This is a genomic window from Pedobacter frigoris (assembly GCF_005116445.1).
GTDB lineage: Bacteria > Bacteroidota > Bacteroidia > Sphingobacteriales > Sphingobacteriaceae > Pedobacter > Pedobacter frigoris.
The window spans coordinates 519,044-576,714 of the sequence record NZ_SWBQ01000001.1 but is presented as its reverse complement, the minus strand read 5'-3'; the positions used below and the strand labels follow the sequence as shown (position 1 = coordinate 576,714).

The 57,671-nt window shown below is 38.6% G+C and carries 60 protein-coding genes (1 of these 60 cut by a window edge); 16 read left to right on the top strand and 44 right to left on the bottom strand.

Features of this window, described 5'->3' with window-relative positions:
- Positions 1–318: 318 nt before the first annotated feature.
- The 12 genes from FA047_RS02505 to FA047_RS02450 all read right to left on the bottom strand — a co-directional run bounded on the left by FA047_RS02505 (position 319) and on the right by FA047_RS02450 (position 13,034).
- Positions 319–552 (bottom strand): hypothetical protein, encoded by a 234-nt coding sequence (locus FA047_RS02505; RefSeq protein WP_136834404.1) that lies wholly within the window; start codon positions 550–552, stop codon positions 319–321.
- A gap of 287 nt (positions 553–839) precedes the next feature.
- Positions 840–1,943 carry a hypothetical protein gene (locus tag FA047_RS02500; protein ID WP_136834403.1) on the bottom strand — a complete coding sequence of 368 codons (1,104 nt, stop codon included), beginning with the start codon at positions 1,941–1,943 and terminating at the stop codon, positions 840–842.
- Positions 1,944–1,955: 12 nt separating this feature from the next.
- Positions 1,956–2,243: a DUF6520 family protein gene (locus tag FA047_RS02495; RefSeq protein ID WP_136834402.1), complete on the bottom strand. Its 288-nt coding sequence runs from the start codon at positions 2,241–2,243 to the stop codon at positions 1,956–1,958.
- Between the two features lie 98 nt (positions 2,244–2,341).
- The gene (locus FA047_RS02490; RefSeq protein WP_136834401.1) at positions 2,342–2,785 is read right to left on the bottom strand and encodes a MauE/DoxX family redox-associated membrane protein; all 444 of its coding nucleotides are present in this window, start codon (positions 2,783–2,785) and stop codon (positions 2,342–2,344) included.
- A 63-nt stretch (positions 2,786–2,848) separates the two neighbouring features.
- Positions 2,849–3,304 (bottom strand): protein-disulfide reductase DsbD domain-containing protein, encoded by a 456-nt coding sequence (locus FA047_RS02485; protein WP_136834400.1) that lies wholly within the window; start codon positions 3,302–3,304, stop codon positions 2,849–2,851.
- A 4-nt stretch (positions 3,305–3,308) separates the two neighbouring features.
- Positions 3,309–3,845, bottom strand: a complete 537-nt coding sequence (locus tag FA047_RS02480; RefSeq protein WP_169304298.1) for a peroxiredoxin family protein — start codon at positions 3,843–3,845, stop codon at positions 3,309–3,311.
- Entirely contained in the window at positions 3,842–5,884 is a 2,043-nt protein-coding gene (locus FA047_RS02475) for a TlpA family protein disulfide reductase (RefSeq protein WP_136834398.1), read from the bottom strand. Before FA047_RS02475 ends, FA047_RS02480 begins: the two co-directional genes overlap by 4 nt.
- A 37-nt stretch (positions 5,885–5,921) precedes the next feature.
- Positions 5,922–7,343 (bottom strand): RagB/SusD family nutrient uptake outer membrane protein, encoded by a 1,422-nt coding sequence (locus FA047_RS02470; protein WP_136834397.1) that lies wholly within the window; start codon positions 7,341–7,343, stop codon positions 5,922–5,924.
- A gap of 11 nt (positions 7,344–7,354) precedes the next feature.
- Entirely contained in the window at positions 7,355–10,699 is a 3,345-nt protein-coding gene (locus tag FA047_RS02465; protein WP_136834396.1) for a SusC/RagA family TonB-linked outer membrane protein, read from the bottom strand.
- 255 nt (positions 10,700–10,954) lie between these two features.
- Complete coding sequence (locus FA047_RS02460) at positions 10,955–12,145, bottom strand: FecR family protein (protein WP_136834395.1); 1,191 nt, start codon at positions 12,143–12,145, stop codon at positions 10,955–10,957.
- A 70-nt stretch (positions 12,146–12,215) separates the two neighbouring features.
- A complete protein-coding gene (locus FA047_RS02455) occupies positions 12,216–12,410 on the bottom strand; it encodes a hypothetical protein (RefSeq protein WP_136834394.1) in 195 nt (64 codons plus the stop codon).
- 51 nt (positions 12,411–12,461) lie between these two features.
- A complete protein-coding gene (locus tag FA047_RS02450; protein WP_136834393.1) occupies positions 12,462–13,034 on the bottom strand; it encodes an RNA polymerase sigma factor in 573 nt (190 codons plus the stop codon).
- Positions 13,035–13,404: 370 nt separating this feature from the next.
- Here FA047_RS02450 and FA047_RS02445 point away from each other — a divergent pair, with 370 nt between their 5' ends.
- A complete protein-coding gene (locus FA047_RS02445; protein ID WP_136834392.1) occupies positions 13,405–14,139 on the top strand; it encodes a head GIN domain-containing protein in 735 nt (244 codons plus the stop codon).
- A 12-nt stretch (positions 14,140–14,151) separates the two neighbouring features.
- Here FA047_RS02445 and FA047_RS02440 read toward each other — a convergent pair whose 3' ends face one another.
- Positions 14,152–15,198, bottom strand: coding sequence for a carboxypeptidase-like regulatory domain-containing protein (locus FA047_RS02440; protein WP_136834391.1), 1,047 nt, complete (start codon positions 15,196–15,198; stop codon positions 14,152–14,154).
- A gap of 65 nt (positions 15,199–15,263) precedes the next feature.
- Here FA047_RS02440 and FA047_RS02435 point away from each other — a divergent pair, with 65 nt between their 5' ends.
- The 4 genes from FA047_RS02435 to FA047_RS02420 all read left to right on the top strand — a co-directional run bounded on the left by FA047_RS02435 (position 15,264) and on the right by FA047_RS02420 (position 18,954).
- Entirely contained in the window at positions 15,264–17,174 is a 1,911-nt protein-coding gene (locus tag FA047_RS02435; RefSeq protein ID WP_136834390.1) for an AAA domain-containing protein, read from the top strand.
- A 198-nt stretch (positions 17,175–17,372) separates the two neighbouring features.
- Positions 17,373–18,158, top strand: a complete 786-nt coding sequence (locus tag FA047_RS02430) for a DUF2625 domain-containing protein (protein ID WP_225872606.1) — start codon at positions 17,373–17,375, stop codon at positions 18,156–18,158.
- A gap of 68 nt (positions 18,159–18,226) precedes the next feature.
- On the top strand, positions 18,227–18,610 hold the full coding sequence (locus FA047_RS02425) for a hypothetical protein (protein ID WP_136834389.1): 384 nt from the start codon (positions 18,227–18,229) through the stop codon (positions 18,608–18,610).
- Between the two features lie 80 nt (positions 18,611–18,690).
- The gene (locus FA047_RS02420; protein WP_136834388.1) at positions 18,691–18,954 is read left to right on the top strand and encodes a 4a-hydroxytetrahydrobiopterin dehydratase; all 264 of its coding nucleotides are present in this window, start codon (positions 18,691–18,693) and stop codon (positions 18,952–18,954) included.
- A 15-nt stretch (positions 18,955–18,969) separates the two neighbouring features.
- Here the strand turns inward: FA047_RS02420 and FA047_RS02415 are convergent, their stop codons facing one another.
- Both FA047_RS02415 and FA047_RS02410 read right to left on the bottom strand, forming a co-directional pair.
- Complete coding sequence (locus FA047_RS02415) at positions 18,970–19,677, bottom strand: carboxypeptidase-like regulatory domain-containing protein (RefSeq protein WP_136834387.1); 708 nt, start codon at positions 19,675–19,677, stop codon at positions 18,970–18,972.
- Between the two features lie 225 nt (positions 19,678–19,902).
- Entirely contained in the window at positions 19,903–20,271 is a 369-nt protein-coding gene (locus FA047_RS02410) for a YybH family protein (RefSeq protein ID WP_136834386.1), read from the bottom strand.
- A 141-nt stretch (positions 20,272–20,412) separates the two neighbouring features.
- Here FA047_RS02410 and FA047_RS02405 point away from each other — a divergent pair, with 141 nt between their 5' ends.
- A complete protein-coding gene (locus FA047_RS02405) occupies positions 20,413–22,245 on the top strand; it encodes a glycoside hydrolase family 172 protein (protein ID WP_169304297.1) in 1,833 nt (610 codons plus the stop codon).
- 320 nt (positions 22,246–22,565) lie between these two features.
- Here FA047_RS02405 and FA047_RS02400 read toward each other — a convergent pair whose 3' ends face one another.
- The 4 genes from FA047_RS02400 to FA047_RS02385 all read right to left on the bottom strand — a co-directional run bounded on the left by FA047_RS02400 (position 22,566) and on the right by FA047_RS02385 (position 27,060).
- Positions 22,566–22,748 (bottom strand): hypothetical protein, encoded by a 183-nt coding sequence (locus FA047_RS02400; RefSeq protein WP_136834384.1) that lies wholly within the window; start codon positions 22,746–22,748, stop codon positions 22,566–22,568.
- A gap of 34 nt (positions 22,749–22,782) precedes the next feature.
- A complete protein-coding gene (locus FA047_RS02395) occupies positions 22,783–24,312 on the bottom strand; it encodes a sulfatase family protein (RefSeq protein WP_136834383.1) in 1,530 nt (509 codons plus the stop codon).
- Between the two features lie 50 nt (positions 24,313–24,362).
- Positions 24,363–24,677, bottom strand: a complete 315-nt coding sequence (locus FA047_RS02390; RefSeq protein ID WP_136834382.1) for a hypothetical protein — start codon at positions 24,675–24,677, stop codon at positions 24,363–24,365.
- Between the two features lie 109 nt (positions 24,678–24,786).
- Positions 24,787–27,060 (bottom strand): glycoside hydrolase family 95 protein, encoded by a 2,274-nt coding sequence (locus FA047_RS02385; RefSeq protein ID WP_136834381.1) that lies wholly within the window; start codon positions 27,058–27,060, stop codon positions 24,787–24,789.
- A gap of 222 nt (positions 27,061–27,282) precedes the next feature.
- On the opposite strand from FA047_RS02385, the gene FA047_RS02380 reads away from it, so the two are divergent.
- Positions 27,283–27,474, top strand: coding sequence for a cold-shock protein (locus FA047_RS02380; RefSeq protein ID WP_136834380.1), 192 nt, complete (start codon positions 27,283–27,285; stop codon positions 27,472–27,474).
- Positions 27,475–27,612: 138 nt separating this feature from the next.
- Positions 27,613–28,698 carry an acyltransferase family protein gene (locus FA047_RS02375; RefSeq protein ID WP_136834379.1) on the top strand — a complete coding sequence of 362 codons (1,086 nt, stop codon included), beginning with the start codon at positions 27,613–27,615 and terminating at the stop codon, positions 28,696–28,698.
- A 3-nt stretch (positions 28,699–28,701) separates the two neighbouring features.
- Here FA047_RS02375 and FA047_RS02370 read toward each other — a convergent pair whose 3' ends face one another.
- The 7 genes from FA047_RS02370 to FA047_RS02340 form a co-directional block, all read right to left on the bottom strand.
- Entirely contained in the window at positions 28,702–30,216 is a 1,515-nt protein-coding gene (locus FA047_RS02370) for an arylsulfatase (protein ID WP_136834378.1), read from the bottom strand.
- A gap of 33 nt (positions 30,217–30,249) precedes the next feature.
- The gene (locus tag FA047_RS02365; RefSeq protein WP_136834377.1) at positions 30,250–32,361 is read right to left on the bottom strand and encodes a S9 family peptidase; all 2,112 of its coding nucleotides are present in this window, start codon (positions 32,359–32,361) and stop codon (positions 30,250–30,252) included.
- 7 nt (positions 32,362–32,368) lie between these two features.
- Complete coding sequence (locus FA047_RS02360) at positions 32,369–33,610, bottom strand: NAD(P)/FAD-dependent oxidoreductase (protein WP_136834376.1); 1,242 nt, start codon at positions 33,608–33,610, stop codon at positions 32,369–32,371.
- A gap of 9 nt (positions 33,611–33,619) precedes the next feature.
- A complete protein-coding gene (locus tag FA047_RS02355; protein WP_136834375.1) occupies positions 33,620–34,621 on the bottom strand; it encodes a 4-hydroxyproline epimerase in 1,002 nt (333 codons plus the stop codon).
- Between the two features lie 3 nt (positions 34,622–34,624).
- Entirely contained in the window at positions 34,625–36,208 is a 1,584-nt protein-coding gene (locus FA047_RS02350) for an aldehyde dehydrogenase (NADP(+)) (RefSeq protein WP_136834374.1), read from the bottom strand.
- Positions 36,201–37,136 (bottom strand): dihydrodipicolinate synthase family protein, encoded by a 936-nt coding sequence (locus tag FA047_RS02345; protein WP_136834373.1) that lies wholly within the window; start codon positions 37,134–37,136, stop codon positions 36,201–36,203. The genes FA047_RS02350 and FA047_RS02345 overlap by 8 nt, the downstream gene beginning before the upstream one ends.
- Before the next feature lie 122 nt (positions 37,137–37,258).
- Positions 37,259–38,146: an AraC family transcriptional regulator gene (locus FA047_RS02340; RefSeq protein WP_136834372.1), complete on the bottom strand. Its 888-nt coding sequence runs from the start codon at positions 38,144–38,146 to the stop codon at positions 37,259–37,261.
- Between the two features lie 200 nt (positions 38,147–38,346).
- Here FA047_RS02340 and FA047_RS02335 point away from each other — a divergent pair, with 200 nt between their 5' ends.
- On the top strand, positions 38,347–39,477 hold the full coding sequence (locus FA047_RS02335; protein WP_136834371.1) for a histidine decarboxylase: 1,131 nt from the start codon (positions 38,347–38,349) through the stop codon (positions 39,475–39,477).
- A gap of 37 nt (positions 39,478–39,514) precedes the next feature.
- Here FA047_RS02335 and FA047_RS02330 read toward each other — a convergent pair whose 3' ends face one another.
- On the bottom strand, positions 39,515–40,393 hold the full coding sequence (locus FA047_RS02330; protein WP_136834370.1) for an NAD(P)H-binding protein: 879 nt from the start codon (positions 40,391–40,393) through the stop codon (positions 39,515–39,517).
- A gap of 82 nt (positions 40,394–40,475) precedes the next feature.
- On the opposite strand from FA047_RS02330, the gene FA047_RS02325 reads away from it, so the two are divergent.
- Positions 40,476–40,835: a winged helix-turn-helix transcriptional regulator gene (locus FA047_RS02325; RefSeq protein ID WP_136834369.1), complete on the top strand. Its 360-nt coding sequence runs from the start codon at positions 40,476–40,478 to the stop codon at positions 40,833–40,835.
- A 72-nt stretch (positions 40,836–40,907) separates the two neighbouring features.
- Positions 40,908–41,417 (top strand): DinB family protein, encoded by a 510-nt coding sequence (locus FA047_RS02320; RefSeq protein ID WP_136834368.1) that lies wholly within the window; start codon positions 40,908–40,910, stop codon positions 41,415–41,417.
- Here the strand turns inward: FA047_RS02320 and FA047_RS02315 are convergent.
- Positions 41,387–41,980 carry a dihydrofolate reductase family protein gene (locus FA047_RS02315; protein WP_136834367.1) on the bottom strand — a complete coding sequence of 198 codons (594 nt, stop codon included), beginning with the start codon at positions 41,978–41,980 and terminating at the stop codon, positions 41,387–41,389. The genes FA047_RS02320 and FA047_RS02315 overlap by 31 nt on opposite strands.
- Before the next feature lie 177 nt (positions 41,981–42,157).
- Between FA047_RS02315 and FA047_RS02310 the strand changes: the two genes are divergently transcribed.
- The 3 genes from FA047_RS02310 to FA047_RS21085 all read left to right on the top strand — a co-directional run bounded on the left by FA047_RS02310 (position 42,158) and on the right by FA047_RS21085 (position 43,356).
- Complete coding sequence (locus FA047_RS02310; RefSeq protein WP_136834366.1) at positions 42,158–42,568, top strand: VOC family protein; 411 nt, start codon at positions 42,158–42,160, stop codon at positions 42,566–42,568.
- Positions 42,569–42,602: 34 nt separating this feature from the next.
- The gene (locus tag FA047_RS02305; protein WP_136834365.1) at positions 42,603–43,058 is read left to right on the top strand and encodes a VOC family protein; all 456 of its coding nucleotides are present in this window, start codon (positions 42,603–42,605) and stop codon (positions 43,056–43,058) included.
- Positions 43,059–43,155: 97 nt separating this feature from the next.
- Positions 43,156–43,356 (top strand): DinB family protein, encoded by a 201-nt coding sequence (locus FA047_RS21085; protein ID WP_136835134.1) that lies wholly within the window; start codon positions 43,156–43,158, stop codon positions 43,354–43,356.
- Between the two features lie 15 nt (positions 43,357–43,371).
- Here the strand turns inward: FA047_RS21085 and FA047_RS02295 are convergent, their stop codons facing one another.
- Together FA047_RS02295 and FA047_RS02290 are read right to left on the bottom strand one after the other, a co-directional pair.
- A complete protein-coding gene (locus FA047_RS02295) occupies positions 43,372–44,337 on the bottom strand; it encodes an NAD(P)-dependent alcohol dehydrogenase (RefSeq protein WP_136834364.1) in 966 nt (321 codons plus the stop codon).
- A gap of 165 nt (positions 44,338–44,502) precedes the next feature.
- A complete protein-coding gene (locus FA047_RS02290) occupies positions 44,503–45,102 on the bottom strand; it encodes a Crp/Fnr family transcriptional regulator (protein ID WP_205943222.1) in 600 nt (199 codons plus the stop codon).
- Between the two features lie 164 nt (positions 45,103–45,266).
- On the opposite strand from FA047_RS02290, the gene FA047_RS02285 reads away from it, so the two are divergent.
- Positions 45,267–45,890, top strand: a complete 624-nt coding sequence (locus FA047_RS02285; RefSeq protein ID WP_136834363.1) for a hypothetical protein — start codon at positions 45,267–45,269, stop codon at positions 45,888–45,890.
- A 470-nt stretch (positions 45,891–46,360) separates the two neighbouring features.
- Here the strand turns inward: FA047_RS02285 and FA047_RS02280 are convergent, their stop codons facing one another.
- On the bottom strand, positions 46,361–46,852 hold the full coding sequence (locus tag FA047_RS02280) for a DUF1016 N-terminal domain-containing protein (protein ID WP_205943221.1): 492 nt from the start codon (positions 46,850–46,852) through the stop codon (positions 46,361–46,363).
- Between the two features lie 140 nt (positions 46,853–46,992).
- Between FA047_RS02280 and FA047_RS02275 the strand changes: the two genes are divergently transcribed.
- The gene (locus FA047_RS02275) at positions 46,993–47,511 is read left to right on the top strand and encodes a hypothetical protein (protein ID WP_136834362.1); all 519 of its coding nucleotides are present in this window, start codon (positions 46,993–46,995) and stop codon (positions 47,509–47,511) included.
- Positions 47,512–48,085: 574 nt separating this feature from the next.
- Here the strand turns inward: FA047_RS02275 and FA047_RS02270 are convergent.
- The 13 genes from FA047_RS02270 to FA047_RS02210 form a co-directional block, all read right to left on the bottom strand.
- Positions 48,086–48,712, bottom strand: a complete 627-nt coding sequence (locus FA047_RS02270) for a cupin domain-containing protein (RefSeq protein ID WP_136834361.1) — start codon at positions 48,710–48,712, stop codon at positions 48,086–48,088.
- A 58-nt stretch (positions 48,713–48,770) separates the two neighbouring features.
- On the bottom strand, positions 48,771–49,475 hold the full coding sequence (locus tag FA047_RS02265) for a hypothetical protein (protein ID WP_136834360.1): 705 nt from the start codon (positions 49,473–49,475) through the stop codon (positions 48,771–48,773).
- Positions 49,476–49,493: 18 nt separating this feature from the next.
- The gene (locus FA047_RS02260; protein ID WP_136834359.1) at positions 49,494–50,144 is read right to left on the bottom strand and encodes a cupin domain-containing protein; all 651 of its coding nucleotides are present in this window, start codon (positions 50,142–50,144) and stop codon (positions 49,494–49,496) included.
- A 125-nt stretch (positions 50,145–50,269) separates the two neighbouring features.
- Positions 50,270–50,992: a LytR/AlgR family response regulator transcription factor gene (locus FA047_RS02255; protein ID WP_136834358.1), complete on the bottom strand. Its 723-nt coding sequence runs from the start codon at positions 50,990–50,992 to the stop codon at positions 50,270–50,272.
- Between the two features lie 89 nt (positions 50,993–51,081).
- On the bottom strand, positions 51,082–51,753 hold the full coding sequence (locus FA047_RS02250; RefSeq protein WP_136834357.1) for a hypothetical protein: 672 nt from the start codon (positions 51,751–51,753) through the stop codon (positions 51,082–51,084).
- A 172-nt stretch (positions 51,754–51,925) separates the two neighbouring features.
- Positions 51,926–52,411, bottom strand: a complete 486-nt coding sequence (locus FA047_RS02245) for a hypothetical protein (RefSeq protein ID WP_136834356.1) — start codon at positions 52,409–52,411, stop codon at positions 51,926–51,928.
- 23 nt (positions 52,412–52,434) lie between these two features.
- Entirely contained in the window at positions 52,435–52,893 is a 459-nt protein-coding gene (locus tag FA047_RS02240; RefSeq protein WP_136834355.1) for a hypothetical protein, read from the bottom strand.
- Between the two features lie 316 nt (positions 52,894–53,209).
- Positions 53,210–54,253, bottom strand: a complete 1,044-nt coding sequence (locus tag FA047_RS02235; protein WP_136834354.1) for a hypothetical protein — start codon at positions 54,251–54,253, stop codon at positions 53,210–53,212.
- Positions 54,254–54,437: 184 nt separating this feature from the next.
- Entirely contained in the window at positions 54,438–55,064 is a 627-nt protein-coding gene (locus FA047_RS02230; protein ID WP_136834353.1) for a hypothetical protein, read from the bottom strand.
- Positions 55,065–55,075: 11 nt separating this feature from the next.
- Positions 55,076–56,182 (bottom strand): RCC1 domain-containing protein, encoded by a 1,107-nt coding sequence (locus FA047_RS02225; protein ID WP_136834352.1) that lies wholly within the window; start codon positions 56,180–56,182, stop codon positions 55,076–55,078.
- 37 nt (positions 56,183–56,219) lie between these two features.
- A complete protein-coding gene (locus FA047_RS02220) occupies positions 56,220–56,819 on the bottom strand; it encodes a hypothetical protein (RefSeq protein ID WP_136834351.1) in 600 nt (199 codons plus the stop codon).
- 53 nt (positions 56,820–56,872) lie between these two features.
- Positions 56,873–57,352, bottom strand: coding sequence for a hypothetical protein (locus FA047_RS02215; protein WP_136834350.1), 480 nt, complete (start codon positions 57,350–57,352; stop codon positions 56,873–56,875).
- A 34-nt stretch (positions 57,353–57,386) separates the two neighbouring features.
- Positions 57,387–57,671 carry the final stretch of a hypothetical protein gene (locus FA047_RS02210; RefSeq protein ID WP_136834349.1) on the bottom strand. The gene runs 468 nt beyond the window's last position, so the window shows 285 of its 753 coding nt (coding positions 469–753); its start codon lies off the right edge, out of view; its stop codon occupies positions 57,387–57,389.

Sequence of the window (57,671 nt, the reverse complement as noted above, 5' to 3'; positions counted from 1 at the left end):
GTGGCGAAGCCGGGGTGGTAAAGTTGGAGGTGCCAACCGGGCGGGTGGTCTTTCCAAATACTAAATAATTTAGCGTTTTAAAGTCCCATAATCAAACAACACCGCCGATCCCGACCATATCCCATCCAGATGTCAAACCCGTCTTAAAACGCCTCATTCAAAGTCCCTTCCTTTTTTGACGACTAGTCCCCACCTTCGCAAGGAGGGGTGCCCAACCGGGCGGGGTGGTCTTTCCAAATAAACCTTCTTCTCACCACCTCCCCCTGCGGGTACTCCTCCTGGAAAATCAGGAGGAGACTAGGATCATCAATCCCCTCCTTACCGAGGAGGGGTGGCTGAAAGCCGGGGTGGTCGTTCCACCACCCAGACACATTTCAACCTGAGGATGTCGTGTTCCATCACATGGAGCAAAATAGCAGTAGCCTCTTCTTGTTCAATGCCCATTACATCAGCGACATCAGCGAGGATGAATGCTTCGTTATCAACAGCTTCAACAAAGGCTGCGACTATTTCCTTAGTAACTTTGTATTCGGGAAAACTATTTTGGTCCATATCAGATCTAGATTTTTATATTGGTTTTCAATTAGCGAAAGGTATTGGCAACCCTTCGCTGGTTTTATGGATGATGGCGTTAATTTCATTTTAATCTCATTCATATTGAATGCTGCTAAAAATTAAGCTTAAACGTACACAGCTTATGCTCATACAATACCGCCATTGTCTTACCTGTAACTTTCATATCTTTTATCTTTCCGGTCTTTGTTTTGGGTAAATAAAAACTGAGTTTGTATTTACCATCCTTTAGTGCATACACATTAATTATTAAGATTTTCTTAAACTTAATCATGAAAATAAGCCTGATTCAGTTTATATCTAATTAAATAATGGTCATAAAGAACAATCAGCATTTTATTATGCACTCGAAATTCCTTCATTTTTTCTCCACTATGTGAAGAGAGATAAAAGCTTAACTTATATTTACCATTCACTAGATTATATACATCAATTACATTATTTGAATCAAAAAGCTTTTTATTCTCATTATTAGCTAATAAAGCAGAATTCACAAATAAATAACCACCTCCAACACAACTCATTTTATTTATAGTCAAGGGTGGGGACGCCATTGAAATTTCCCCGTTAACTGTTCTCTTTCTGGTTTTTATTTTTGCAATACTTGTTGTATCAATTGTTTTACCTCTATACAATAAATTGAGGTCTTTGTCCACACAAATAAATTGATTGCGATAATAGTAGAGGTATATTATTCTTGAAAGTGTGGTGTCATAATGGAACATACCATCCGTAGACAATGGTTCATTGTTCTGCATTTCTAAAAGTTTAGATGTAAATTTTAGGCTATCCATCCTAAAGGTTTTCCCAATCTGAAAACCGGTTCTTCTATCAAAATTCCTAAAAAGGAATGTCGAGTCGGGTAATGGCTTGGCTTCAGAAAATTTCAATTGATTAAACCTAATCTTTTGGGCTTCCCAATTGAATACATCACCTTTAAAAATGGTTGACGTTCCTCCATCCATAATGTAAAAATTGGTAGAATCAATAAAAACTCTTTCTGAATTAAATTTCATTTTTTCATTGCCTTTTAAATGCCATTTAATAAATGTTGTATCCTTTTTGGCGATGTTATATTTTAACATGTTATCAGTAAATAAAATATGATACAAGTATATATTATCATCGGTAATCCCAGTTATCCTAAAAGAATTGGATGGGACATTCCAGGTTTCCTTTTTTGAAATAGCATGTGGTGGTATTAATCTGAGAAAGTTGTTTGCATGGTGATTGACCTTATCAGCTATGAGATACAAAATTATTACGGACGATGTACCAATAGCAAAAACTAATATTAGGATACATACTCTTAATTTTAAAGGTGCCATATTAAATACGAGGTAAAAAATGGAAGGCTTAACACCTTCCATTTCTAGGATGCTTTACGGATTACGTTTTAACAAATTTTCTTCCCATTCATTCTCACAGCCAATATAGTCGTAGTAGGCAGGGACAGTTCCAGCCAATGTTGTAACTGTACAAACTTCGCCTTCTGCTTCTCTTGAGCAGTCCCAGTTATTGTCAATAAGTAAATCTGCACAAGCAATGCCGGCTACGTCTCCATAACCCCTAACTTGAAATGTTGAATTAGAGCTGGCATGCCGAGTTGTAAATGCACTCCCGATTGCGATAATAAAACAAGCGATTAATAAAACCTTTGCTTTTTTCATAATTTTAAGTTTAACATGAATAATTTGCGCCTACTTTTTCTCAGGTTTTCGGCTCTTTCCTGACTTATTGCAATAAATATTTTTAAATAACGGTCCTTTTAACTTTCATCTTGATAAGAAATGATAGCAATTATTGATAGAGACACGAAAACAATATTGAACCACAAATGTTGGTTCCAATTCAACCTTGATAAAACGCCGCCGCATGAGCAAGGTATATAGTCAGCAAACTTGGTTATAGCAATAATGTATGTAGAAAACATAATCATTAACCCAAAACAACCGTATAAGGCCAAAAATCTGAATCTCGAAAACATCAATAACATCGATAGTATGATTTCAATAAGTGGAATTCCAATCGCTACCTGACCAGCAAAAGCGGTAAGTAAGGGAGAACGTCCTAATTCATTTTTAAATTGTTCGTAATCCAACAGTTTACTTACAGCAGAATATGCAAATAGTAAAATGAATAGGGATGAGATGACATCAATAGTCACGATTAGTTTAGTTGAATGAATATCTTTTATAGTAATTTGTCTCATAGCTATGCTAATTGAAAAGTGAATCTTATCTTTTTGTACGTATGCAATTATTAATGATTGGTTCTATTTCAATTCCACTGAAAACTCCACCATATCATTAATACACTGTTCCTTATCACAAGTCATGTATTTCACTTTTCCGGAGATGACTTTATTCCCCTTCTCATTCTTCACCTTTACCAATTGCACAAATTCTACCTTATTTTCAAAGTAATGTACACCCACATCAAATACCTCCTCATGTTTTTTCTTCATGATGCCGATCTCTTTAGCTTTGCCACCTAACAACAGGTTGGTGTTCTTATCAAAGCTAATCGATGTTGGTTCTGGTCCACCTTCCGGAGTCCATTGACTGTAAATCGCCCAGCCGACCTTTACCGTAGCTGTTAAGTGTAATTCATAAACATTAGATTTTACTTTCCTAACGTTAAAGCTCCAAATGGTTGGTTTTATAATCTGGCCTTGTGTGTAAATAATGATTAAAGCAAACCATATTGTTATAATAACTTTTTTCATCATGCAATTATTTTAAAACTTCTCCCAAAAAAGTATCCAATCTATCTCCCCTTAAATTAACTGCTACAATCTTTCCTGTCGGATCAATTAGGAAATTACTTGGTAGGGAAACAGCATTATATAATCTAGCTGCAGATTGATCAAAGTCTGAAATCTGCAACCAGGTCATTCCTTCATCTGCAATTGCCTGTAGCCATTTACTCTTTTCTTTTTCTTGATCCCTAGTTACTCCTATAATGGTGAAGTTCTTACCTTTGTATTTATCATACGCTTTAACCAAATGTGGAAATTCGGCTCTGCAGGGTCCGCACCAAGATGCCCAAAAATCAAGTAATACATATTTTCCTTTAAATGACGACAAGGTAAACTTATTACCAATACTATCAACTTGAGTAAAATCTGGAGCAATTTCACCCACCTTCGGCGCAATCTTTTTAACCCTTTTTATTGTTTTTTCAGGTTGCAGCAGCCAGGACGGATTTTCTTGGGCAAATAAATTGCTGTGAAGAATTACAAACACTGTAATTACAAACGTTAGTTTCATAATTCTCTGTTTAAATTGATTTTTGAGGGTTTTATAGAAGTTGAAGAAATTGGCCATGTCGGTTCTCTTTTCTCCATTTTAACGAGGGTTTCTTGGTAGAGTTTGTTATTAGGCTCTGCTTTTAAAACCATTACATTCATATAATTAAGACCTCCCTTAAGTACAGTGTCTCCACCCTCCACGTTAGCCGATATCTTATTATTTCTCATCAACATCCCTAATTTATAGAGCAAATTCGCCGCAACATACCACGATTGGCTTGTAGTAGATTGATCGTCAAGATATATCCTCCTCCACCGATCCGCTTCAGAAATAGCATCTTCATTATCAGAATGTTGAAATAAAAGCCAGGCATACTCCTTTAATTTTTCTGGGAAGATGTTCAGCTTATATTTTTCAGTATAGAATATTACCGATTTCTCGAAATTTGACCAATCATTTTTAAAAATAAAATATTCCACTTTTGATCTTGACACCACCTCATCCGCAATCGGAGGATATTTTTTTTGCAATTCTGTTTTCAAATTTTCCCATTTTGGATTTCCTTTTTTAGGAATATTTTGTCTTATCAAATCATTGATAATAAGACTATCATTTCCATTTAGGCTCATTAACTCTCTTAAAGAATTATCAGTTGAAAATTCAATATGGGTAGGTTTCTTGTCACGAATCACTAATACTTTAAACTCTCTTTCACCAACTACAATATCTAATCCATTTTTTTGTAGTTCTTTTTTGACTGCTTCCATGTCTTTCATTTCAGCATTTATGGTTATATCTATTCGATCGGCAATATTAGTCTCATCAAAAATAGGAATCCACTTATTTTGAAAACTAAATTTTATCTTACTAAGAAAATCACTCATTTTACAGCGAGTTACACTAAAACCTAACCCATCAACTAGCTCGCTGCGTGCAGTTGCCCCTTTATTTTTTATTTTTTCCAAAGCACCTGGCTTAGCAACTAATCGATAAATTGGCATTCTTCTAACTTCAATAGTTGCACTATAATTCAAGTAGTTTTCTAGGTCCCTCTGCATAATGAACATTAATTTTTCTTTACTTACTTGAGAGGACGGAACATCTAAAGAATAGTTAAATCCGACACGGCTTTCGCCTTCATAATTAAAAAGTGAAGAATCTCTTATTTCTAAGACAGGGCGTCTATAAACTTTATTGTATAAAGGATCATTATTGTCCCAATAAGGGAAACCGAAATAAGCGTTATTATACATCATAAATAACATCGCATTTGATGCCTTATAACCCTTTCTAATGAAAGACTCAGATTTTAGTTGATAATCAATTTGAGGGTTATAATATTTATCGAAACTAGGGTTGCTTTTAGCTAAAATTGATTGATATAGAATAGAAGAATCTGCTGGAGCAGGATTTAAATTATTTATTCCCTTTTTAAACTCAACCCTATCGGCATCTATCATATCTAAAACTGGATTTTTCCCATTCAATAATGCCTTAACCTTTTCCACGGTCATATTATTGCCTCCCGTTATCGCCCGAACAATCCCAGTGGGATCAATAATTATCATATAAGGTGCTGAGTAAATCCCAAAACGTTCCTGTAAGGCTGATTCGTAAGCACAAGGCATGGATAATTTTCGCTTCTCTCTTAAAGTTTCGTAAAGCACTTTTGTTGGTTCGTAATGGTGAAAGCTACCTTCCGAATTGTCAATGAATGCAATCATCATAAACTGGATTTCGTCACCAAATTCCTGTTGAAACTTGTTAATTTTTGGAAAGCTGGCTATACATGCGCTACAGGTGCGATGCCAAAAATCAAGGACTAGCCATCTACCTTTGAAATCCTTTAAACTTGCCTTTTTAGCTTTATAATATGTAATATCACTTAACGTAAAATCAGGCATGGGTTTGCCTACTTCAGGTTGAGGACCAAAGGGGACTGGCAATCCTGCTGCTTTATATTCCTGCTGCATTTTTAATAAATCAATGTCATTTTCCTGGGCTAACGTTACTTTACTTAATAAGAGAAGTAACAGAATTATTTTATAAATTTTCATGTGTATTTCTTTTTAAATTCTATAATTTTTTAGTGTTTTATTGATAACCTGGGTTCTGCTGATTAGCCATACCTGGATCATTATTAATTTGAATTTGTGGGATTGGCCATAACTGATCTGTGGTTTGCCAATTACTCCCTTTTAATGGGCTTAATATGACGTCGGCGCGATTGGTGCGTTTTAAATCAAGCCATCGATGCCCCAATTCTGTAAACAATTCAAATCTACGTTCTTGTTCTATAGCTGCGAGCATCGTCGTTTCATTTGTGGCAGTAGTATTGCCTATCCCCGCACGATTTCTTATAAAATTGATGTCACTTTCAGCACTATTGGCTCCAGTTACTTTCCCTGCTTGATGCGCTCTTGCTTCTGCACGAATGAGATATTGCTCTCCTAAGCGTAGAACCATGGAATATTCTGTCACGGGAGATACAGCCGCAGTTTTATATTTATTAGGTTGATAATAGGTAATTCCGCCCGAAATGCGACTAATGATCCAGTTCGCTTTACGCAGATCATTATTGTCAAATAAAAGAACAAATTCCGGTCTCAGTGCGCCGTTGCTTGGTTTACCTGTAAAATTAAATGTACTCGCATCTGGTGTATTACCATAAAGATCATTTATTAATTGCCAAATGGCCTCTTTAGAGTTTTTCAAGAACATATTATTTATAGGTTCTGGTCCATACAACGTAGTATAGCTAATAACTTTTGAAGCTTCTATTTCAGCATTTTGCCAGTCACTATTATATAAATAAACCCGAGCAAGCATAGCTGTTGCCGCAAATTTATTTACTCGAATTCTTTCTAGCGTGACCGTGCCATTTGCAGTAAGATAATTTGCACTTAAAAGGTTTTGCGCGTCTTTTAAATCCTTAATAATTTGCTGATATACCTCGACTTTAGCAGTCCGTGGAATTACAGCATTGATGCGATAATCGGGGGTCAACACCAAAGGCACATCACCAAATAAATTTATTAAGTAAAAGTAGGCAAAAGCTCGAATAAATTTGGCTTCTCCTTCTAATCTCGACTTTAAGGTTGAAGTAATATTAGATGAGCTTGGAAGAGCGTCTAAAATTATGTTGGCTTTATAAATATGTCGGTACGGAGCAGCCCAAAATGCTGCATTTAATGTAGAACTAATAGGTTCTATATTATTAGTTGCAAATTCAACATGGCTAAATGCTGTTGCGTATAGCTCCATTTCATCAGCAGCCAAGGCACCTCTATAGCTAAGACTTCCACCAATAACACCACTGATATATGATGCTGTGCCATTTGTCATTTCTCCATAAATATCAATAATAGCAGCTGTTGCAGTCACGTCACCATTAAATACGGTTTCCTTTGTAAGGCCTGTTTTTGGAGGACCGATCTCTACAAACTTCCTACAGGAAGTTAAAAATGTGATAGCAACAATGCTATATACAATGAATAGTTTATATATATATTTCATCTCAATCGATCTTAAAATGTTAATTGGACACCTCCAGTTAGGAAAAATAGCGGAGGCAACGTTCCCGCTTGGGTTTCAGGGTCAAGCCCTTTATATTTTGTTATGGTCAGTAGGTTTTGTCCTTGTATATAGATTCTTGCGGCCTTTATTTTTGCCATATCAACAATCACTTTTGGAAGTTGATAAGCCAAGGATAAGTTCTTCAAACGGATAAACGAGGCATCACTATACAGTGCGTCACTTCTATTATATCTATTATATGTTGTGTTGGAAGTTTGTGTAAATTTTTGAATAGAAGCCAAATCGCCTAAACCTCTCCATCTATTGGAAAGAATTTCTTTAGGTTGATTCTGCATATAACCTGGTGAGTTTACAAACAGACTTAAGTAATTTCTTCCTAATTGTTTTGAAAACTGTAATAAGAAATCTAACTGAATCCATTTCCATTTCAAGCTGTTATTAAAACCACCATTGAATTTAGCCCCCATAAATACCGCATGAAAATCAGCAGCATTATAAAGATTATTATTATCTACATCCTGTACTTCATACAAACCTGTTTGCGGATTAACTCCTATATATCGGTAAAGCTTAACTATTGCCAATGGCTCTCCAACAACATAAGAACTGGCATAGGAAGAGCCCGCCAGATTTGGATAAGAAACTAATTTGTTTTTCGGAATACTAAAATTAATGGCACTAGTCCAACTAAATGTTTGGGTTTTAATATTAATAGTATTTAGCTCCAATTCAAATCCTGTATTTTGAACAGTAGCATCTAAATTATAAGACGGCAAACTTGTAAAACCAGTAGAGGGAGGAAGTGGATACCCAACCAATTGACTAGATGAAAGATTACGATACCATGCTGTTGTTAACAAGATCCTTTCCTTAAAAAATCCCAACTCTAAAGCCATTTCTAGTTTTTTATTCACTTCCCAGCCAAAATCAGGATTGTATAATTGAGTTGGGCCTAATCCCTGCAGACCTCCATATTTACCAGTAGAAGGATTATAACTATCTAAAAATGCATAATCACGGGTTTGATCACTTCCAGTAATTCCATAACTACCTCTTATTTTGCCATAACTCAATGTCGATAAACTATTCTTTATCAGTTTTTCTTCTGAAAAAATCCATGCGACACCAATAGCCCCAAAATTCGCGAATTGTCTGTTTGGTCCAAATCTACTCGATCCATCGCGACGTCCAGTAAGATTAATTATATATTTATTATTATAATCGTAGTTTATTCGTGTATAAATGGCATTATACCTATATTTTGCCGTACTATAGTTATTGGAAACATTAAGAGCCGCGCTAATGTTGTCCATCAAAGCCTCACTACCAAATCCACTAGCGTATTGAGAAAGCGATTCTGAATTTTGATCTTGAAACGTACCGCCAATCAAAGCATTAATCTTATTCTTCTGAAACTGTTTACTCCATATTAGCTGGGGTTCAATAATCCAGGAATTAATTAAACTAGAACCATAAATAGAACTATTTTGTATAAACTCTTGGATAGAAGGCAAGTAAGTGCTAATTTTATCTTTAGATACTTCCTTTCTCATCGCGTTAGTATACCCCATTGTTGCTTTCAATATTAAACCAGGAATAAATTGATAACCAAAGTTTCCATTTGCAATTAAATTAATGAATCGGGCATCATATGGATTTTTAGTAGATCTCAATAGATTTTGACTAACTCCGGCAGCCCAGTTGAGATTGCCATCCCCATCTAATAAATCGGGCGCATTGGGAGCGAGGTTTATAGCTTTGCTAGTTAAGTCTTCTACAAAAAGATTAGTTGTTCCAATAGAATAATTAACTGTAATTTGGCTTTTAAACTTTTGATTCGGGGAGGTGTTCGATAAACTTAAAGAAGAAGAAGCCCTTTGGTCGGCAAAATCGCCAGGAAATACAGTACTTTCTTTATGATACCCCCCACCAAAACGATATTGAGAATTTGCTGTCCCACCTGAAAAGCTAATTTGAGCATCTGTGTTTTTTGCAGTTCCTCCAATTAGTTCCTTCTGCCAATCAGTATATTTGTGTTGATCCCATGTGCCATTTAAGTCATAAGCATTTGCGGGGAGTGCATTAATCCCATCGTTTTTAAAAGCTTCCCTACGCATTTCAAGATATTCTTCCGTGTTCAATAAATCTAACTTTCTTGTCACTTTTCCTACACCTGAATAAACATTTGCATCAATTTGCATCTGTCCGGTTTTTCCTCTTTTCGTAGTAATCAACACCACACCATTTGCACCACGTGAACCGTATATGGCTGTCGCATCCGCATCCTTTAAAATTTCTATCGATTCAATATCAGATGGGTTTATACTATTAAAAGGACTTGCTCCCGTTACACCAGATCCTGTACCATTTACCCCTAGTGGATACATTGTTTGGGAAGCGGCAGTATTTAATGGGGTTGAGCTAAAAGGCACCCCATCAATTATATATAAAGGGATATTACCATTATTATCTGTTAGTTTTCGTAAACTATTTTGCCCACGTATTTCAATATTAAAATTACCCCCTGGTACTCCTGTAACCTGTGTAATGACAAGACCAGGAACACGACCATACAATGCTGCCAATGGATTACTAACAGGCTGCCGGGAAATTTCATCAGCTGTTACCCGTCCAACAGATCCAGTTGACAACCTCCTTTTTTCGGTATAATACCCCTTATTAATCTCCACCTCATTCAAATCTGAAAAACTAACCTCTAATTTAATCGTTCCCAAATTCTTAGCGGCTTTAAGCTCAACAGACTTAAATCCAATAAAAGAAATCTCTATTGTAGCATCCTCATCTACCCCCTGCAAATAAAACGCTCCATTACTAGCCGTAGTCGTCGTCCGGTTGCCTCCCTTCACCTTCACGCTCGCCCCAGCCAGCGCATTCCCCGTCTCCCCATCCACCACAACACCAACAACATTAATATCAGCAAAAACACCAACCACCCTATCCAAAAAGGAAGGCGCTTTAGGTTTTATCATTACGGTCTCTTCTTCAATGCTATATTCCAGTCCCTGGCTACTCAGGATCTGCTCAAGGGCATCATCAAGATTCTGATTTTTAATTTGGAGGTTAATGGTTTTGGTCCCATTTACCTGTGCCGGCTGCCACAGCACGTTATAGCCCGTCTGCTTTCTGATCTCTTTAAACACTTCAGACAGGGCAATGTTATTTTTAACAATAGTTACCTTTTGTCCAAAGCTCGCAGCACTTACCTGGAGTAAGGCGGTTAATAGTATTAGTGTCGTTATTTTCATCACTAATAAAGTTTGTCGCAACCAGCGTGGTAACACGCCGATGGCATTGTTAAAAGCATATATATTCATTACTTTTACAAGGTTTGAGTTGATAATAAACGGTTTTCCCAAATTTGTTTATCCTGCTCCCGATTTATCGGAAAGGAAAGGTTAACTCAGACTTTGCCGGATAGCGCTTCGACTCGCTATTCGGCTTTTTCTTTTTATAGCCAACCTGGTTATCTTCTAACTTTCCGTTCGTAAATTTCTTAGCATGGTGGTTCGTTTAGTTTGGTTGTTGATATATATGGTTAGTTCGCGAGTTGATTCTTATTAGTATTGTCTTTATTTTGTCGTCATTACTATTATCTTTTTTCCTTCTATTTTAAACTTCACAGGCCCCGTCTTTTCCAGTTTACTCAGCACTGACGATACTTTAGCAAACCTGGATACCGATCCGCTGAATACTTGTTTGCCCACCTTTTCGTTTTCATAGCTTACCTCTACGTTATACCAGCGGCCCACCTTCATCATGATAGATTCCAGGGTCTCAGCGTCAAACATAAAAAGACCGTTTTTCCAGGCCACAGCACCTTCGGTGTCTACTTGTTCAATTCTTATAACACCACCATCAGACAAGGTAGATTGCTGCCCTGGTACAAGCGTCCGGAAGGACTTGTCTGAAACGCTGCCCGTTAAATCCACTCTTACACTACCTTCCAGCAACGTAGTCCTGATATTACTTTCATCCTTGTACGCATTGATATTGAAGTGCGTACCCAGCACCTCCACCTCTTGTTTATCCGTCGTTACTATAAAAGGATGTGCTTTATCTTTTGCTACTTCAAAATACCCCTCGCCGGATAGTTTCACAAATCTTGCTTTACTATTCACAAAATTGGATGGAAACTCAAGTTTTGAGTCAGCATTTAGCCACACCTTCGTTCCGTCGGGAAGTGTAAACTGATACGTCTGCCCGCGGGCTGTCGCCGCGGTCAGGGCTTGCGCCTTGCCGTTCTCAACTCCTTTGTCATCCCGAGTTCCGAGGGATCCAGATCCTTCGCTGTCGCTCTGGATGACAAGTGTGTTATCATCGTACTTCAGGTCATTCTTTCCAATCACCACCCCACTCTTCGCATCACTCAACTGTATCACCTTACCATTCGCCAGCGTAATCGTCGCACCGTTTTTTCCTGGAGCTATGTCATTTTGGTTTACGATTGTAGAATTACGATTTACGATGGAGCTAGGAGCATTAAAGAAATAAACTCCAAGAACGATCAATGCCACTGCCGCTGCAACCGCAGCTATGCGAGGCCAAAGTTTGACTTTATGTATTTGTGTACCTATGGTTTGTTGTATACCTGCCCACACCAAAGGCTGGGTTACTTCGATTTCTGTCTGACTTGGAAATTGTTTCTCTATGTTTTGATACTGCATGTACCAAGCTTCAAGCCATGCGATTTCTTCTTCGCTGGCTTTACCATTTTGGTATTTCTTAAGCAGTTCCTTAAATTTTTCGTCTCCTGTTTCCATCGAATTTTGTATGGTGTATAACAGTAAGACTTTTCAGAATACCAGAGTGGGTATAAGAATTGAAAAAAAATTACAAGTCTGAAGGCAGATTCCATATCAGCCCACTCTTTGACAAAGTCAAGTTCCTTTTATCAAACAGTTCATTCATGATCATCCAGACCTGATCAGTCAATACAAACGACCTTGTGGTACTCATATCTGTCTTAGTAAAAAATCCAGTAATCGATATTTTTTCTGTTTCAATTTCCTTATCCTGTAACTTCAAGAACAGCTTTATTTTCAGATTAATGTTTCAGATCATTGCTCGCCTTTAAAGTTATAGGAAATACATGAAGAAAAACAGTAATCCAAGTTTTTCACGAAGCTGTTTTTTCGCCTTTTTCATCTGAACTTCGACTGTTTGTTCAGATATCCCAAGCTTTTCCGCTATTTCCTTATTGCTTAAATATTCGTTCCTTCTGAGTTCGAATACTTCTCTCATCCTTGGTGGCAGGGCCGCGATTTCTGTTTCAATGATGAGCCTTAGCTGGCTTTCCCTTATGCGGTGATCTGTAGATGCTTCTCCTTCTTCCTGAAACTTTTCGAACTGACTGGCGTAATCACTCACAGTTTTTTGACGATAGATGAATGACAGTACAGTATTGCGGAGCATGGTATAAAGGTAGCCCGTAAAATTTGGCATTTCTTCCAGACGCTGGTGTCGGTTCCAGAGTTTAACGAAGACGTCTTGTACAATGTCCATTGCATCTTCACGGCTCCGGAGTTTATTGTAGGCATGGGAATAAAGCAATGGATAGTAGCGCTCAAAGATCTCTGCAAATGCAACAGTATTGCCCTGCTTTAATAAAGCCACCAGTTCCTGATCGGTATATGCGCTGTATTCAGCCATGATGTTATTACCCCCGTTACTTTAAAGTTAAGCAATTTCTTTGGCAAGATTATATAACTTATTGCACATAAACCAACTACAGAGTAAAATAAATTTTACTTTTTACTGCTAAAAGGGATTAGGGGACAATTAGTCCTGCGTTCGCCATGCGTTCGTATCAACTGGGGTATTGCTCCGCTCCTTCTGGGGTATTGCTGGGGTCAGGAGCCCAGCAATACCCCAGTTGCACCCCAGTTGTAGCGCAGCAAAAGCGAGCGCACACCTAAAGGAAGAGGAGAACACCAAAAATATTACTCCCCTCATGCAACAATCCTATTAAATAAACGTCTTATACACATTAACAGTAATATTGCAACACATCATAATTAACATGAAAAGATCATTCTCAATCCTGCTGGTAGCTATACTCGCTATTGGTTACACTGATACATTCGCCGACCAGTCAATCAACATTAATACTTTTCACATAGCTAAAGATGAGCGCAATGTCAAGAACTTTAATGGAATAGCTGCCGGAGGTCCGATTGATGTAATAGTTAAAATTGGAGACAAAGAAAGCTTGACCTTTGAAGGAGATGAAGAGGCTATAGCCACATTAATTAGTGAAGTAAAGGGCAACATACTGATCATAAGACCACAAAACAGCTGGAAAAGCTGGGCAAAGAAGTATGAAAATAAGAAAATCACAGCTCACGTTACTGCAAAACAAATCAGCAGCTTGGCGATGAGCGGAAATGGAACAATTAATATTTCAGGTACTGCAACAGCCTCCGAATTTGCCGTTACTTTGAGCGGATCAGGGTCTATAAAAGCTAATGTTGATGCAGATAAAATTACAGGTGTACTTAGTGGTTCTGGAAGTATAGTTTTAAGTGGCAAAGCAGATGACGCTAGTGTAACGCTCAGCGGATCGGGCAGCTTCGGAAGCAAGACCCTTGCTGTAAATAATCTTTCAGCTCGTGTCAGCGGTTCAGGCAACATCAATATCAATACTGATGGCAACATAAAGGCCGTTATCAGCGGATCAGGACATGTATATTATAGTGGCAATCCAGAAATAAATGAGACTGTATTGCTGGGTTCAGGAAGAGTAAGCAAAAGATAGGCGAACGCTGTCTTATTCCTGATATTCGAACGGGAGCTGATCGCCAATTCGCTTTCCTCCCCAATATCCCTTTACAAGAAAACTCCTAAAGTCTACATAACTTCCTTTCTTGTCTATTGTAGCTCTTTTTAAATACAATCTGAGCAATGTGCCATCATTTCCCATTTTAGATGTAAACTGATGTGTACCTTGTTGATAAACCTGTGTCGCAGAACTATCATAACGGATATATAAGGAATTTTTAAACGCAAGGGAAATAAAGTTGCTATCTATTAATTTCACAAAACTATTCACGTCTACCAATTTAGTCTGCGTACCACTGACCTGGTAAGTGATAAAATTAAGGTCGACTGTTTTACCTTGAAAAAGTGCTCTCATGTACTGCATCAGAGAGCCTTTATAAGCATTCTTCCTGTTCTCAATCCATTCACTTTCCTCTTGATCGGATCCCTCTATATTTTCAAAGATCAGCTCACCATCATAGCTTGCAACTGTCGACATCCGGTTATAGCTAAATTTTCTGAGCAGGTATTTGATCTTGTAACCCAATTTCTGGTTCATGATGATTAAAAAGTCATCAGAAGTAGCTTCTAATGCATTGTCTTTCTTATTCTCCTTAAACTTCAAAATTTCTGTATTTAAGATTTCACAACCCGCAGCATTCTCAGTTGTTCCCAGAAAATTCTTAATAAACAATGCCATATATCCGGCACGACGAGGATCAAAAGAAATTACAACTTCCTTTAAAGTTTCTTCTTTTTCCTTCAGTGAAAGATTAAGTACGATGTGTTGATTTTGTACGTTGACAGTTTGTTTTACAGAATAAAAACCTACCATATTAACGACCAGCTGATAAGTTCCCGGTTCTACATCTCTAAATCTAAATTCACCTTTATCATTAGTTGCAGTTATACGTTTAGATCCATCAATAAAAACAGTGGCCAAAGCAAGTGGTTTGCCAGTTGCATCTTTCACAACACCGCCAATTGTAAAGAACTGTTGCGCCTTTACGTGAGGATGTATTAACAGCAGAAAAACAACAAACAAGAGACGTTTCATAAATCAACTTAACATTTAGTTATTACAAGTATATCACATTTTTATATTATAGTATCTTTGCGGCGATGGAATATTTCAAGAAATTACTTGGCCTGCTAAAAATAGAAAAGGAAGAAGACTTAAAATCTTACAAAAACCTTACAGAATCTACTTCAGTTACAGAACGCAGAACCAATGGACTTTCCTGGTACCCGATAGCAATCAGAGGCTCAGAAATGAGTCGTGGTGACTACCTGACCGTCGAATTGGAACGCACTACACATCAGGAAGTCAGCCATCAGTTCCGCTTTGGTTCGTCAGTCAACTTATTTTCCAATCATGACCCCAACAACAACAGGATTGAAGGAACTGTGACTCATTTAAATGCCAACAAATTAAAGATCACATTGCGGACAGACGAATTGCCGGAATGGTCAAGAGATGGCAAATTGGGCATTGATCTTCTTTTTGACAATAACAGTTACGACGAAATGCAAAATGCACTTAAGCTGGCATCCACTAACACAGAAGATAAAAAATCAGGTCCTTCAAACCTGATTAAAATACTTACAGGAGATCAATCTCCTGATTTTCAATCTGAAGGCTTAAAATACAACATCGCTGATCTAAATGAGGCTCAACAACAGGCGGTAAACAAAATATTGTCCGCAAATGAGCTGGCGATTGTGCACGGGCCTCCGGGAACTGGAAAAACAACTACACTGGTACAAGCTATAAAAGCCATGAACAAACAAAACAATCGGCAGATTCTCGTTGTAGCACCCAGTAATACGGCAGTAGATCTTTTAAGTAAGAAGCTTGCAAAAGAAGGTCTGAATGTTTTAAGAATTGGTAACCCCGCCAGGGTTTCAGAGACAATGCTTTCTTTGACGCTCGACAGTAAAATGGCTGAGCATGAACAGATGAAAGACATAAAAAGTCTGAGAAAACAGGCGGCGGAATACAAAAACATGGCCCACAAATATAAGCGCAATTTTGGCAGGGCCGAACAGGAACAGCGTAAGGCATTGTTCAATGAAGCCCATAAAATCATGAAAGAAATAGGCAATACTGAACAATACATTACAGATCAGATCATCGCCAAAGCCCAGGTCATCACCGCTACCCTTATCGGAGCTAATCATTATACCATTCGAAATCTAAAATTCGATACCGTAGTCATAGATGAAGCAGGACAAGCGTTAGAGCCGGCTTGTTGGATTCCCATACTAAAGGCAAATAAAGTTGTTCTTGCCGGCGACCATTGTCAGTTACCCCCTACTATAAAATCTGCTGAAGCTGCAAAAGATGGATTAAATCATACACTATTGGAGAAATGTGTAATAAAACATCCGGAAAGCGTCGTCCTGTTACAGGAACAATACCGCATGCATGAAAGCATAATGGGATATTCATCTAAAATTTTCTATGGCAGTCAGTTAAAGGCAAATGAGCGTGTAAAGCGAAAAGTACTGTTTAAAGATGACAGTCCCTTATCATTTATTGATACGGCAGGTTGCGCTTTTGACGAAAAAGCTGAGGGGACAAGTTTAAGTAATCCGGAAGAAGCCTCTTTTCTCTTAAAACACCTGACCGCCTACATCGCCGAGCTAGATCCCCACTACGGTATTGAAAATTTCCCATCCATAGGAATCATCTCTCCATACCAACAGCAAATCAAAACCTTAAAGGATTTATTTGAAAATACGCCTGAATTGCATAAATATGCGGGTCACATCACCATCAATACAGTGGATAGTTTTCAGGGCCAGGAACGGGATATCATCTACCTTGGGTTAACCAGGAGCAATGCAGAAAGAAACATAGGTTTCTTAAATGATATCCGGAGGATGAATGTAGCCATGACCAGGGCTAAACAAAAACTGGTTGTGATTGGTGACAGCGCCACACTATCGCGCCTGCCTTTCTATTCAGATTTCATCAACTATTCCGACGAAAAACAAGGTTACAAAAGTGCATGGGAATTTGTTGAATAGCCGATCAATAAATTTCTTTAAAAATTGACAGATTTTTCTTCCTGTTGCTGTCTCATTATCCGTTATGAGTGTATAGTTTTTTTATACTAATTTTTTGAAATGCAATTAGTCATATATGATTATATTTCAATTCGAATGATTATCCCCCTAATAGTAAAACCGCATGGATGTGCGGTTTTACTATTTCAATAATTATCTTTGAAAAAGATATTGCATTCTTCTATGAAAATCGCCATCAAAACCATCATTCTCGCTTACATCTTCGTCCTATCCAATATTGCTTTTGCACAAAACAAAATGCAAAACATTGATGAATTAATTAACAAAACTGACCCTGCTTGGCCACTTGTGCTAAAATGGATAGATTCAGCAAGGAATAAAGTTGAGATATTACCCTGTGACTCATCAAGAGCAAAAGATGCGTTATTCAACACGCAGGTATCGACTTATTCCACTTTAGGTGCTGTAATTTATAATAGTGGTGGAATTATGATTGATAACGGCTGGATAAGAATCTTAGGATCGGGAGACTCCAGATTAAACCGTTCTGTTCCCGAATGGAATAAAGGAAAAACCATTAAAGAATACGGAGACAAACCAGATTATCTATTAGTTGCTGACGATGCAGTTGGTGGCTTCTTTGCGATCAATTATGGCGCATTTGGAAGTGATCTGAAGAACATTTATTACCTGGCTCCTAATAGTTTGAAATGGGAACCTTTGGGTGCAGGGTATAGCGAATTTGTTCGTTTTTGCTTTGACAGTGACCTCTCTCAATTTTATAAGGGACTAAGGTGGTCTACTTGGAATCAATTCATTGCAAACCTCGATGGGAACAAATCTTACAGCTTTCGACCTTACCTGTGGTCTCCGGAGGGTATTGACATAGAAAAGTGCACCAGAAAATTAGTTGCCACTGAAGATCTTTTCAAATTTAACCTTAACAAACAAAAAGAACTAAATTCTTCCTCTTCGTCAGAATAGCATCCTGTTTGTGATCTAAAATAAATGAACCTAAAACCTTATATTAGCAAGACCAACCAAACTAATCAATGAAACATCCGTACAAATCCCAGCTTCTGCTAAACCTGAAGTTGCATTATGATGATCCAAGCTGGCGTACAATTACATTTTTTGAGGCTCCAAAAGAGGAAATATTGTTTGTACTTCCTGATGAAGAAAACATAATAGCCGTCTTCAAAAACCTCCTCAGTGTGTTAGAAACACTTCCCGACATTGACCATCCAAGTGAACGTGTAGTCATCAGCTTCTGTTACAGAACTGGTGAAGGATATTGCTCGCAACTGATCAATCCAAATAGTCAGGACGAAATAAATCTGGCATTAATTGGATACCAGCCACAAAGAAAAATAAGAGCAGAAGAGCTACAGGAAATAACTGTAAGACCTGCTGCCCCTGTACTTGAAAGTCATTAACCAATAAACAACTTAAAAACTATTAAACTTAATCACAGCTGGTTTGTTGAACTTATACTGACAGACTAATATAATAGAAGATGGAAAATGTAGTTCAAAAACAGTGGGAAGAGATAGACAAAAAGCTATATAAAGTATTGCTTTTCAAGGATTTCCAGGAAGCCTTCGCTTTTATGGTAAGAGTAGCATTTGTGGCTGAGAAAAACAACCATCATCCCAAATGGACCAATGAATACAACAAAGTAGAAATCTGGCTGAGCACACACGATGCTGGTGATATTGTAACTGAAAAAGACAGAACCCTTGCAAAAGCGATTGATGAGTTATTAAATCTTAAGGCATAAGAATCAAACCAGCATTTATTTTTTTATAAATTCCTCATAGGACGCCTTAATATAACTTACCAACTGATAATCAGACCATTTTCTCAATTCATCAAGCTTCGGTGTATATAATATTTTAAACGCCGCCAGCTGTTCTTTACTAATCGGCACTGAGCCTAATATTTTAAGATCATTGAAACGTCTTTCTATTTCCTCTGCCAGTTCAGCTTCGTTTGCCAGCTGGTTCAATCGCCTCACCCTCTTTCCATCTTTGCCTAAAAGCTCATGAAAAAAAGTAAGGGGACTTCCTCCAAAAGGTGAAAGTAGACCAATCGGAGGTTTACCTCCATAAAAAATCCCTTTTTCTTTACTATAAGCCGCGCTGATTTCGGCAAAATGCTTAGAAGCTGTCTTACTTATGATTTTCACTTCGGCCAGTTGGTTATTGGGCCGCAATTGAATCTTAAGATTCTCAAGTCTGCCAATTCCAACCTGCTGGTCCATGTAACCAATAAGGCTCAATTTTAGTGTGTCTCCTACACTGCACATCATTTCAAAAATCCCAAGACCATCGGTGAGCGTATGTTTTCCCGTATTTTTATTAAACACCAAAACGTGCTCAATCCGCGCAGTAGTTCCCTGTTGAAAAACAGCTCCCTTTAGCAGTTTAGCACTCTGAGCAAAAACCTGAACATAGCTGGTTAACAGAAAAATAATAAGAAGTGAGCCGCATTTTAAGTTCATTTCCTGCAAGATAAGGATCAAATTTCCAGGAACCTGCCATTTTAACTTTATTTAACGTACTCTGACGTTCCTAACCTTTACGATCGTCATAAACCAACTTACAACCATCATAAAAGTTAAGTAACATCAAAAAATTCAGGGAAGAATTATTAGTTAAACGATCATCTCCCGCAAAACAGGAACTTTTATTTTAATTATTTTTCTATTCCCAGTAAACAAGACACCTTAGTTCAGCGATACATATAGCTCACTCTGTGTAAACCACTTCCCTTTTATCTTGCGCCACATTGCGGCGTAATTACCATGATATTTATCATTTTTATAGTTCCAAACACCCTTTTCCCAGGCCAACTCTCCACCCTTAGAGATCACAATTTCATCTGGCAGGCGTTCAAATAAAGGACTGCTTTTGGAAAACATATATTTCCAGTCTTCCACAATATTTTTTTTTCCAACTGTATGACTCCCATCTCCTGCAATCTGCACAAAATCTTTCATCCAGTACTTGGCTACCCCATCCACATCTTTTTTTGCGATACAGACATTGGAATCTAATCTCGACTGCCTGATTAAGGAAACATCTTCTGAACTCATGGCTACATGCTTTATTTTCGAATCCAAATATAGAATTGTATTTTAGTAAAAACACCATTACATCTTATGAAACGAGTCCTTTTATTCATAGCAATAAGCAGTCTATTTTTGAGTAGCAATGCACAGAAAAAGCAAATTAGTATGACTACAGAATTGAATAAATTGGCAAACATCAGTGATCTTCCAGCTTATTTGGATGAAACCAGGGTGACGCAAACTTCCTCTTATGATACAACCGGCAACAATGACGATGGCTTTAGCGGCAAGTATTCATTTGTACGCAAAAACCCTGACGGTTCTCTGGTGATATTTGAAGCAAAAGGAAATGGTGTGATCAACAGGATATGGACGCCTACCCCAAACAATGATACGTTAGATTTTTATTTCGAAGGATCCGTAAAGCCAAACTATTCGATATGTTTTTCTGATTTGTTTACCGGTAAAGTATATCCCTTCATCGCCCCGCTAACCGGCAATGAATTAGGAGGGTATTTCAGCTATGTACCAATACCCTTTAAAAATGGATGCAAAATTACTTCAAGAGGAAAGAAAATGGAGTTTTACCAGATCCAACAGCGAACTTACCCTGCCAACTATCAGGTTAAAAGTTTCAGTGGAAATCTTGATAGTCGGGAAATATCTGCATTAAATGCGGTATCTGAAAACTGGAATAAAGTTGCCAGCTTCAAAGGCAAATCCATTCACACAGAGAACTTACTTCGCAATGGCGACAGTATAACAATTGCGGATCTCAATAAAGGCGGTAGAATTACCGGGATCAGGTTGCATCATGCCGATAGCTTCAGGGGGCTCAACAAGAGCATGCAAATCCGAATTACCTGGGATGATGAAGATCACCCTGCGGTATTCATGCCGGTTGCCGATTTCTTTGGATATGCCTTTGGGAAAGAGTCTATGCAAAGTTTATTGCTCGGTTCTGCTGACAATACCAACTACTGTTATTTCCCTATGCCCTTTGGCAGCAAGGCTAAAATAGAACTACTTTACCTACAAAAAGTGGGTATGAGAACCGATCCCGTAAAAATATCTGCAGATGTATATTTCTCCGAAAAGCAATACGAACCACTTAAAGAAGGTAAATTTTATGCTTTCTGGAACCCGGAAAAGAAAACAACACCAGGGCAACCTCATTTATTTCTTGCCGGAAAAGGAAAAGGACATTATGTGGGAACTATATTGCAAGCGCAGGGTCTTACGCCTGGCATGACCTTATTTTTTGAAGGCGATGATGTAACTACTGTCGACGGGAAGCTTACCATACACGGCACCGGTTCCGAAGATTATTTTAACGGAGGCTGGTATGCACTATTAGATCGCTGGGATAGAAAAATGAGTTTGCCGCTTCACGGATCACTTGATTATTCTCTCCCTTACGCCAGAACCGGAGGTTATCGCCTGTTCATCTCAGATAAAATGCCATTTTCTAAAGAAATACGTCACACCATAGAGCATGGCCCTGAGAACAACAACAAACCCGGAGACTATACCTCCATAGCATTCTATTATGCCTCGAAATCCATTAATGAAGGTCAACAAAAGCTACCAGATTACAATTTAAATAAGATTTATGTACCTGATACTTTAATGGTTTATCCTCAACTGATGCAGTACACTATAAGCGGAGGTATCAAAATTGAGGGCAGCGTGTTTCACTGCACAAACGGAGGTGAGGTTAAAATAGACCTGAGTGATCTCCCAAAAGGGAATTATAAATTGTATGCTGATATGGAAAAATCTCCGGATGGTGCAGAAATCCAAATCTGGCAAAGGCAAAAACTAATGAGTAAAGCAATTTCATTCTATGCTGAAAAAAGAGAATCAGCACCAAATTCTTTTCTCTCCAATTTAGTTTTGGATGATTTTAAAAATGCAATAACCATTCACATAAAAAGAGATGTTGCAAAATCAATTGTAAATATACATCGTTTGATCCTCATCAAAAATCACCCCTAAGCAATTCACACAAGGGAACATCTCACCTCATTGTGGTGAAATACCACCATAACAACTTTATAGCGATGTAGCTTTTCAGTCCACTGGAGGCCATTTTCGGCTGTGGCAACTGGTTTGCAAATATGATAATGAAACTGACTATAAGTCACTTCAGAATACTTTGCTGCTGGTAATAGTTTTAGGGGCCAAGCAAAGTATTTAGGGATAGTGAGGGAGATCTTTTTAAGGTTTTATACGCTAATAATTATGTGTGGCGCATAATTATTCATTGAGCTCCAATGAGCGGATGTTCTTAGGGTTACATCCGCTCATGCTCAATCTCATTTCCTTATAACAATACTTCTTCCGGTAACCAAATGAAAAGTATACACCCTATATAGACCATCATCAGTAATTTCAATACTTTCCACAAGACCGGTTTTACTGAATGTATCAGTCACCATATCACCTTCTTTTACATCCTGCAATACATCTGATGGTGTATCGTTGTTTAATCTGATCATGTTTATGCTATTTAAAAACGGTTTTTACAACGACTTACTTTTCTCCTCTGATGGACATCAGCAATTCTGCCAATTCTTTTACCTTCTCAGGATTTTTAGAAGCCAGGTTATGCTGCTCACTCAAATCTTCTTTCAGATTGAATAATTGCGCTTCTTTCAGGTTTCCGGTCTCTATACCTACCAATCTGGCATAAGCAGGTCCATCACTCGGACTGATGTATTTCCATCCGTCTTTTACAATTGAAAGTGACGAGGCATGTTCGATTAATATCGCCCGACCTTTCTCAGATTTACCTAGAAAAGCATCCAGCGTATTTTCACTGTCCGGCCCATCACCTGCTGGAATAGGCTGACCTATAAGTTTTGAAAAAGAAGCAAGAAAATCAAGTTGACTCACTACCGCAGCAGAGACTTTTGGTTTTATAGTACCGGGCCAACTGATGATAAAAGGCACCCTTGTTCCGGCTTCAAGTGAGCTGTATTTTCCTCCACGCAACTTGCCTGCCGGCGTATGTCCATTTAGTTTAGTAACTGCTTCATCCTGGTAGCCATCGTCAAGCACCGGACCGTTGTCGCTACTAAATACAATTAACGTGTTCTTTTCGATGCCTAAGGTTTTCAATTGCTTCATGATCTCCCCCACTGTATAATCTAATTGAAGAATTGCATCCCCTCTTAAGCCAAGTCCGCTTTTGTCCCTAAACATAGTAGCCGGCATTCTCGGTACGTGTGGTTCTGTCAACGCAAAATAAAGGAAAAAAGGATTTTTCTGATGCGCCTCAATAAAACTTTGAGCTTTTGTAAGAAAAGTAGAAGAAACCTCTTCATCCACCCAACGGGCCATTTTCCCCCCACTCATATATCCGATCCTGCCAATGCCATTTACAATTGTATTGTTATGTCCCTGACCGGGTGAAGATTGCAATTTAAGCAATTCAGGATGTTCTTTCCCAGTGGGATCATCTCCAACTTTAGTCGTATAATCTACCGTAATGGGATCTTTAGGATCCAAAGCAACCACCTTATGGTTCTCAAGAAAAACGGTTGGAACCCTATCGGCAGTAGCCGGAAAAATGAATGAATAACCAAACCCGACCTCATTGGGCCCTGGTTTTACCGCTCCATTCCAATCCTTGGCAACAGCAGTTCCTAAACCGAGATGCCATTTTCCTACTATTGCAGTTTCATAACCAGCTTTCTGAAATAAGTTAGGAAGTGTAGTTTTATTGGTCGGGACAATCAATGCTGCATCACCAGGTAAAACGCCGGTTCCTTTTTTCCGCCATGGATACTCCCCGGTCATCAATGCATATCTGGAAGGCGTGCAGGTTGCTGAAGTGCAATGTCCGTCAGTAAAACGAATACCTGAAGCAGCAAGTTTATCTAAATTAGGTGTTTGTATTTTCGTTGCGCCATAGCAACTTAAATCACCATAGCCCAGGTCATCAGCACAGATAACTATGATATTTGGCCTGACAGCGGTACTTTTTTTTGAAGCATTTTGTGCTGAAACACCAAATGTTATGCTTATTAATCCAAGTGCAATTAGATTCCTAAATTTCATACATTAATTTTTTAAATTTTAATGAAAGTAGAAAATATTATTGCAGAAACTCAATATACATCGTCATCTTCATCATTATACAGGTCAATTTCTCTTCCTATTCGGTCAACTGTAAGCTCATTAAGTACGATTTCGAGCCTGTCTCCTTTAAGTTCTGGTTCATAAAAAGGAAGATCTCCAGCTACAACTTCAGCCGGCTCTACAAGGTCCCAGTCATCTCCATCAAAACAAACTGCGCCTAATATGCCTCCGAAATAGATTACCTTATAATAACCTTCATTTGTTGGCAGTATGGTTAACGTAACCTCTTTTTCTCCGTAACCAATTCTAATGTTAAATGGTTCTGTTTCCTTATTTTTTTCCATGTGATGTGCTGTAAACTAAGAGATTAACAGGCATACAGGAATAATGTTTTAGTTTAAACAATTTTAATAATGTTTAAACAAAATCTTTCCTTTGGTGTTAAATATATTTTTAAATGCCATTAAAATTATAGCTTTTCCCGGCCTGGGTTTTAAAAGTGTATTGATATCCATTTACACTTTTACTTTGTTTAAGCGCAAGATTAGACTTTAAAGCATTTGGCGCTGATATATTACAATCTGAACCTGATAAGGATTTAATGGTCAGTTTCACAATTTTCCCATTCTTCCATTCCATATTGCTGATTTCAAAATTACCTCTTGCACGTAAGCCCTTAACACTTCCCTCTGCCCATTCTTTAGGCAAAGCAGGAAGTAATTCTATGGTTGGGGTCTGACTTTGAAGCAGCATCTCCGCCACACCGGCAGTATATCCGAAATTACCATCTATCTGAAAAGGCGGGTGCGCGCAGAACAGGTTAGAGTAAATACCGCCGCCATTATTATAATCTACACCAGAGCCGCCTACCGGGGTGATGAAATTTTTGATCATCACATAAGCATGGTCACCGTCGTGAAAACGAGCCCAGAAATTCATTTTCCAGGCCATGGACCAGCCTGTAGAAGCATCTCCCCTTGCAAGAAGACTTACTTTTGCTGCTTTTGCCAGTTCTGGTGTTTCTACTACACTGAATTGTCTGCCCGGATGCAAGCCAAATAAATGTGAAACATGTCGGTGGTTGTCTTTAGGATCATCACGATCTGTTTCCCATTCCTGCAATTGGCCCCATTTGCCGATCTTTGGTTTCAGTAAATGCTCGCGCATATCCATTACCCTGTCTCTGTAAGTTTTATCTACACCCAAAGCATCTGCTGCTTCTATGTAATTGGTAAACAGGTCATACACTATTTGCTGATCATGTGAAACACCGTCTTCTCTGGGTCCATGCTCGGGCGACCAACCTTTAGGGGCCACAAGTGTACCGTCTTCTCTACGCTTCAGGTAATCATCCCAAAATTCAGTGATCTCTTTTATAATAGGGTAACCAAAATTCTTTAGATATTCCTTATCTTTTGTAAACGCATAGTGCTCCCATATAGATTGCACATACCATGCACTGCCTGGCGTGTTCCACAAGAAACTTTCACCACCAAAAATATTATTCTCTGTTTTTACGGTCCAGCCCCTTACACCCGGATATTCTTGTTTACTGTTCTCCTTTTTCACCGATCTCATACTGTTGATGTAATCGAGGTAAGGAATGTGAGATTCTGAAAGGTTCGTTGGCTCTGCCAGCCAGTAGTTCATCTGAATATTAATATTTGAGTGATAATCAGATCTCCAGGGCGGATTGTTGCTGTTGTTCCATAAGCCCTGCAAATTGGCCGGTAAGCCTCCTTTGCGTGACGAGCTGATCAGCAGGTACCTGCCATATTGAAAAATCAAGGCTTCCAATTGAGGATCTGCAGCTTTCCCATAATTTAATAGCCTTTTATAGGTAGGCAGCGCCAATACAGATACCGGAGTACTGCCAATATTCAATGACATCCTGCCAAAAAGGCTTTGGTAGTCTTTAACGTGATTATTTATAAGTGTCGCATAACTTTTAGCACCGGCCAAAGCAAGGATACGATTTACTTTGAGGTCAGGAGCTTCACCTTTCCACTTTTGCTCGCGTTTATTGCTGTAATCTGTAGCAGCAGCGAGCAAAAGGGTAAAGGAGTCTGCTTTATGAAGTGTCAACTGAAAACCACCCTTTCCATTAGGTTCAGTCGTTGCTTTACCTCCTTCAGTTTTCAATAATAATGTAGCGCTATAAGCCATTCCATTTTCCAGCTTACCTCTGATGATCAGTTTCAATCCTTCAGCTGTTTCCTTAATATCATGGGCATCTTTAATTTGAATTACGGCCGAATAAGCTGCTTTTTTATCAGCAGCATAATGTAATACCATGGTCTGATCGGGAAAACTGCAAAAATACTCGCGTTTATAAGCAACCCCTCCATTGGTATAAGATATGGTATGAACCCCTCTGCTAAGATTCGTCACTCTCTTGTAATCAGCAGGAACTGTTGTATTATCTGTATCTTTAAAATCAATAAAAATATTTCCGAAAGCCTGATAAGCTCCTGTATTGATCTCATCTCCGGTCCACAGGCTGATTTCGTTAAATTGTATCTGCTCTTTATCTACACCTCCAAACACCATACCCCCTATCCTCCCATTTCCAATTGGGTAGGCCTCCATCATCCAGTCTTTTGCCGGCTTGTTGTCCCAAAGCTTTAAATCGTCCTGCGTTTTTGTTGCTTTTACCTGTGCAATGGAACTTACCCTGAAAAGTAATAAGATAAATATTATTGAAAATTGGCTACTGAATAATTTCATTTCGAAAAAATGCTTTAATTAACAAAGTTATTCAATGATAACCAAAGCCATCAAAACAAAGTTCAGTGATTATAGCATATTGATAAACTATTTTAACAATTGCAGGCTCTTTAAATATTTTTTTAAAATTTGATGACTTTGTATGTAAACTTTCTCCTTGAAATTTTGTTTCTTTAGAATATTATACAAGAATTAATCAGTAGTCAATATAATTTAAATGCAATGCCACAAGGAACAGTAAAATTTTTCAATGAATCAAAAGGTTTTGGCTTTATCGTACCGGACAACGGAGATCCGGAAATCTTTGTTCATGTAACCGGTCTTATCGATAAAATCAGAGAAAAAGACGAGGTCACTTATGAAGTAGAAAATGGTAAAAAAGGCCTTAACGCGACACAGGTCAGAGTCGTTTAAGGACATTCTTAAGAAAAGCATCTCAAAAGGATGCTTTTTTTATGCTCAGTCTATCCACCCTATTTGTAACACTATAATGGGAATCTTGACAGAATCACCAATTTTTGGTAATCTTGGCACCGCAGATAAAATTTAACCATGAACACAGCTACTTTAACTCCTGAAATCTTAAAGACTAAACAACATTTTCAAATTCTTGACGGACTAAGAGGTGTAGCCGCTTTAGCAATTGTAGTTTTCCATTTTATGGAAATGGTATACCTGCCCGACAAAAACTTCATCGCGCACGGATTCCTTGCTGTTGATTTCTTTTTCTGCCTGTCCGGATTTGTAATCGCTTATGCTTACGATGACCGGATCGGAAAAATGGGCATCAGGGAATTCTTTAAATCAAGATTGATCAGGTTACACCCTCTTGTTGTCTTCGGCTCTGTAATTGGCTTACTCGCCTTTCTATTCGATCCTTTCGGTGGTGATCCCGGAGCTTACAGCGCAGGCAAAATTGCACTCATTTTCCTTTGCTCAATCCTGATCATTCCTTTTCCGGTCATCACAGAACGTTCGTTCAACAACTTCGGCTTAAATGCACCGGCCTGGTCATTGTTCTGGGAATACATCGCGAATATCGTTTATGCATTGGTACTTTGCAGACTTAACCGAAGGTATTTGGTTGTATTATGTGCCATTTCAGCCTGCACATTATTTTATGCAAGTCAACACGCCGGTGGATCTCTCCTGGGCGGATGGGACGGAAAGAGTTTTTGGGACGGCTGTGCAAGGATCTCTTACTCATTTCTTGCGGGTATGATCATCTATCGCTATAACCTGATCATTAAAAATAAGCTGGGTTTCTTAGGTCTTGCTGTACTACTGCTACTTGCATTCATCCTTCCTTATAGCAAATGGAACTGGCTTACTGAACCTGCTGTAGTGTTGTTTTACTTCCCGCTGCTGATCTCTTTAGGTGCCGGAACTAAGCTTAGTGAAGGCATTAAAAAGCTGTGTGTATTTTCGGGTAACATCTCTTACCCGCTATACATGACACACTATATGGTAATCTGGATGTTCATGAATTACAATATCGCACACAAACCTGACACAACACAACTGGTTCTGATCATAGTAGCAGGGACTATACTACTAGTAGGTTTTGCTTATCTGGTCATGGTACTTTATGACATTCCTGTCCGCAAATATTTAGCACGAAAAAGAATTAAGCAGTAGTCTTTAATTTGCATCTGCCCCGGCACCTTTTTTCGGCATCTTACTTTCTAAGAACTCCCATTCATTGATGTGTGAGATCTGATGTTCCTTTTTCATGATCGCATTGAATTTAGCGATCAGTTCAGGATGCTGTGCAGCTAAATCAGTAGTCTCTCCCATATCAGTCTTTAGGTTAAAGATCATCCAGGGTGCATTAATATCTTTACGTACATTAATGCGTACCCCTTTCCAGTCACCCATCCGTATCGCCACCTGCCCTCCTTTTTCCGGATATTCAAAATACAGGTATTCACGTTGCCGCTGCATATTTGGCTTACCAAGGAGTGTTGGCAACAGTGATATCCCATCTGTATTGTTGGTTTTAGCACCAGAAATCGCTGCAAAAGTAGCCATCATGTCAAACTGAGCAGAGATCAAATCACTGCTTGTATTTGCCGGAATTTTCCCGGGCCACCTTGCAATAAATGGCTCCCTTATCCCTCCCTCAAACAAATCCATTTTCAGTCCTCTCAACCCCGCTACACTATTGAAATATTTGGCCTGTACACCGCCATTAAATGTCGCTCCATTATCACTGCTAAACATGATAATGGTATTGTCATCAAGTCCTAACGCCTTCACCTTTTCCATAACCAGGCCAATCTGCTTATCCAGATAAGTAATCATGGCAGCGTAGGTCGACAGCGGATATTTGGAAGGATTATAACCATTCTGTCCATAATAAGGTTTTTCACCTGGGAATTTACCGATATATTGTGTGAGTTCTTCAGAAGGAACCTGCAGCCCTACGTGTGGTATAGTGTAGGGTAAATATAAAAAGAAAGGTTTCTTCTTATTGTTTTCAATAAACTTTAGTGCTTTCTCTGTCATCTTTGTAGCAGCATAGTCTTTACCTATGAAAGAGGCAAAATCTTCGTCTGTTGCTCTAGCAGAATCCAGGCGTTTATGAGAATCAAAATAGTGATTGGACAGTGTATCCCATTTACCGTTCTCCCATAGGTGTGTAGGATAGAAATTATGCGCCTGCTTTTGGTCTAACAGACCATAGGCATAGTCAAACCCCTGCTTATTTGGCGAACCAGTAGAATTATGCATCCCCAAGCCCCATTTACCGCTCATCCCGGTAGTATAACCCACACTCTTCAGCATCGCCGGAATGGTAAAAATACCTTCCGGTAAAGGCATTTGCCCGCCTTCCTTGTCATCGCTAAAGCCTCCCATTTCATAATTACCTCTGATGTAAGAATGCCCTCCATGTTTTCCTGTCATGAGCATACAGCGTGCTGGTGCGCAGACAGGCGTAGAGGTATAATGCTGAGTAAACTTCATACCTTCTCTGGCCATTTTATCCAGGTTAGGGGTCTTAATTAACTTTTGCCCATACGGCCCTGTCTCGCCATACCCCATATCATCTGCATAAATGTAAATGATATTTGGTTTTTTAGCCGAAACCTCAGACTGAGCAAAAACATTTCCGTTGATAAACAGTATCAATGCCAATAGAACTAGTTTATTCATAAAGCTAATATAGTGTTCTATTCACAATTTGATTTAAAAATTGTTCCAGTCAGGCGGCAATGTTTTCAAAAGATGGGTTATAAAAAAATCTCTTGATTTCCGGTGTCCGTACACCCCTCCGTCAGTATGCCCGGCTCCAGGTATGGTCAACAGATCGAATGTCTTTTTCGCTTTGATCAACTCATTGGCTACACGGTATGTAGATTCCGGAGGCACGTTTGAATCCAATTCTCCTACTACCAGCAGCAAGGCTCCTTTAAGTTTATACGCATTAGTGACATTAGACTGCTGGTCATAATGTGCTCCAACGGGGTAACCCATCCATTGCTCATTCCAGATCTGCTTGTCCACGCGATTATCATGACAACCACAGGCCGAAACAGCAGCATTATAAAATTCAGGATGAAACAGCAATGCGCCCAAAGCACTTTGTCCGCCGGCCGAAGTGCCGAATATCCCTACCCGTGAGGTATCTGCAAAAGCATACTTTTTTGCCATCGCTTTAATCCACAGGATGCGGTCAGGAAATCCAGAATCTGCAAGATTTTTCCAGCATACATCATGAAAAGCCTTAGACCGATTGGCAGTCCCCATGCCATCCATCTGCACCACCACAAAACCCAGATTAGCCAGACTTTGCATCTCACCATAGGCCACAAAATTTTTGGGAACAAAGGAGTCATGCGGACCCGCATAAATGTACTCTACTATCGGATAGCTCCTGGTACTGTCCAGATCTGAAGGCAAACATACGATGCCATAGATATTGGTTTTCCCATCTCTCCCTTTTGCGACAAACGGCTCCGCTTTCCTGACATTATGCTTAGACAAATAACCAACATCAGCCTGCTCAAGATCTGAAATCTTCCCGCCATCCGACGAACGGCGAAGCTCATGAACAGGTGGAATATTTACCTGCGAATAACTATCGGTAAAATATTTGTAATCCGGCGAATAATTCACTTTATGATTTCCCGCTTCAGGCGTAAGGGAAACCAGCTTTTTACCATCAAATCCAATACGATAGTAATGCACATTGTAGGGATCCTCACCCGCATTCACACCACAGGCGTTGAACCATATTTCACGTTTTACAATGTCAATACTATCAATTCCCTTTACTACCCAATTGCCTCTAGTAACAGGCTTTATCTGATTGGTTTTTGTATTGATCAGGTAAAGATGACGATAACCACTCCGTTCTGAAGAATAGATGATCTCATCGCTCTTTGGAAGGTATTTGGTAAAAACCCTCCATAAGAATATAAATGTATCTGTTTTTTCATCGATCACACTTCTGGAGGTTCCCTTTTCGGCATTCACCTCTATAATCTGATAGCGCTGTACGCCACGGTCCGGTCTGTTGAACAGAAACGTCTGATTATCCTTGTTAAAGTGTAATTCAGGAACACCATTGAAATCTATTTTAGGTAAATCTACCTTTACAGCATGTTTAGTCTGAGCATAAGGATTACCGATATACATCTCATAACTGCTGTTTTCGTCTCCTGGTTGTAAATAAGGCAAAGTAGTCAGTTCTCCGCGTGTAGTGTTTGAAACTGAAGAGCTTACTTTATATACACTTTTGGGTACAATTATCTTTGTCTTATAAAAAACGAAGTATTTACTGTCCGGCGACCAGGTTACTGCTCCGTAAGGCAACTCCTTATCTCCGTCTGTAGTCAGTTGTCTGGATGACTTATTTGCGTTATCAACCAAAAACAGATTGTTATTCCTTAAAGATATAAACCATTTACTGTCGGGCGATCGGTAAGCTGCAGAATCAGACCTCCGCGAATAGGATCTGTTTCTTTGGCGATTTAGAGGGTTCGTTAATTGAGGCCGGTCAAAAATTTTACTTTTCACACCGGTGGCAACATTCACTTCAAAAATCTCTTCCTTTTTATCTGCTGAGGATTTTACATACCAAAAACTCTTACCATCAGGTTTCCAATGTGGGGTCAAACTGGTATTGTAGATGTTTTTCGAAACTGCTGTATCCAGCATTAATGCCCGCTGATAATTAGAGAGTAGCTCAGCCGGTTCGGGATGATAGGGCAACCGGGCATTTTGTCCTTTTACATTCAGGGTCAAACTTAGACCCAGGCACACTAAAGCTACACAGCTCTTTTTTACATTTACCATACTAATTTCAGTTGTATCTGTCCGGAGAAAATAATCTCAAATCTATTGTAGTTTTTCTATTTGTAGCCAGCTCAGCTACCATCTTTCCCGTAGCAGGGGCCAGGCTCAATCCCATCATAGAATGCCCTCCGGCTATAATTAAATTTTTATACTGATAAGCATGCCCCAGGTAAGGTAAACCGTCAGGAGAGCAGGGCCTAAATCCATACCATACATCTTTCTCATCAGGCATAGCCAGATCAATGTTCTCAAAATACTTAGGTATAGAGTTCACAATGCCTTCCACGCGGTTCATGTTCACTTTAGCATTCATTTTGCCAAGTTCCATAGTTCCGCCAAACCTGATTTTATCGCCCATTGGTGTTATTGCCACCCTTGCTTCGCAGAGTATAGCCGGAATTTTCATCTCCGGTTTATTTTCCACATTGAAGGTATAGCCCTTTCCTGGCATCATCGGAATATTAATGTGTAGCAAGTCCGCAACTTCTTTCATCCAGGCTCCCGGCGAAAGTATAAACTGGTCAGCTTCAAATGCTTCGCCATCACAAATCGCTTTACTGATCACATCATTTCTATATTCAAAGCCGTTTATCTTCTTGTTTTTAATGATCTTAACACCTTTTGAAATCAGGTAAGTCCGCAATTGTGCATTCAGCAAATTTGGGTTTAAATGCGCATCACACCTGTAATGGGCCGCACCCAAAACCTTAAGTTTCTGATCGGGCTCCAGCTTTTGGAGCTCTGAGGGACTCAATATGCCAACATCCAGACCCATATCCTGGGCGATTTTTGCCACATGAACCTCTTCCTTTTCTCCTTCTTCGGTATTGTAGTACATCAGAATCCCATTCTGATGGTAGAAAAAATCAAAATCCGGCTCCTTCGCTAAATCCTGAAACAGCTGCTTGCTGAATAGGTTATAATCTTTGAGGTATGGGGCAGCAGCATCACATTTCTTCTGGTTGGCATTTTTTACAAACTTCAATCCCCAGCTCACAAGGTCAAGGCTCAGGCTGGGCCTGATATAAAAAGGGCTTCTCGAATTGGTCAGCCATTTCAGCCCTTTTGCTACAATGCCCGGTGAGGCCAGTGGAATAAAATGACTGGGTACCACCATACCGAGGTTTCCAAGGGAACTGTTGGCAGATAAATCTCCTTTATCTATTATCGTCACCTCATATCCCTCCCTATTCAAATAATAAGCTGAAAATAGCCCAATTATCCCACCACCAATAACTACTGCTCTCATATAATTTCTTTAAATAACCTGAAATCCATGTGCATATGGATCATCATCATCAATAATTATGGTATTGTAACCCGTCACCATCGCCCATCCGGCTATGCCGGGAACTATGGCCGGTACCCCACCTACTGTCGTTTCTTCTTCTATAGTACCGGTAAACTTTGATCCTATAAAACTCTCATGGATAAACTGATCGCCCTTTTTTAGCTTACCTTTTGCATGCCACTGCGCCATTCTCGCCGACGTGCCGGTACCACAAGGTGAACGGTCGATGGCCTTATCTCCATAAAACACCGCATTCCTGGCTGTTGATGATGCATCCAGCGTCTTTCCTGCCCACAGCAGATGACTGCAGCCCCTGATGTTCTCATCTTCCGGATGAACGAATTCTTCCTGGCGATTGATGATCTCCCTGATTGTCCGGCTAAATTTAATCAGCTCATCTGCAGTATGGTGTTCTACACCTTTAAAATTTTCCTGTGGATCTACAATCGCATAAAAATTCCCGCCATAGGCGACATCAATCGTTAGTACACCCAAATCCGGGCTTACCACCTTGATGTTCTCTTTTGCGAGAAATGACTTTACGTTGGTCAGTTTCACGGAGGTTACTTTTTTACCTGATTTGGTATAGTCGATCAGAATTAGTCCCGCCGGAGCTTCAAGTCTCAGTCTGCCTTCTGTTTTAGGGATGATAAGCCCCTCTTCAATGGCAATTGTTACCGTACCGATGGTACCATGACCGCACATGGGCAGACAGCCGCTTGTTTCGATATACAGTACTCCACAATCATTCTCCGGGTTCGAAGGCGGATACAGAATACTTCCGCTCATCATATCATGTCCACGGGGTTCAAACATCAGACCCTTTCTGATCCAGTCATACTCCGCTAAAAAATGAAGCCTTTTGTCCATCATTGACTCCCCAACGAGCTGGGGGCCACCACCCGCAACAACCCTTACAGGGTTACCGCAGGTATGCGCATCAATACAAAAAAACTTTTTATGGCCCATAACTTAAATATCCTTAGTATTATAAATTCCATCAACCTTTCTCAAAATCCTCTGCTTGTTTTCATTCTTCAACCCCTCAGGCAATATATCGTCCGGAAAATCCTGAAAACATACCGGTCTTAAAAACCTGTTGATTGCCGCTCCGCCAACGGAAGTAGATCTGGCGTCACTTGTAGCCGGAAACGGACCACCGTGTACCATTGCGTACGAAACCTCCACACCGGTCGGAGCACTATTAAATATAATACGTCCGGCTTTTTCTGTCAGGACGGCTACTAAATCCCGGTAGTTTTGCAATTCACTTGCCGTACCGAAAACAGTGGCAGTCAGTTGTCCTTCAAGGCTTTCCAGTCCATCCAATAAATCAGATTTGCTGTTGCAAACCACCATAATGCTTGTAGGGCCAAAGACCTCATTTTGCAAATGTTTATCAGCCAGAAAGTCATCCAGAGAAACCTTGAAAATCCCTGGTGCAGCTTTAAAACTCTCCTGTTCGTCTGCTGCAAACAAAAGGGTTTCAGAAGATTTGGACTGACGAAGCTTATCTTTCGACTCATAATAATGCTGTGCAATACCCCTATTTAGCATCACCTGCCCGGCGGTATCTGAAAGCTTTTGCTGCAACGTTTGCGCAAACACATCCCAGTTTTTGTCATTCAAGACAAATAACAACCCCGGATTTGTGCAAAACTGTCCGGCTCCTAAACTGATAGACGCCGCTAGTTTTCCGGCGGTTTCTTCTGCTTTTTCGGCAAGTAACTCCGGAAGGATCACAACAGGATTTACACTGCTCATTTCTGCATAAACAGGTATTGGCACTTCTCTTTCGGAAGCTATCTTACTTAAAGCAAGACCTGCGTTTCTTGAACCAGTAAAACCTATGGCCTTAATTCCAGGATGTGCAGCTAGCTTAGCTCCCAGTTCGGCACCTTCACCGTTCAGACTGGAGAAAACGCCGTTAGGCATATTACACTTTTCCGCAGCACGCAAAATACATGCTGAGATCAGTTCATTCGTACCCAGATGAGCAGGATGTGCCTTCACAATCACAGGACATCCCGCCGCAAGTGCTGATGCAGTATCACCCCCCGCAGTTGAAAATGCAAAAGGGAAATTACTTGCAGCAAATACAACCACAGGACCCAAAGGAACATTAATAGTTCTCAGACCTGGTTTTGGCAGCGGTGATCTTTCCGGCTGCGCAAGATCGATGATACAGTTCTGGTAACTTCCTTCCCTTACGATTTTTGCAAAAAATCTCAATTGTCCGGTAGTCCTACCCGTCTCACCTTCCAGTCTGCCTTTAGGCAAAGCTGTTTCCACCAAAGCTTTGCTGATATTCTCTTCAGCATTGGCTTCAATTTCAGCTGCTATAGCTTCCAGAAAAGCTGCCCTTTGCTCATTGGAGATTTCCTTTAGTGCAGTAAAGGCCGACTTAGCCTTTTGAACGGCCAGTTCAATTTCGGCATCCGTTGCAGGGTAAAATGTATCATTCAGATATCTTTGCTCCAGCGTACTGTAGACCTTTATAGTCTGCGTACTCTGACCGGATCTCTCAAAACCAATAAAATTATAGCCTTTAAGCATCTGCTGTCTCTTTTATATTTTTATAATCTGGTAATTCAGGGCGAACTGCCAATGCATCGTCTATAACTTTAATTACACGCTCACGCTCTTCGCCCGACAATTGTAGTCTTGGCGCCCTTACTGTTTCTGTTCCAATTCCGGTGGCCACTGCTGCCAATTTAATGTATTGTACCAGTTTAGGATCTGTATCCAGTTCAAGTAATGGCATAAACCACCTGTAAATAGCTATCGCCTTTGTGATCTCTCCTGCTTTTACCAACTTGTAGATCGCAACAGTTTCTGCCGGGAAAGCATCTACAAGACCGGCTACCCATCCGTGTGCGCCCATAACCAAACTTTCCAATGCAAGAGGATCTACTCCTGTCAGGATTTTAAAACGGTCTCCAAAACGGTTGATCATTCGGGTGATATTCGTGATATCCCTGGTTGATTCTTTAACTGCTTCAATATTTTCAAATGGCAATAGTTCCTCAAACATATCCAGCGTAATCATGATCTTATAATCCACGGGGTTATTGTACAGCATGATCGGTAGCTTCGTAGATTTTGCAACGGCTTTGAAATATTCCAGGGTCTCTTCACTATCTGCATAGTACCTCATTGGAGGCAATAACATGAAACCGTCAGCACCGTAAGCTTCAGCTTCCGTAGCTAGTTTAATTGCGGCTTCGGTAGTTTGCTCTGCGATGTTAATCAAAATTGGAAAATTACTTGGAAGGAATTCCCTGGCAGCAAAATACAGTTGCTTTTTTTCATCATTGCTAAGGGAACTGGCCTCGCCTAATGATCCGCCTAAAATTATTCCGTCAACACCTGCTTCCAGTTGGGCAGTCAGGTTGATTTTAAAAGTTTCGAGATCAATTTTATCTTCAGCCGTAAAAGGCGTTAAAAGTGCAGGGAATACTCCATTCCAATTTATCTTATTCATACGATATGGCTTTTTGTTTAGTCAAAAGTATTTACTAAATGTAATTATAGATTCACCTCGATTAGTAGATTCTTTACATTTTTTAACCCTAAACACCAGTAATACGTGGTTTTTCGATTACTTTAATGAATATATGTAGCAGATAGGTAATTGTTGAGGTACTCACTGGGCGATTTCCCCATCATTGCCCTGAAAACCCGGTTAAAATGAGTAACATTATTAAAGCCACAATTATAGGCGATCAGAGATTTACTGCTTTCTGATCCTTCCTTAACAAGTTGCTGGCAGGCTTCATTAACCCGTACCTCATTCAAAAACGAGATAAAAGTACGCAGGGTCCTCTTCTTGAAATAGCGGCAAAAAGCCGGTGGGGTCATATTGGCTTTCTTCGAAATCTCCTCCAAAGTGATCTCTTTATTGTAATTTGTCATGATATAGTGGTAGATCTGACTGATTTTCACCCCTTCGTTTTCACTAACCAGTCCCAGATCTCCGTTGGCTGACAACAGTTTCAAATTCTTGATCTGTGTAATGTGAATCATCAGTTCAATAAATCCGACTAGCAATGGGGCTCCTTCACTTTTAAAAAGTAATTTCAAGCGGGATACTACTTCTTTTTTTGCTGATTCAGGGATACCAAACCCGGTACTATACTTACTAAAAAGTGTTTGTATCACACTCAATTCGGTTAGCCCAAACAAACCTTTTAAATCTCCGGATGGGTTAAAAAAAATAGTCAATGCCTTAATATCCTGCTCAAAAGGCTCTTTAAAATAACCCGGACTACTTTTAAAGACATGAGGCTGATTCGCACCAATGCAAAATATATCACCTGAGGAAAACGGATACATCTGATTGCTGACCACTAAAGTACCCTCTCCCTTTTCTATCCATGTGAGTTGCATTTCCGTATGCCTGTGCAAATGAGGATAAAAAAAAGGCCCGCGCTCTTCCTGTAGAATAATATTCTTATTTGCCGGAACAGGGATTGTAAACTGGAGGACATTCATTTACACTCAAATTTAGAAATTCTATGGATAACACCGTTCAGGACTGCAATATAATTTCATAGGTCATAACAAATTCACCTATATTAGATACAATATTCTGAATAAAAAACAAATTCAATATTATATTCTAATATAATTAAAAACATATTGTTTTTATTCTGAATTACTTAGTTTTGTCTCGACCAAAAAGATAAACTTTTATGCAAGAAAACACCTTGTCTCCTGAAGATCAGTATACGTTGACAGAATTGCTCTACAAGATTCAGCTCAAAACGAATAACTTCATGGGATATCCGGTATCTAAGGATTTTGACTTTACCGAACTTATTCCTTTCCTGAACTATCCAATGAATAATCTTGGTGATCCTTTTGTAGATTCTACATACGGCGTCGACTCAAGGGAAATGGAAAAAGAGGTAATCGAGTTTTTCGCAACATTATTCAGAGCAGAAAAAGACAACTGGTGGGGCTATGTAACAAATGGCGGTTCTGAGGGAAATCTATATGGTTTATACCTGGCCCGCGAACTCCACCCTAAAGGCATGGTCTATTGTTCGGAATCGACTCATTATAGCGTACAAAAGAACATTCATTTGTTAAATATGACAAATATCGTGATCAGCGCACAGGAAAATGGTGAAATCAATTATCAGGATTTGGAAGATACTATCCGAATGAACCGGCATATGCCTGTGATCATTATGGCAAATATTGGTACAACCATGACCGAGGCACGTGATGACATCAGTAAAATTAAAGATATCCTAAAAAAGATGGCCATCAAAAATTATTACATCCATGCCGATGGTGCACTTTCAGGCAGTTATAGTGCCTTTATTGAACCCAGGCCTGCATTTGACTTTGCAGATGGTGCGGATAGCATTGCGATTAGTGGCCATAAGTTTTTTGGTTCTCCGATGCCTTGCGGCGTTGTTGTTGTCAAGAAATCAAACAGGGATCGAATAGCGAGATCGGTAGCCTATATTGGCAGTGTAGACACCACCATCACGGGATCTAGAAATGGGCATAGCCCCCTCTTCCTATGGTATACCTTAAAAAAACATGGTATAGATGGCCTAAAAAAACGGGCACAGCATAGCCTTGCAATTGCTCAGTATGCCGAACGTAAATTGAAAGAGATCGGTATAGCAGCCTGGAGAAATCCAAATACGATAACGGTTAACTTCCCTGCCCCCAGTTCAGCCATCAGAAAAAAATGGCAGCTTGCTTCAGAAAATGCTATTTCTCATATCATCTGCATGCCCAATGTTCAAAAAGAACAGATTGACCAATTGGTATTGGAAATGAAAGCTGATTTAGTCGAAGTTTAAAGGGTTGCTCCTTATGAGCAACCCTTTCTGATTAAACTTAAAAAGCCTTCGCAAATTCCTTTGCAAAATCCTCCAGCTTCACTTTCCCAAACGACGACGGCTTGTGATTAAAATAATGCTCATATAATTTGCGGCTCCTGGTTGCATCCCCCATTTCTACGTAACTTTTAGCCATTACCTCAGGCAATCCTGCCTGCAGCATACCACCTAGCGCATCTTCATCATTAAACTCTACCCATAGCAGTTCAGGTTTTCCTATAGCAGCACCAAGAACACCAGCTACACCCGCAGCAGTACTTTCATCACTGGCAACATACCTTACAACCTTTCCCGTAAAATCATGTTGCAATTCTTCTGCGGCAGCTGCTGCGATATCTTTAGGATGCACCAGTACAAGTGGTGTTTCAGCACTATAATTTGAACCTAGGATACCAGCATGTTTGATCATGTCTACATTTCCATAGAAATTGGTATAGAAAAATGCAGGGCGCAGATGTTTAACAGCCACACCATCCAGTTTGCTATACGTTTGCTCCACATCATGCAGACCTGAAATCGGCCCTGTCCCGCCATCAAGGTGCGCACCAATACTACTCAAATTTACTACCCTTTTTACTCCTGAAGCCTGAATAGCGGCTGCATATTTTTCACCTACAGAAGAAATGAATTCCCTGATGTTTGAAGCTCCAAAATTTGGAGGAACCATTGTATAAATGGCATCTTTATCAGAAAACGCTGCAGTTAAAAATGCAACGTCTTCTACAGAGCCAATAGCTGCCGTGGCTCCAAGCGCTTCAATCTCCTTAGCCTTGGCCGCATTGCTACTAATTATGGTTACATGATGTCCGGCAGCAATTAAAGTTGCCGCCAATGGTTTACTGATATTTCCGAGTGATCCTGTGATTGTAAAATTCATAATTATATATTTTAAATTGTTGATTACAAAGGTATATTTGTACTTACTTTTATACAAGTACTTACCCCAAAGTATGTAACTCATGACTGCCATTAAAGAAAATTCAACCCGCAACTTCAACAAACAGATTTCTGCTGTTTCCTGTCCTGTAACCTATGTAATGAATAAGATTGGAGGGCACTGGAAGCCCATTATCTTATATCATCTTTCAATTGGTCCGAAGCGCTACAGCGAATTAAAACGTGCAATTCCTGAGATCACGGAAAAGATGCTGATCCAGCACTTAAAACAATTGCAGGAAGATGACCTGGTTCTCAGAACTGCAGAACCTGTTGTACCCCCATTTGTAACTTATTCATTAACTCTTGCAGGAGCAAAACTACAACCCGTCCTAAATGCAATGGCCATCTGGGGGTTAGATGACATGAGGCAAAGGACATAACCATAGGAAAAAAACCAAAATAAATGTTCATTGTTATATAGTTACGTCTAGCTTACTATAAACCTTTAGCATATGATACTGCAACAACTCAAAGGAGAATTCGAACAAGAAGTAAATAGCACCCGTAAATTACTTCAGGCAGTTCCGGAAAAAGACATTGATTATAAGCCATCCGACATATCATGGACAATGGGAGAACTCGCCCAGCACATCGCTACAATTTACTACTGGTATGTTGGCACGCTCACAGAAGATATATACGACATGGCGGCCGACCATGTTAAAAGAGGTGAACCAAATGACATCAAAGCTACCTTAGCACTTTTTGAAAGTAACGTCGAAAAAGCACGTGCTGCATTAAACGCTCTTACTGAACAAAAATTACTGGACAACTGGACTATGAAAGTTGGTGAGAAGGTAGTTCTTGGACCTATGCCAAGAGGCATCGTTTCGCGTGGTTTTCTTTTTAACCATATTTATCACCATCGTGGCGAATTGATTGTTTATCTGCGCGCAACAGGAAATAAAGTGCCCGGCATGTATGGTCCTACTTATGAAGAAACAGTACCTGTCTCCACCTGACCAGCACGCTTGTAATTGGCCATAATTACACCTTTTGGCGTAACAACGCTCTCTATTAATTCAAAAGCTGCCGGAATCGCTTCATTGTCAAACAACTTTTTCCCTTTGCCAAGAAGCACCGGATGAATATTGAGCCAAAGTTCGTCTACTAAATCATGCTTCAGCAAAAGCTGAACCAGCTCACTACTACCCCATACCTTGAGGTCATTGCCTTCCGAGTTCTTAAGCTTTTCTATATCAACCACACTGCTAAGGAACATGCTGTTGTTCCAGTCAGACCTCTCCATGGTATTGGAAAGAACATACTTGGCGACCTCATTTACGCCCGGCCAATAATCCGCATGCTTTGGCCAGTAATCCACAAAGATTTCGAATGTTTTTCTGCCGAGCAGAAGATCTGCGGGTTGCATCTGTTTTTGCATGAGTTTACCGGAGACTTCGTCATCATAAGGTGCAGTCCAACCACCGTATTCAAAACTGCCGGATGTATCTTCCTCAGGACCACCGGGTGCCTGCATCACCCCATCTAATGTAATAAATGATAAAACTATTATTTTTCTCATACCTATCTTTATTTACAGTCTTATTGATAACATCCTTCAAAACAAAAGGTTTTGCCCCCCGTATAGCCGTCCCTTTCAAACAGATAGTCGCATTTACCCCCTTAACTTGTCGTTCTTACACATTTGAACTACGTAGCATTCCTGTACCTTTGAGTACAACTAAAACAGAAAGACAATATGGCAACTCAAATTTTTGTCAACCTACCCATCAAAGACCTCAACAGATCTGTAGAATTTTTTACCAAACTCGGTTATACTTTTAATCCGAAATTTACCAACGAGAAAGCGACTTGCATGATCATCAGCGATACCATTTACATTATGCTGCTGACAGAACCTTTCTTTCAGACCTTTACTAAAAAAGAAATTGTAGATGCGCATAAGTCAGTAGAGTGTTCTATTTGCTTATCGGCCGACAGTAAAGAGGCGGTTAACGAAATGGTGGAGAAAGCACAAGCGGCAGGTGCCACGATACCTAATCCGGCTACCGATTACGGCTTTATGTACCAGCACAGCTTTGAAGACCTTGATGGCCACCATTGGGAGTTTGCATGGATGGATCCTAACGGTATGCCTGAACAACAATAGTGAACACAACATATCTTATTTTTAAGAAAAAACTATGGCAAACAATAAATTACTGCGAATGGACAATGTCGGCATCGTTGTAGAATCCCTCGACGAGGCTATCGCTTTTTTCACAGAGATAGGCCTAAAACTGGAAGGTCGGGCAACCATTGAGGGTGAATGGGCCGGTCGTGTTACCGGATTAGGCAATCAGCATGTGGAGGTTGCAATGATGATCACCCCTGATGGCCACAGCCGATTGGAGCTTTCACGATTTCTGAGCCCGGCTACTATCGAACATCACAGGGCCGCTCCTGTGAATGCGCTTGGTTACCTGCGTGTGATGTTCACCGTTGAGAATGTTGACGAGATGGTATCCAGACTCATCAGTCATGGTGCCCAGCTCGTTGGCGAAGTGGTTCAGTATGAAAGTTCATACCGGCTCTGCTATATTCGGGCAAAGGACGGGCTTCTAATCGGTTTGGCTGAAGAACTTAACAATTCCATCTGATTGCCAGAGAACCAATAAATAAAAAAGGAGATTGAAAGTTAAAAAAAACGATCAACCTCCTTTTAATATCTGTTTAGGTTAATGGCCGGAAAAATACATTGAAACTGATGCATATGGTATTTTTACCGATGTCATTACCCACGAGTTTCACCATAAAGGACAAGCCATGACCATGGCCAGACTACTTGGGCACATCCCTCCCGATACGGATGTCATGCGCTTTTGGATTATTGCAGACCTGAAAATATTTTCCGCCATTTCAACCACTCAACACGCCATAAAAATGATAAAAGCTTAAACTCGTTACCTTAAGTTAAAAAACGATTTGGAGCACCACATTGCCAACCTTTTGCTTGGACTCTACATAAGTATAAGCTTCCACGATCTGTTCCATGTTGTATATCCTGTCAATTACCGGAACGAAACTTCCTTTTTCAACAAGATCTTTTAAAAACTGTATCACTTCTTTATTCATCGTTGGCAAAGGAAACATTACTTTTTTACCCTTGAAAACAGGGGTGATCAGCGCTAAAAAGATATTTGCGGAATATCTCCCTAATTCAGTAGAAATGTAGATTCCTTGTTTGCGGAGCAGGGGTTTACATTTTTTAAACGAGCTTTTGCCTACCGCATCAAATATAAAATCGAACTTTTGTTCGGTGTTAGTAAAGTCGCTGGTTTCATAGTCAATAATATGATCTGCACCGAATGATTTAACCAATTCCTTGTTTTTAGTGGCACATGTTGCCGTTACGGTAGCACCGAAATACTTCAACAATTGAACAGCGGCTGAGCCTATTGCACCCGTCGCCCCATTAACCAAAACAAGTTGCCCTTTTGTCACTCCGGCTGCCCTGATGTCGCCCAGTGCATAATGAGCTCCTTCTGCGATCGGAGCAGCCGCTATATAACTCAACTGTTTCGGAATTAAGGTGATTGCATCAGTTTCTGCAATAGTTAAAAACTCAGCATGTCCTCCGGCACTGGCATCGTTAAACCCAAAAACCCGATCACCTTTTTCGAACAGCGTAACACCGGCTCCAATTTCTTCCACGCAACCTGCAAACTCACAACCTAAAATTTGATTTTTTGGCCTAAGTAATCCCGTGAAGAAACGGGAAATAAAATATTGTGCACTTCTGTAGCCGGCATCGGTTCGGTTTACAGTAGAGGCATGGACTTTAACCAATACCTCATTTCTTTTGGGTACTGGCTTCGCTACTTCGGCCAGCTCTGCCACTTGTGGAGGCCCATATTTTTTGTATACTACTGCTTTCACATTATCCAATTTATAATATTCACTAACTTAAAACGTAACGGATTGCCACGAGACAAACAACAAGATGAATATGCTTATTTTCATTTGCACAAAATAAGTATGCTTATTTAATCGGCTAGTTATCTAAAGTTAATAAATGAACCTTATTAAAATTACGTCGTAGATTTAAGAGACTTTCCTAAACAGCCTATTTCTCATTCTGCTTAAAGATTGCGGAGTGATACCCAAATAACTCGCTAAATAGTATTGAGGGATTCTTTGAGCCAAATCCGGTCTTACTTCCAGCAAATTCAAATAACGTTGCTCTGGTGTAGAAATCTTAAAATTATCAAATGCTATTTGACTTTTTGAGTGTAAATCTTCAGAAACAAGACGACACAGTTTTTCTAAGTTAGGGTATTTGTTGAAAAGCTCGTCATCTGTGTCTGAAATGCCGACAGTCAGGATGCAATCTTCAAGACAAGAAACATAATATTCAGATCGAGTACCGGTCAATGCACTAGGAGGAGTAAGCGATTCGGACTCGGTATAAAAAGCAGTAGTCTTTTCTTCTGCATCAATTAAATAATAGCACCTAAGGCATCCTTGAATCACAAAATAACCATCCTTCGAAAGTTGTCCTTCTCTTAATAAAATTGTTCCTTTCCTGAAGCTTTTGAAAATGGCCATATCAATAATAACATTTTTCTCTTCTTCAGTCAGGGTGACATATTTCGCTAAAAAATTTAGAAGAACCTGATCCATTTTATCATTAGTCAATTGCATTTTTGTAATATTTAGGCGATGGTGTCAAATCTAATATTTCTTGCTGGTTTATTAAGGACTATAGAGAAAAATACAGGGTAAGGTTCTTTCTTAACTTAAGTGAACGAGCTATGAAGTCTTGCCAATCTACCTTTGCATTATCATTTAACAGCTAATATATTGATATGCAAAAGAAAATTTTATGGTTCGCCTTGATTTTAATGATGGCAAGCACGCTACAAGTTAAAGCTCAATATTCCAAACAAGACAGTACTTATAGAAAATATTTTATAGGCAGTACCTTGTTTATGATAGCTAATGTAGTAGCTGACAATAATCCGCCTGGTATGGTTTATCTGAACTTAGGTTATCGCATTACAGGAAAGGATGTAATTTCACTAGAACTAAAAACCTGGAAATATGCCTGGCCAATTGGCATTCCTTATGGAAAATCATTTGAAGCAGAAGGAGAAGGGTTTCCAGGTTATATTCGTGAACACGGAGTTTCACTTAACTATCAAAGGTTTTTATCGAATGGCCTTTTTGCTCAAGTTGACGTGATGCCTGCTTTTCAACGCTTTGTAAATGATAACGGTGATAAGATTGACAATGGCTTTCAAATCTTTAATACTTATTCCGTTGGTTATCACATTAAACTTTTCAAGGATAGGCTTTTTTTTCAACCTTCAATAGCAGTGACCCATCGTCCCTATCAATCAAAGATGCCTGATTCGTTTAAACAGGTTGATGATAGATGGTCAAGGTTCTTCTTCGGGCAGCCTGGATTACATTTTGGGTATAATTTCTAGTAACCTTGCGGGGGTTAAGTGTCTATTTCGGTGAAAGTGGTTCTTCCCCAATCTGGTGGTGGACCAGACTTAATTGCCTGCATAAAAAATGCCTTCAGTGATCTCTGAAGGCATTTTTAAATTCCGATGCAATATTTTCGGAGAACTTATCCAAATAATGGATAGGTTGGATGTACCGATCAGCAGGAATACTTTGAACATTTAAATCGCTTTTTATTGCTTATAGAGCCTTTAGTTGAAGATTTGGAGAGGAAAAAGTTTATTTAAACAGTCGTCAAAAATCAAGGTGATTTTGCATTGAATCACCTTGACCAGATTATAATAGAACAAAAACTTGGCAAATGTGGGAACCAGTTTTTTAACTATTAAAAAGGTTAAGTTTTACCTTTTCCCGTTCTATTTCCGCAATCAGTTCTTCTTCTGTAGGTAAATAAGGCATGTATTTAGTAGCGAAGAGTCTGGGATTATCATTAATCACATAATACCTTACTATCTTCTTGATTTATAGTTTTATCATTCGAAGATAGAAGCCTATGATAGTAGAAGGTATTAATATTACGTTCACGAGTTCGTACACTCCAGTTCTGTTCAGCCGCTTCGTTTAAATAAAATCCTTTTGCAGCCTCATTTTCAACCCTCATGATTAACCGATTATGGCTCCATGTCAATTTTCTACACAGTGTGTAGAATTTGTTTTGCTCAGGGTAGGTCAGATAAAACTGTCTGAAATTATATAAATTAGAATAAGAAAAACCTTTCCCAAATTCTGTTGTCAAAGCTTTAGAAAGTTCTTTCAAAATACCTTCTCCATAAACAGCTCTTTCTTCACCATGCTGTTCTTGCTCAACAATACGTTTTCCGATCAGCCAATATGCCTCCACCATTGTCGCGTTTACAGCTGTGTAAGCCTTTTGCCTGGCTGCAGATAATATACCTCTGATTTCTTCGATATAATTGGTCATACTTCAAATTTAAAGAAAACAATCGATGAGGCACTAATATTGAAAAAGAATCCAAACCGTATAATGAAACTTGTGAGTTATAATAAATGACAAAGTGAATTACATATATTTAAACATCTATATTTCATTATAAAATAACAATGCCTACAATAGAAATAGCTTCAATTAATTCGACAGGACTTGGATTGAACCAAACTGACTTTGAGATTACAATAATTGAAGAAAATAAGCTTGAAAGTCATCGGGGACTTTTTTATGAATTGCTTAGAGAAAAAAATGGAACTATAGTCCATCTTGGTAACCCTGACCTTAAAAATCAAAAAGATGGCGGATTTTATGCCGGCGAGCTAATTGATTGGAGTATTGACCCAAATGAAGAAATTATAATACCAATCAACAATTTGGACAGCCCAATTTATGATAGCGGAGCAAATCAACAGTTCAGATTTAGGTTCTTAGATCAATATAAAGCTGACATCGATAAACTATTAAAAACAGCGCTTGACAAATCACCAATTAAGAAAATCTGCATTCTCACTGACTATCAATTTGGACCTGAAAAAGAAAGTATCGAAACTATATATACCATACAGGACTTTTGGCGGCAACATGATAATGATCGATTGATCTTTAATACATTGTATGAAATGTATGGATGATAAAAATGCAAAATATATCACCTGATGTTGCTCAGAAGTAAATGTGTTCCGAAAGTATGCGTACCACAGTTGGATTAAAATAGTTCTAAGCTAATCTGCTCTTCCCCCTTTACCAGACTAACCATGAGCAGGAATACTTTGAACAATGCTCAGATAGCTAAAAACAATGATTTTTCTTAAAAAAACCGGACTTTGAGTTGTTCAAAGTCCGGTTGTACCGATCAGGAGGAGTACTTTGAACATCTAAAGCGCTTTTTACAACTTATAGAGCCAATAATTGAAGATTTAGCACGAAAAAATTTCATCTGATTTTCCCAGAAAAAACAGTCTTGTCAAAGTAGCCAATACCTTGACAGGACTATTTTAGAACAAAAAAGTTGGCACATATGAAAAATTGTAATTAATCCTAAACTTCGGGTCAGATAACGGTGCGTAATTCTAACCATTTTGTTGACGAATTGATTGAAATTGGCGGTTTTAACATAAGTGACGAAGAACCAGTTTTGCCGAAACTACCCCTATGTGTATTTAATATTAAAACTCTTTGAAAAGCACAATTTATTGGATAATTGTATCATGATTTTAATTTTTTTAGTGCCGATTCAATGTCAATAGGTGGCCCCACAAAAGCATTATTGGCATAAAGCATTTTCAGTTCATCTTTAGTGAAAAGTTTACCCATCTGCTCTTCATTCATATATCCATTATGACAGAATACATCATAAAATTTTTCAAGTTCAGGAGAAATAGGTTGATGAATGGTAAGTAGTTCTCCTGGATTATCTACAATGTGGTTGGCAAAAGTATGTGCGGTTCCCCTTGGTATAAAAACTGTATCTCCCTTTTTGATAAGAAATATGTCTTTATCGATCTGAATTAAAAATTCTCCGGAAACAATATAGAATATTTCATCGTCTTTGTGGTGTATGTGCAATGCCGGGCCACCCAATTCTCTATTTGATAAATCAGCACCAACGCTTAAATACAGCTGATTATCCGTATCTACTGAAGACAATATACAACGTCCGTAAGTGTCTTTTGGAGATGTTTTCTTTCCGAAAAATCTACTTTCAGCTGCCCTCACAATAAATCCTTTTTCAGGCTTTGCCCTTAATTTTTTTTCAGTTAAAAAATTAAGTTTTGCTAAAGCGGTTAATGGAACCGTTAGCAATGATGTTAGCAAAAATTTACGTCGTTCCATGGTATGTTTATTAATATTTGTTGCAAAGACTGTTTACGGAAGTTTCATATTATCCGCCTTACTTTTTAAAGTATTTTTTAATGTAGGTATCAAAATCCGGTAATGATTTGTCATCCAAAATTTTAACTATTTGCGAAAATTGAATAAAAGCATATTTATAAGGGTCTTTTAATAATTCGTAATAATGTGCTGTGATATACTTTTTTGCATCAACATTTTCCGGTATGGGGTTCTTTAGTTTTGTAAGTATCAATTTTGCCATTTCATTACATTGTTGAAGTTCTTTCTCCCTTCCCTTGCTTCTCCAATATAAAAGAGCCAATTCGTTTGCTTCGTACTCTTCATCGTATGCATTTTCAGGAAGCTTGTTCGTATGGTATTGCAACGCATGTCCAACTTCGTGGGGCAAGAAAAATCCGTAAAAAAATAGGGCAGCTAAAGATTTACCTTTGTCTGGACTTCCACCCATTTCTGTGAGAAAACTTTCCATTGGTGGCCCACCTATTTGCCAGGTTAGTTGGTAGATTTTGTTTGTCTTAGATCTGTATTGCCCTGGCATAAACGTTTTTGGGATTTCTGTAGTAAGGCCTTTGAAACTAAAGGAAGGCTCAAAAAGTTTTATCCGTTTTTCAATATCACGAATTAATTCATCATTTTGATTTTTCAATGCAGCAGAATCTGTATAGATTTCAAAATAGTTATTCTGGGCTTTTGCTGTTATGCAAAACCAAGATAGTAGCAAGATTGATAATATCCTTTTCATATCGTATAGTTTTATCGATTAACTTAATCCGTATTTTTCAATTAGAGCCTGGCTCTTTTCGGGATAATAGGTAAGCCCAAATTTTTTATCCAGTTCGGCTACACGTTTTGCAATTTCTGGTTCTTCGAAAGATATTTTACGTTTAATAACTTCTGGTATAATCTTATGATATATTTCTTCCAGATAATCTTCAAAGTTTTGATTGAAATACATATCAATAAGGCGTAAATTTTCATCACCAGAATTCCAGACCACGTGAACAATTCCTCTTGGTCTTAAATGCCAGCTTCCGGCAGTAACCCCTATAACTTCATCGCCCATTAAAACCGAGGCTGTTCCCTCTAAAACATACATCAATTCATCCAAGTTGTTATGCTTATGAGGAGCACCTGCAATTTTTTTTGGAGCCAAAACGGCTTCTATGCAAGAAAATTGCGTATTTGTATCTGCACTGCGAATCAAAGTCCTCATATTACTCCCAAGAGATCCAATTTCCAATGGAGCCTTTGGAGGTATTAAAAAAGGTATTGGAGCTTTAGTTGTTGCAGCATTAATTTCTGACTCCTTACTTGGGTTATCACAAGAAGCTAAGGGAAGAATACACAATGCCGCAGCAAATAAACCCATTTGTTGCATTGCTTCACGTCGGGAGGTTTCGTTAACTTTCATAATTTAATTTTTGGTTTTGCAACTAATATTTAGCGAACTTCTTTTCGGTAACCTGTTGATGATCAAACTTAGCAGGCTTTATCTTTTGTAAGTATTTCTGTTTGATCATAAAGCTATCTTCTATATCAAAATAACTTTTGTAATAGAATATCTTTTCTTTGGGTTGATACCTCTACTTCTGAACCATCAGAAAGCTCTAAAGTTCCCCCATCTCCTTTACGGTATTTAACTACGTAAGTTAAATTGATGATCATTGAACGACTGATACGGGTAAAAAATTCATCATCTAATATGTTTTCGAATTCCTTTAGGGTTTTGGAAACTACTATTTTTTTACTGCCTGCCAATATAAACACGCTGTAATTGCTCATGGCTTCAACCCTGATAATTTGGGTCTTATCAACAATATATACACCTTCGGCGGTAGTTAGCGCCAACCTGTTGCTATTAACTTTTTCTTTTTTTAAGGTCTTAAAGTTAGATTTTTCTGCTACACGTTTTCTTAATCGGGTAATGGCGGTTTTCAGTTCTTCCTCATCAACTGGTTTAAGCAAATAATCTACCGCACTTAATCGGAGTGCCTCCAATGTGTAGCTATCGTATGCGGTAGTAAAAATTACTTCAAAATCAAAACTGCCCAAACGTTCTAAAAACTGAAAGCCATTTATTCCAGGCATTTCAACATCCAAAAAAAGTACGTCCGGTTTAAGCTCAATAATTGCGTCCAAAGCTTTAGTGGGTTGATTGAAAATCCCAACAACCTGCAACTCGTCTTCAAAAAACTCGAGCTTTTGGCTAAGAAGTTTGCTTCCCTTAACCTCATCATCTAATATAGCCGCTTTTAACATTTTATCTTTTTATTAAATTTCGTGTATTTATTTGAGTATACAATAACTATGCATTAACTTTTGGCTGCAAGTGGTTAAAGCTATTGATGTTAATAAGGTGCAAACCCTATCATATTTTCTCCATTTTTTTGAACTGTCAAAAGTAGTACATCTTGTTCAACTTGGAGGCCAATATAATCTAGTCCAGCAATTCTACCTTTCCATCCTCCTGTACCACATTCGTAATATGTACCAGCCACATTTGGATACGCACTATAGCGCCAAGTATCAGTACTAAAAGTGACGATGTGACTGTTGGCACCATCATTACTTTTAAAAACTTTATTTTTTACTGATATAAATTTAGATAATGGCAACATCGAGGGTATAGAAGCTGAGTAGGCTGGGTTATTTACATTATAAAATTTGCTAGAAACTAACGAGATCACGCCATCTTTTTTAGTAAATTCGAAAGTGTAAACAACACTTCCATTATCTTGAAAATCGAATTTAAAGGTATTATTTTCCATTTTAACGGTTTTAATATTTCTAAAGGTAACCCCATCTAAAATAGCTTTAACTTCAGTCCCCTCTTTATTAAAATAAAGTAAACGCAAGTCAGCGGTTTTCGCTGGAGATATTAAAGCCCAAAACATTTGATAGCCCAATAAATCTTCGGCAGTTACTGTTGTATTTGCTGCCTCTTTCTTTTCTTTTTTACAAGCAGCAAATAGCACTAAAAAGATGGCAAACAGACTTAAGGTTAATTTTAAAGTTTTCATATCGTTAAATATATTAAAGTTTCGTTCCGCTAAAAAGGGCATAGTTGTTACCTATTTTAGCTGTTATTTCTAGTTTATTGTTTAACATAACCCCAAAAGCTATTGCCTGCTTATCGTAAAAGCAACCATCGGCTAGTTTTTCATAAGTTTTTGTTGTGACCAGGTAATTTCCTTAAGTAGGATTACCGCTGTAATTGAATTGTGCGGCATCAGCATTAAATCTGAAATAATAATTATCAAAAAGAACTGCTCCGTTATCTAATCTGTTTAAGGGCGCTTCAAACCGTTTGCCCGCTAATTCCAGTCCGGCATCTTCTTTTTTGTTTAAAACTGCTGCAGGAATACTTAGGGCATTAGAAATTACTGCTATATTTTCTATAATGCCGTTATTAATATCGCAACTCAAAGAATTCCCGTTTATACTTGTGGTAAATTTATTATTCTCAAAAGTATAATCAACTTCCAGTTTTCCGTTTACCGATACAAATATGGCCTTGTTTGCCGACATTGGTATTAGTGCGAAAGGCTCTTGCGGGCTTTGCAGTTGTGTAAATTTGCCAGCAATATAATGTTGCATGATATCCACATTAATGGAGGCATTATCCTTTTTACACGAGGCAAATAAAACCATTAAGAATAAGCATATTAGATTTTTCATAAATACTTTCATTAAAGATTACATTAATCAATTACAACAGGATGGGTATCATCGTAAACCCTAATGGTTGCTGTGCGCCCATCAACTATTGCTTTAATGGTAAAATTTTCTTCCCAATTCCTGTTTGTTAAATCAATATTTTTTAGCTCCCAATAGCCAATTTTATTAGCCGTTAACGGGTATGTCCTATTTATCCTGTTTATTGGTCCTTTTCCTTTGCTAATTGTTTCTTTTTGAGTATCTACTAGCTTTTCATAATAACTGCTTGTGATTTGCACTTTAAGTTTAGCATTAGGCTCTGTATAGCCGTAAATTGAATATCTTCCCCTAACTTTTTGATTATTTTTAGGGAAATAGATTTGGATGCGAGGTACGTGGCTAGATTGTATTATTTGAGTTGCTTCGGGCTTTACCTTAATTTTTACAGGGGCTGTTTGTAAGCCGCCAAATAAAATGCAACTGATCATGATTAAAATTTTCATCTGTTTATTTATTTAAACTATTAAAAAAAATTTAGAAAGTATATTTAATACCGATACCGCCATTTTCGGCATAAAAGCCTGAAGGGCTACTAATGTACGATGATGAAAGGAAGGAACTACAAGGCATAAAAACCCTATCAATACTATTAGGATAGCTTGCTAAATAAAATTTACCTATTTAACATTTATGCTTATAAAGCTTTTCTTTTAATCAGTTTTATGTTTTTAGGAAAATAGGTTTTGGATTGACACTAGAGATTATACCTTAAAGGATATGTATTTACCATATTTGATTGAAGGTTTTGTTTGTAGGATATCACTTCTCTGTTTGTGTAACAAATATAGATTGTGCCCGTGCATCTTGACTGCCATCGGTTAGGTTTGTAACCACTCCATTTTTCCACATTTTAGCTACAGTTTTGTTTCCGTTGTTTTCGTAGCCTGCAACGTATATGTTATCTCCTGCAACATACACGGATCGTGCTCGTGCATCTCTGCTTCCGTCGGTTAAATTTGTCGCCACATTGTTTTTCCATACTTTAGCTACAAACGCATTTCCAAGAAATTCATATCCTGCCGCATACACATCATTACCAGCCACATAAACAGATTCTGCGGAAGAATTTTGGTTCCCAATAGAAAGATTTGTGGCCACACCATTTTTCCAGACTCTGGCTATACTCCTGCTTGAGGTTTCATAACCTGATACAAATACATCCTTACCTGCTACATAAACAATTTGTGCTATGGCTGTACTACTGCCATCGGTAAGATTAGTAGCTATACCGTTTTTCCATACTTTGGCTACATTTACATTTCCAGATGCTTCATAACCTGCCGCATATACATCATTACCTGATACATAAATAGACAACGCATAGGCATTGCGAGTACCATCAGTAAGATCTGTACCCACACCGTTTTTCCATATTTTGGCTACATATATGTTTCCGATACTGGCATAACCTGCCACGTACACGTCATTACCGCTAACATAAACAGAAAGTGCAGTGGCATTCTTACTGTCATCACTAAGATTGGTAGCCACACCATTTTTCCATAGCTTTGCTATCCTTTTCCCTATAAATTCGTAACCTGCAACATATACATCATTACCGCTAACATAAACAGAAAGTGCAGCGGCATCATGGTTTCCATCAGTTAAATTTGTAGGTTCACCGTTTTTCCACACTTTGGCAATGGTCCACAAGCCCGCTTTAGTCTCATGCCCTGCAACGTATACATTGGTCTGCATTTCTTTAGGTGTATTTTCATTTTTCTTACTACAAGAAATAAATGATGTTGTAAAAAATACAACAGACACTAGTTTGATAAAAAAATTGGCTTTAAAATTTTTCATGGATTTATATTTTAATTTGATATACATTTTTTGGTTAATATCCAGATGCTTATCCAAACTTATCTATCTTGAGTTTTACTTTTTGAGGCAATGATTGAAGAACACTTACTAATGAGCGAATGGATCTATACAATGAGTTAGAAAAAATATTTCTTCGTTAATAAGAAATTCGTTTGCATTGTGTTTATTGTTTATTAAGCTGACCTGAGTACTTATTACTTTTAATTTTTGGTGGAATAGGTTGTGGATTAAGAATTACCTTATCTTTTGGATGAACTTTTATTGGCCCTTTTTTTTGATCAGGAATTTTTGGAAGTATGATTTCAGAACCTAATTTCTGATCAGGTATATTTTGAGGTCGGATGATCGGATTAATTAGAACAATATTTGCATACCACATTTTTGAGCTTTTATAATTATTATTTTGATAAACAGAAAGTAGGTAGGTAGTTTTCTCGCTCACTACATTCCTATTGGGTATTGGATAAGGTTTTGGTTCAATCTTAAAATCAGCCAAAGCCCAACTCCCAACTGTTTGTCTGGGGTTTACACTTTTAACTAGTTTAGTTACGTACATCTTGTCATCTCCTTCCATATAATAAGACATTTGTAACTCAGCAATAACCCTTCCGTGGCTATACCACACACTACCTGGTATTTGTGAAAATGGAACCCCCTTTATAGCAAAAGGAAAACCCACCTTAATTGTACTTCCACTAACATAACCCTCTACTTGTGGTGGTGTTAATTCTTGAGCTAGGCCAACATAGCTTAAACTCATTAAAACGATGTAAAATATATATTTTTTCATGATTGATATTTTTAAAGTTTAAGTTCTTTGAAAAGAAATCTGTATTTATCGGCTTCATCTCCTAATTGCCCATATACATTATAGCCGGTAAGCCAAACTGAATGATCTGTTTTTAAAATGATTGAATGGTCTACACCTGCAGCTATGCTTTTTACATTGTCAGTTACCAATTGAGGTGAGTTAATCTTTGCCATGGTGCCTATACTTAGCTGACCGGCTCTATTATCTCCGGTAGCCCAAAGTGTACCGTCGGTTTTTAAAATTAAAGTATAGTGCGCCATTGAGCTCATGGTGGCTACATTTGCCATAATTTGTTTTGGGAAACTGATATTATCATAAGTTCCGTCACCTAATTTACCACTGGAATTATCGCCAACTGCCCAAAGTGTATGGTCATCTTTTAAAATTAGACTGGCATCTACAGTTGCGTTAATGGCTTTTACACCAGACATAATGAATTTAAATATCGTAGAATTGGTGGTGGTGCCATCGCCAAATTTGCCATAATCGTTAAACCCAGTAGCCCAAAGTGTATGGTCTGTTTTTAAAATTAAGGTATAATTATACTCTGCGCTTACGGCTAACACATCGCTCATAATTTGTTTGGGTGTTTTAACCATTTGGGTAGCACCATCGCCTAGCTCGCCGTAATAGTTGTGGCCCATAGCCCAAAGTGTTTTGTCCGTTTTTATTACAAATGTTTCACTAATAGAGGCACTTACCGCACTTACGTCTATCATAATTTGCTTTGGGCTTGGCGAAGATTGGGTGGTGCCATCTCCCAATTGTCCGCTCGAATTATAGCCTACTCCCCAAAGCGTTTTATCTGTTTTTAAAATCATGGTATGTGCCCCACCAGAACTAACTGCGGCCACATTGCTCATCACCATTTTTGGTTTAGTAATTTGGTTGGTAGTGCCATCGGCCAATTGGCCATATTTGTTGGTGCCAGTTACCCATAGGGTGTTATCGGCTTTAATAAACATGGAAAATTGCGGGCCTGCGTAAATGCCTATAACCTTGTTATTTTTCTCGGTTTCATTATTATCTTTATCTTTTTTGCACGCCATAAAGCTCAACAGCAATAAGAGCGTTGATGCTATTTTTAATGTTTTCATGATTTAAGTTTTATAAAAATGGATCAAATGAGAAATTTTACTCTTTCATAAAAGTACCCCAATCGGTATTTGGATATCTATAACGACCTCCCTCCAATTTACCATTCAACATCATAAATACGGTGATGTTAATACCCTCCTCTTTTTTAACAGCGAGGTTATTTATTAGGGTATAATTAACTTCATTTTGCTGACCATTAGTAATTTCTGTGTATTTTGCACCTGTGAATTTAACCTGAGTTAAATAACCGGAACCGTTCCAACTTCCTTTAAAGTTTTTACCTTCTAACTGGTTGGTTGCTGGTATTTTTACCAAATCATAAGTGTTTATTATTACTGGACCTACGTAGGCTTTGATGCTTCCATTTTCTATAGTGAAAGAACAAATAACTTCGCCTCCATTAAAATTTAGCTTTAAAACACCATCTGTATAAGTATATTTTCCATCGCTAACACTATAGGATGTCAAAACTGCTTTGTCACTTTCTATGGTAATTATGTAAGGATATCCAGTAGATAGCTTTCCTACAATACTATATTTGGTAATATCAAAAACCTCTGGTTTAGGATCTTTCTTTTTACAGCTTAGCAATATTGTTAACAATAATATGGGTAGCATTTTTAATATGTTTTTCATGATGTTTAAGTTTTTATTTTGGTGAGGAGAACTATTTTGATTTGCTATTTTAACTAAGAGCCTTGTATGGTTAATGTGCCTTCGTAACTACATGTTGTGGCGCCTTTCGCTGTCATTACATTTGCTGTAATTTTATAGCGATCTCCGTTTTTAATAATCTCTACATTCCCAGAGGTAAAATAGTCTGCAGTTTCGCCATTTGCATGGCTAATAAATGTTAAGCCATCATTAAAATATATTTTAGCATCATTAGGGAAAACTTTTGTTAAGGTGAAACTTCCAGCTGGTATTTCATTAAAACTTACGTGGGTAAAACGCAATATGAGTGCAAACCGTTGATTTTCTGTGAATAAAGTAATAAGTGAACTATTGTCTTTAGAACTATGTGTGTAAACAGCTTCGGTAATATCCATTTTTTCGCCCAGGGTGGTAATCGTACCTATATTTTTTACTTCAACAATTGCCCTATCTTTTTTACAAGCCATAAAACTTATAAGCAATACTAGTATTGATAATATTTTAAATGTTTTCATGATTTAATTCCTTAATAATTAATTATAAACTAGGTTACTGCAACCAATACACCATTTTATTGTACATTTTATCGGTCCAATCGCCACCACAATGGGTATTGCAATTATTGTCTGTTACACCTTCACTTTTGGCTTTTATAGCTGAATTGGCTGGAATTTGATCGTAAAGGCCTTTGCCATAATATTCGCCATCTTGGTTGCTGTTACTACAGTTAATGGCATAAATAGGAATTTTAAAATTTTGGGCATTCCAAGCACCACCTCCTCCACAAGCAGCCACCAGGCCTTTACAGTAACTCAAGGTCATATTATTGCTAGA

Coding starts and splice junctions, on each gene's coding strand:
- FA047_RS02505 (WP_136834404.1), bottom strand. CDS start 552: ATGGACCAAAATAGTTTTCCCGAATACAAAGTTACTAAGGAAATAGTC.
- FA047_RS02500 (WP_136834403.1), bottom strand. CDS start 1,943: ATGGAAGGTGTTAAGCCTTCCATTTTTTACCTCGTATTTAATATGGCA.
- FA047_RS02495 (WP_136834402.1), bottom strand. CDS start 2,243: ATGAAAAAAGCAAAGGTTTTATTAATCGCTTGTTTTATTATCGCAATC.
- FA047_RS02490 (WP_136834401.1), bottom strand. CDS start 2,785: ATGAGACAAATTACTATAAAAGATATTCATTCAACTAAACTAATCGTG.
- FA047_RS02485 (WP_136834400.1), bottom strand. CDS start 3,304: ATGATGAAAAAAGTTATTATAACAATATGGTTTGCTTTAATCATTATT.
- FA047_RS02480 (WP_169304298.1), bottom strand. CDS start 3,845: ATGAAACTAACGTTTGTAATTACAGTGTTTGTAATTCTTCACAGCAAT.
- FA047_RS02475 (WP_136834398.1), bottom strand. CDS start 5,884: ATGAAAATTTATAAAATAATTCTGTTACTTCTCTTATTAAGTAAAGTA.
- FA047_RS02470 (WP_136834397.1), bottom strand. CDS start 7,343: ATGAAATATATATATAAACTATTCATTGTATATAGCATTGTTGCTATC.
- FA047_RS02465 (WP_136834396.1), bottom strand. CDS start 10,699: ATGAATATATATGCTTTTAACAATGCCATCGGCGTGTTACCACGCTGG.
- FA047_RS02460 (WP_136834395.1), bottom strand. CDS start 12,145: ATGGAAACAGGAGACGAAAAATTTAAGGAACTGCTTAAGAAATACCAA.
- FA047_RS02450 (WP_136834393.1), bottom strand. CDS start 13,034: ATGGCTGAATACAGCGCATATACCGATCAGGAACTGGTGGCTTTATTA.
- FA047_RS02445 (WP_136834392.1), top strand. CDS start 13,405: ATGAAAAGATCATTCTCAATCCTGCTGGTAGCTATACTCGCTATTGGT.
- FA047_RS02440 (WP_136834391.1), bottom strand. CDS start 15,198: ATGAAACGTCTCTTGTTTGTTGTTTTTCTGCTGTTAATACATCCTCAC.
- FA047_RS02435 (WP_136834390.1), top strand. CDS start 15,264: ATGGAATATTTCAAGAAATTACTTGGCCTGCTAAAAATAGAAAAGGAA.
- FA047_RS02425 (WP_136834389.1), top strand. CDS start 18,227: ATGAAACATCCGTACAAATCCCAGCTTCTGCTAAACCTGAAGTTGCAT.
- FA047_RS02420 (WP_136834388.1), top strand. CDS start 18,691: ATGGAAAATGTAGTTCAAAAACAGTGGGAAGAGATAGACAAAAAGCTA.
- FA047_RS02415 (WP_136834387.1), bottom strand. CDS start 19,677: ATGAACTTAAAATGCGGCTCACTTCTTATTATTTTTCTGTTAACCAGC.
- FA047_RS02410 (WP_136834386.1), bottom strand. CDS start 20,271: ATGAGTTCAGAAGATGTTTCCTTAATCAGGCAGTCGAGATTAGATTCC.
- FA047_RS02405 (WP_169304297.1), top strand. CDS start 20,413: ATGACTACAGAATTGAATAAATTGGCAAACATCAGTGATCTTCCAGCT.
- FA047_RS02400 (WP_136834384.1), bottom strand. CDS start 22,748: ATGATCAGATTAAACAACGATACACCATCAGATGTATTGCAGGATGTA.
- FA047_RS02395 (WP_136834383.1), bottom strand. CDS start 24,312: ATGAAATTTAGGAATCTAATTGCACTTGGATTAATAAGCATAACATTT.
- FA047_RS02390 (WP_136834382.1), bottom strand. CDS start 24,677: ATGGAAAAAAATAAGGAAACAGAACCATTTAACATTAGAATTGGTTAC.
- FA047_RS02385 (WP_136834381.1), bottom strand. CDS start 27,060: ATGAAATTATTCAGTAGCCAATTTTCAATAATATTTATCTTATTACTT.
- FA047_RS02380 (WP_136834380.1), top strand. CDS start 27,283: ATGCCACAAGGAACAGTAAAATTTTTCAATGAATCAAAAGGTTTTGGC.
- FA047_RS02375 (WP_136834379.1), top strand. CDS start 27,613: ATGAACACAGCTACTTTAACTCCTGAAATCTTAAAGACTAAACAACAT.
- FA047_RS02370 (WP_136834378.1), bottom strand. CDS start 30,216: ATGAATAAACTAGTTCTATTGGCATTGATACTGTTTATCAACGGAAAT.
- FA047_RS02365 (WP_136834377.1), bottom strand. CDS start 32,361: ATGGTAAATGTAAAAAAGAGCTGTGTAGCTTTAGTGTGCCTGGGTCTA.
- FA047_RS02360 (WP_136834376.1), bottom strand. CDS start 33,610: ATGAGAGCAGTAGTTATTGGTGGTGGGATAATTGGGCTATTTTCAGCT.
- FA047_RS02355 (WP_136834375.1), bottom strand. CDS start 34,621: ATGGGCCATAAAAAGTTTTTTTGTATTGATGCGCATACCTGCGGTAAC.
- FA047_RS02350 (WP_136834374.1), bottom strand. CDS start 36,208: ATGCTTAAAGGCTATAATTTTATTGGTTTTGAGAGATCCGGTCAGAGT.
- FA047_RS02345 (WP_136834373.1), bottom strand. CDS start 37,136: ATGAATAAGATAAATTGGAATGGAGTATTCCCTGCACTTTTAACGCCT.
- FA047_RS02340 (WP_136834372.1), bottom strand. CDS start 38,146: ATGAATGTCCTCCAGTTTACAATCCCTGTTCCGGCAAATAAGAATATT.
- FA047_RS02335 (WP_136834371.1), top strand. CDS start 38,347: ATGCAAGAAAACACCTTGTCTCCTGAAGATCAGTATACGTTGACAGAA.
- FA047_RS02330 (WP_136834370.1), bottom strand. CDS start 40,393: ATGAATTTTACAATCACAGGATCACTCGGAAATATCAGTAAACCATTG.
- FA047_RS02325 (WP_136834369.1), top strand. CDS start 40,476: ATGACTGCCATTAAAGAAAATTCAACCCGCAACTTCAACAAACAGATT.
- FA047_RS02320 (WP_136834368.1), top strand. CDS start 40,908: ATGATACTGCAACAACTCAAAGGAGAATTCGAACAAGAAGTAAATAGC.
- FA047_RS02315 (WP_136834367.1), bottom strand. CDS start 41,980: ATGAGAAAAATAATAGTTTTATCATTTATTACATTAGATGGGGTGATG.
- FA047_RS02310 (WP_136834366.1), top strand. CDS start 42,158: ATGGCAACTCAAATTTTTGTCAACCTACCCATCAAAGACCTCAACAGA.
- FA047_RS02305 (WP_136834365.1), top strand. CDS start 42,603: ATGGCAAACAATAAATTACTGCGAATGGACAATGTCGGCATCGTTGTA.
- FA047_RS02290 (WP_205943222.1), bottom strand. CDS start 45,102: ATGCAATTGACTAATGATAAAATGGATCAGGTTCTTCTAAATTTTTTA.
- FA047_RS02285 (WP_136834363.1), top strand. CDS start 45,267: ATGCAAAAGAAAATTTTATGGTTCGCCTTGATTTTAATGATGGCAAGC.
- FA047_RS02280 (WP_205943221.1), bottom strand. CDS start 46,852: ATGACCAATTATATCGAAGAAATCAGAGGTATATTATCTGCAGCCAGG.
- FA047_RS02275 (WP_136834362.1), top strand. CDS start 46,993: ATGCCTACAATAGAAATAGCTTCAATTAATTCGACAGGACTTGGATTG.
- FA047_RS02270 (WP_136834361.1), bottom strand. CDS start 48,712: ATGGAACGACGTAAATTTTTGCTAACATCATTGCTAACGGTTCCATTA.
- FA047_RS02265 (WP_136834360.1), bottom strand. CDS start 49,475: ATGAAAAGGATATTATCAATCTTGCTACTATCTTGGTTTTGCATAACA.
- FA047_RS02260 (WP_136834359.1), bottom strand. CDS start 50,144: ATGAAAGTTAACGAAACCTCCCGACGTGAAGCAATGCAACAAATGGGT.
- FA047_RS02255 (WP_136834358.1), bottom strand. CDS start 50,992: ATGTTAAAAGCGGCTATATTAGATGATGAGGTTAAGGGAAGCAAACTT.
- FA047_RS02250 (WP_136834357.1), bottom strand. CDS start 51,753: ATGAAAACTTTAAAATTAACCTTAAGTCTGTTTGCCATCTTTTTAGTG.
- FA047_RS02245 (WP_136834356.1), bottom strand. CDS start 52,411: ATGAAAAATCTAATATGCTTATTCTTAATGGTTTTATTTGCCTCGTGT.
- FA047_RS02240 (WP_136834355.1), bottom strand. CDS start 52,893: ATGAAAATTTTAATCATGATCAGTTGCATTTTATTTGGCGGCTTACAA.
- FA047_RS02235 (WP_136834354.1), bottom strand. CDS start 54,253: ATGAAAAATTTTAAAGCCAATTTTTTTATCAAACTAGTGTCTGTTGTA.
- FA047_RS02230 (WP_136834353.1), bottom strand. CDS start 55,064: ATGAAAAAATATATATTTTACATCGTTTTAATGAGTTTAAGCTATGTT.
- FA047_RS02225 (WP_136834352.1), bottom strand. CDS start 56,182: ATGAAAACATTAAAAATAGCATCAACGCTCTTATTGCTGTTGAGCTTT.
- FA047_RS02220 (WP_136834351.1), bottom strand. CDS start 56,819: ATGAAAAACATATTAAAAATGCTACCCATATTATTGTTAACAATATTG.
- FA047_RS02215 (WP_136834350.1), bottom strand. CDS start 57,352: ATGAAAACATTTAAAATATTATCAATACTAGTATTGCTTATAAGTTTT.